General features: G+C 59.5%; 51 protein-coding genes. 19 read left to right on the forward strand and 32 right to left on the reverse strand.

Annotated elements, in window-relative coordinates; translation table 11 throughout:
• The 10 genes from tolA to BM194_RS11680 form a co-directional block, all read right to left on the reverse strand.
• The coding region (tolA, locus tag BM194_RS20925; RefSeq protein ID WP_244890951.1) for a cell envelope integrity protein TolA at window positions 1-578 on the reverse strand (578 nt) is incomplete at its 3' end.
• Between the two features lie 9 nt (window positions 579-587).
• The gene (gene tolR, locus BM194_RS11640) at window positions 588-1,028 is read right to left on the reverse strand and encodes a protein TolR (protein ID WP_092846909.1); all 441 of its coding nucleotides are present in this window, start codon (window positions 1,026-1,028) and stop codon (window positions 588-590) included.
• Between the two features lie 17 nt (window positions 1,029-1,045).
• Window positions 1,046-1,732: a protein TolQ gene (gene tolQ / locus BM194_RS11645; RefSeq protein ID WP_092846911.1), complete on the reverse strand. Its 687-nt coding sequence runs from the start codon at window positions 1,730-1,732 to the stop codon at window positions 1,046-1,048.
• A gap of 24 nt (window positions 1,733-1,756) precedes the next feature.
• Window positions 1,757-2,155, reverse strand: coding sequence for a tol-pal system-associated acyl-CoA thioesterase (gene ybgC, locus BM194_RS11650; protein WP_244890948.1), 399 nt, complete (start codon window positions 2,153-2,155; stop codon window positions 1,757-1,759).
• Entirely contained in the window at window positions 2,155-3,192 is a 1,038-nt protein-coding gene (gene ruvB / locus BM194_RS11655; protein WP_092846913.1) for a Holliday junction branch migration DNA helicase RuvB, read from the reverse strand. The genes ybgC and ruvB overlap by 1 nt, the downstream gene beginning before the upstream one ends.
• A 9-nt stretch (window positions 3,193-3,201) precedes the next feature.
• Window positions 3,202-3,810, reverse strand: coding sequence for a Holliday junction branch migration protein RuvA (ruvA, locus tag BM194_RS11660; RefSeq protein ID WP_092846915.1), 609 nt, complete (start codon window positions 3,808-3,810; stop codon window positions 3,202-3,204).
• A gap of 85 nt (window positions 3,811-3,895) precedes the next feature.
• Complete coding sequence (ruvC, locus tag BM194_RS11665; RefSeq protein WP_092846917.1) at window positions 3,896-4,435, reverse strand: crossover junction endodeoxyribonuclease RuvC; 540 nt, start codon at window positions 4,433-4,435, stop codon at window positions 3,896-3,898.
• 33 nt (window positions 4,436-4,468) lie between these two features.
• A complete protein-coding gene (locus BM194_RS11670) occupies window positions 4,469-5,218 on the reverse strand; it encodes a YebC/PmpR family DNA-binding transcriptional regulator (protein ID WP_092846919.1) in 750 nt (249 codons plus the stop codon).
• Window positions 5,219-5,307: 89 nt separating this feature from the next.
• Window positions 5,308-7,089 (reverse strand): aspartate--tRNA ligase, encoded by a 1,782-nt coding sequence (aspS, locus tag BM194_RS11675; RefSeq protein ID WP_092846921.1) that lies wholly within the window; start codon window positions 7,087-7,089, stop codon window positions 5,308-5,310.
• A gap of 59 nt (window positions 7,090-7,148) precedes the next feature.
• On the reverse strand, window positions 7,149-7,412 hold the full coding sequence (locus BM194_RS11680; RefSeq protein WP_092846923.1) for an FmdB family zinc ribbon protein: 264 nt from the start codon (window positions 7,410-7,412) through the stop codon (window positions 7,149-7,151).
• A 186-nt stretch (window positions 7,413-7,598) separates the two neighbouring features.
• Here BM194_RS11680 and BM194_RS11685 point away from each other — a divergent pair, with 186 nt between their 5' ends.
• The 3 genes from BM194_RS11685 (at window position 7,599) to BM194_RS11695 (ending at window position 10,615) form a co-directional block, all read left to right on the forward strand.
• Window positions 7,599-8,537, forward strand: a complete 939-nt coding sequence (locus BM194_RS11685) for a D-2-hydroxyacid dehydrogenase (RefSeq protein ID WP_092846925.1) — start codon at window positions 7,599-7,601, stop codon at window positions 8,535-8,537.
• Between the two features lie 144 nt (window positions 8,538-8,681).
• Window positions 8,682-9,602 carry a ribokinase gene (locus tag BM194_RS11690; RefSeq protein ID WP_092846927.1) on the forward strand — a complete coding sequence of 307 codons (921 nt, stop codon included), beginning with the start codon at window positions 8,682-8,684 and terminating at the stop codon, window positions 9,600-9,602.
• Window positions 9,603-9,673: 71 nt separating this feature from the next.
• A complete protein-coding gene (locus tag BM194_RS11695; protein ID WP_092846929.1) occupies window positions 9,674-10,615 on the forward strand; it encodes a nucleoside hydrolase in 942 nt (313 codons plus the stop codon).
• Between the two features lie 4 nt (window positions 10,616-10,619).
• Here the strand turns inward: BM194_RS11695 and BM194_RS11700 are convergent, their stop codons facing one another.
• Together BM194_RS11700 and BM194_RS11705 are read right to left on the reverse strand one after the other, a co-directional pair.
• Window positions 10,620-10,892 (reverse strand): acylphosphatase, encoded by a 273-nt coding sequence (locus tag BM194_RS11700; protein WP_092846931.1) that lies wholly within the window; start codon window positions 10,890-10,892, stop codon window positions 10,620-10,622.
• A 95-nt stretch (window positions 10,893-10,987) separates the two neighbouring features.
• Window positions 10,988-11,914: a YihY/virulence factor BrkB family protein gene (locus tag BM194_RS11705; protein ID WP_092846933.1), complete on the reverse strand. Its 927-nt coding sequence runs from the start codon at window positions 11,912-11,914 to the stop codon at window positions 10,988-10,990.
• 172 nt (window positions 11,915-12,086) lie between these two features.
• Here BM194_RS11705 and BM194_RS11710 point away from each other — a divergent pair, with 172 nt between their 5' ends.
• Window positions 12,087-13,163, forward strand: a complete 1,077-nt coding sequence (locus BM194_RS11710; RefSeq protein WP_092846935.1) for a bifunctional nicotinamide-nucleotide adenylyltransferase/Nudix hydroxylase — start codon at window positions 12,087-12,089, stop codon at window positions 13,161-13,163.
• Between the two features lie 64 nt (window positions 13,164-13,227).
• Here the strand turns inward: BM194_RS11710 and BM194_RS11715 are convergent, their stop codons facing one another.
• The 11 genes from BM194_RS11715 to BM194_RS11765 form a co-directional block, all read right to left on the reverse strand.
• Window positions 13,228-14,145 (reverse strand): LysR substrate-binding domain-containing protein, encoded by a 918-nt coding sequence (locus tag BM194_RS11715; protein ID WP_092846937.1) that lies wholly within the window; start codon window positions 14,143-14,145, stop codon window positions 13,228-13,230.
• Window positions 14,146-14,279: 134 nt separating this feature from the next.
• Window positions 14,280-15,698 (reverse strand): cardiolipin synthase, encoded by a 1,419-nt coding sequence (gene cls, locus BM194_RS11720; protein WP_092846939.1) that lies wholly within the window; start codon window positions 15,696-15,698, stop codon window positions 14,280-14,282.
• Window positions 15,699-15,811: 113 nt separating this feature from the next.
• On the reverse strand, window positions 15,812-17,317 hold the full coding sequence (locus tag BM194_RS11725; RefSeq protein WP_092846941.1) for a fumarate hydratase: 1,506 nt from the start codon (window positions 17,315-17,317) through the stop codon (window positions 15,812-15,814).
• Window positions 17,318-17,532: 215 nt separating this feature from the next.
• Entirely contained in the window at window positions 17,533-18,234 is a 702-nt protein-coding gene (locus tag BM194_RS11730) for an ABC transporter ATP-binding protein (protein WP_092847028.1), read from the reverse strand.
• 9 nt (window positions 18,235-18,243) lie between these two features.
• Complete coding sequence (gene livG / locus BM194_RS11735) at window positions 18,244-19,014, reverse strand: high-affinity branched-chain amino acid ABC transporter ATP-binding protein LivG (RefSeq protein WP_092846943.1); 771 nt, start codon at window positions 19,012-19,014, stop codon at window positions 18,244-18,246.
• Window positions 19,007-20,260: a high-affinity branched-chain amino acid ABC transporter permease LivM gene (locus BM194_RS11740; RefSeq protein ID WP_092846945.1), complete on the reverse strand. Its 1,254-nt coding sequence runs from the start codon at window positions 20,258-20,260 to the stop codon at window positions 19,007-19,009. The genes livG and BM194_RS11740 overlap by 8 nt, the downstream gene beginning before the upstream one ends.
• Window positions 20,260-21,180 (reverse strand): high-affinity branched-chain amino acid ABC transporter permease LivH, encoded by a 921-nt coding sequence (gene livH / locus BM194_RS11745; RefSeq protein ID WP_092846947.1) that lies wholly within the window; start codon window positions 21,178-21,180, stop codon window positions 20,260-20,262. Before livH ends, BM194_RS11740 begins: the two co-directional genes overlap by 1 nt.
• 104 nt (window positions 21,181-21,284) lie before the next feature.
• Entirely contained in the window at window positions 21,285-22,427 is a 1,143-nt protein-coding gene (locus tag BM194_RS11750) for a branched-chain amino acid ABC transporter substrate-binding protein (protein WP_092846949.1), read from the reverse strand.
• Window positions 22,428-22,783: 356 nt separating this feature from the next.
• Window positions 22,784-24,814 carry an excinuclease ABC subunit UvrB gene (uvrB, locus tag BM194_RS11755; protein ID WP_092846951.1) on the reverse strand — a complete coding sequence of 677 codons (2,031 nt, stop codon included), beginning with the start codon at window positions 24,812-24,814 and terminating at the stop codon, window positions 22,784-22,786.
• Window positions 24,815-24,853: 39 nt separating this feature from the next.
• Window positions 24,854-25,258, reverse strand: a complete 405-nt coding sequence (locus tag BM194_RS11760) for an OsmC family protein (protein WP_092846953.1) — start codon at window positions 25,256-25,258, stop codon at window positions 24,854-24,856.
• Window positions 25,259-25,279: 21 nt separating this feature from the next.
• On the reverse strand, window positions 25,280-25,471 hold the full coding sequence (locus tag BM194_RS11765) for a hypothetical protein (protein ID WP_092846955.1): 192 nt from the start codon (window positions 25,469-25,471) through the stop codon (window positions 25,280-25,282).
• Between the two features lie 141 nt (window positions 25,472-25,612).
• On the opposite strand from BM194_RS11765, the gene ygfZ reads away from it, so the two are divergent.
• On the forward strand, window positions 25,613-26,671 hold the full coding sequence (gene ygfZ, locus BM194_RS11770; protein ID WP_092846957.1) for a CAF17-like 4Fe-4S cluster assembly/insertion protein YgfZ: 1,059 nt from the start codon (window positions 25,613-25,615) through the stop codon (window positions 26,669-26,671).
• On the opposite strand, the gene BM194_RS11775 is transcribed toward ygfZ, so the two are convergent.
• The 3 genes from BM194_RS11775 to BM194_RS11785 are packed head-to-tail and all read right to left on the reverse strand — an operon-like array spanning window position 26,668 to window position 29,549.
• Window positions 26,668-27,441: a TatD family hydrolase gene (locus BM194_RS11775; protein WP_092846959.1), complete on the reverse strand. Its 774-nt coding sequence runs from the start codon at window positions 27,439-27,441 to the stop codon at window positions 26,668-26,670. The two genes, ygfZ and BM194_RS11775, sit on opposite strands and share 4 nt — an antisense overlap.
• Window positions 27,442-27,468: 27 nt before the next feature.
• The gene (gene mscL / locus BM194_RS11780; protein WP_092846961.1) at window positions 27,469-27,945 is read right to left on the reverse strand and encodes a large conductance mechanosensitive channel protein MscL; all 477 of its coding nucleotides are present in this window, start codon (window positions 27,943-27,945) and stop codon (window positions 27,469-27,471) included.
• 14 nt (window positions 27,946-27,959) lie between these two features.
• Entirely contained in the window at window positions 27,960-29,549 is a 1,590-nt protein-coding gene (locus BM194_RS11785) for a peptide chain release factor 3 (protein WP_092846963.1), read from the reverse strand.
• 267 nt (window positions 29,550-29,816) lie between these two features.
• On the opposite strand from BM194_RS11785, the gene BM194_RS11790 reads away from it, so the two are divergent.
• The 3 genes from BM194_RS11790 to BM194_RS11800 all read left to right on the forward strand — a co-directional run bounded on the left by BM194_RS11790 (window position 29,817) and on the right by BM194_RS11800 (window position 32,045).
• The gene (locus BM194_RS11790) at window positions 29,817-30,020 is read left to right on the forward strand and encodes a hypothetical protein (protein WP_092846965.1); all 204 of its coding nucleotides are present in this window, start codon (window positions 29,817-29,819) and stop codon (window positions 30,018-30,020) included.
• A 177-nt stretch (window positions 30,021-30,197) separates the two neighbouring features.
• Window positions 30,198-31,475 (forward strand): ATP-binding protein, encoded by a 1,278-nt coding sequence (locus BM194_RS11795; protein WP_092847030.1) that lies wholly within the window; start codon window positions 30,198-30,200, stop codon window positions 31,473-31,475.
• 33 nt (window positions 31,476-31,508) lie between these two features.
• Window positions 31,509-32,045 (forward strand): response regulator transcription factor, encoded by a 537-nt coding sequence (locus BM194_RS11800; protein ID WP_177223397.1) that lies wholly within the window; start codon window positions 31,509-31,511, stop codon window positions 32,043-32,045.
• 6 nt (window positions 32,046-32,051) lie between these two features.
• Here BM194_RS11800 and BM194_RS11805 read toward each other — a convergent pair whose 3' ends face one another.
• Both BM194_RS11805 and hybE read right to left on the reverse strand, forming a co-directional pair.
• Entirely contained in the window at window positions 32,052-32,828 is a 777-nt protein-coding gene (locus BM194_RS11805) for a 3-hydroxybutyrate dehydrogenase (RefSeq protein ID WP_092846969.1), read from the reverse strand.
• 30 nt (window positions 32,829-32,858) lie between these two features.
• Entirely contained in the window at window positions 32,859-33,317 is a 459-nt protein-coding gene (gene hybE / locus BM194_RS11810; RefSeq protein WP_177223398.1) for a [NiFe]-hydrogenase assembly chaperone HybE, read from the reverse strand.
• 118 nt (window positions 33,318-33,435) lie between these two features.
• Here hybE and BM194_RS11815 point away from each other — a divergent pair, with 118 nt between their 5' ends.
• The 4 genes from BM194_RS11815 (at window position 33,436) to BM194_RS11830 (ending at window position 36,064) form a co-directional block, all read left to right on the forward strand.
• Window positions 33,436-34,257 carry an inositol monophosphatase family protein gene (locus BM194_RS11815; RefSeq protein ID WP_092846973.1) on the forward strand — a complete coding sequence of 274 codons (822 nt, stop codon included), beginning with the start codon at window positions 33,436-33,438 and terminating at the stop codon, window positions 34,255-34,257.
• Between the two features lie 137 nt (window positions 34,258-34,394).
• Window positions 34,395-34,670: a GrxA family glutaredoxin gene (locus BM194_RS11820; RefSeq protein WP_092846975.1), complete on the forward strand. Its 276-nt coding sequence runs from the start codon at window positions 34,395-34,397 to the stop codon at window positions 34,668-34,670.
• 175 nt (window positions 34,671-34,845) lie between these two features.
• Window positions 34,846-35,166 carry a DMT family transporter gene (locus BM194_RS11825; RefSeq protein ID WP_092846977.1) on the forward strand — a complete coding sequence of 107 codons (321 nt, stop codon included), beginning with the start codon at window positions 34,846-34,848 and terminating at the stop codon, window positions 35,164-35,166.
• Between the two features lie 130 nt (window positions 35,167-35,296).
• Window positions 35,297-36,064 carry a VOC family protein gene (locus BM194_RS11830; RefSeq protein ID WP_092846979.1) on the forward strand — a complete coding sequence of 256 codons (768 nt, stop codon included), beginning with the start codon at window positions 35,297-35,299 and terminating at the stop codon, window positions 36,062-36,064.
• Window positions 36,065-36,080: 16 nt separating this feature from the next.
• Here BM194_RS11830 and BM194_RS11835 read toward each other — a convergent pair whose 3' ends face one another.
• Window positions 36,081-37,421 (reverse strand): MFS transporter, encoded by a 1,341-nt coding sequence (locus tag BM194_RS11835; protein ID WP_092846981.1) that lies wholly within the window; start codon window positions 37,419-37,421, stop codon window positions 36,081-36,083.
• A 407-nt stretch (window positions 37,422-37,828) separates the two neighbouring features.
• Between BM194_RS11835 and BM194_RS11840 the strand changes: the two genes are divergently transcribed.
• The 3 genes from BM194_RS11840 (at window position 37,829) to BM194_RS11850 (ending at window position 41,624) form a co-directional block, all read left to right on the forward strand.
• Window positions 37,829-39,778, forward strand: coding sequence for an acetoacetate--CoA ligase (locus BM194_RS11840; protein WP_092846983.1), 1,950 nt, complete (start codon window positions 37,829-37,831; stop codon window positions 39,776-39,778).
• A gap of 104 nt (window positions 39,779-39,882) precedes the next feature.
• The gene (locus tag BM194_RS11845) at window positions 39,883-40,755 is read left to right on the forward strand and encodes an acyltransferase (RefSeq protein WP_092846985.1); all 873 of its coding nucleotides are present in this window, start codon (window positions 39,883-39,885) and stop codon (window positions 40,753-40,755) included.
• Window positions 40,701-41,624 (forward strand): LysM peptidoglycan-binding domain-containing protein, encoded by a 924-nt coding sequence (locus BM194_RS11850; RefSeq protein ID WP_092846987.1) that lies wholly within the window; start codon window positions 40,701-40,703, stop codon window positions 41,622-41,624. The genes BM194_RS11845 and BM194_RS11850 overlap by 55 nt, the downstream gene beginning before the upstream one ends.
• Window positions 41,625-41,713: 89 nt before the next feature.
• Here BM194_RS11850 and gcvT read toward each other — a convergent pair whose 3' ends face one another.
• Both gcvT and BM194_RS11860 read right to left on the reverse strand, forming a co-directional pair.
• On the reverse strand, window positions 41,714-42,826 hold the full coding sequence (gene gcvT / locus BM194_RS11855; protein WP_092846989.1) for a glycine cleavage system aminomethyltransferase GcvT: 1,113 nt from the start codon (window positions 42,824-42,826) through the stop codon (window positions 41,714-41,716).
• Window positions 42,827-42,863: 37 nt separating this feature from the next.
• On the reverse strand, window positions 42,864-44,243 hold the full coding sequence (locus BM194_RS11860; protein WP_092846991.1) for an alanine/glycine:cation symporter family protein: 1,380 nt from the start codon (window positions 44,241-44,243) through the stop codon (window positions 42,864-42,866).
• A gap of 555 nt (window positions 44,244-44,798) precedes the next feature.
• Here BM194_RS11860 and gcvH point away from each other — a divergent pair.
• Window positions 44,799-45,194, forward strand: coding sequence for a glycine cleavage system protein GcvH (gene gcvH, locus BM194_RS11865; protein ID WP_092846993.1), 396 nt, complete (start codon window positions 44,799-44,801; stop codon window positions 45,192-45,194).
• 92 nt (window positions 45,195-45,286) lie between these two features.
• Window positions 45,287-48,181 carry an aminomethyl-transferring glycine dehydrogenase gene (gcvP, locus tag BM194_RS11870; RefSeq protein ID WP_092846995.1) on the forward strand — a complete coding sequence of 965 codons (2,895 nt, stop codon included), beginning with the start codon at window positions 45,287-45,289 and terminating at the stop codon, window positions 48,179-48,181.
• Between the two features lie 106 nt (window positions 48,182-48,287).
• Here gcvP and BM194_RS11875 read toward each other — a convergent pair whose 3' ends face one another.
• Window positions 48,288-49,205 carry a LysR family transcriptional regulator gene (locus tag BM194_RS11875; RefSeq protein WP_092846997.1) on the reverse strand — a complete coding sequence of 306 codons (918 nt, stop codon included), beginning with the start codon at window positions 49,203-49,205 and terminating at the stop codon, window positions 48,288-48,290.
• A gap of 409 nt (window positions 49,206-49,614) precedes the next feature.
• Between BM194_RS11875 and ppnN the strand changes: the two genes are divergently transcribed.
• Both ppnN and BM194_RS11885 read left to right on the forward strand, forming a co-directional pair.
• Complete coding sequence (gene ppnN, locus BM194_RS11880) at window positions 49,615-50,979, forward strand: nucleotide 5'-monophosphate nucleosidase PpnN (protein WP_092846999.1); 1,365 nt, start codon at window positions 49,615-49,617, stop codon at window positions 50,977-50,979.
• A gap of 114 nt (window positions 50,980-51,093) precedes the next feature.
• Window positions 51,094-51,386: helix-turn-helix domain-containing protein (locus BM194_RS11885; protein ID WP_143097591.1), on the forward strand; the 293-nt coding region annotated here is incomplete at its 3' end.

The following is a 51,386-nucleotide window of genomic DNA, read 5'->3' on the forward strand; positions in this document are numbered from 1 at the left end:
GCCTTGCGCTTGGCTTCTTCCTCGGCCTTGCGCTTGGCTTCTGCCTCAGCCTTGCGCTTGGCTTCTTCCTCGGCCTTGCGCCTTGCTTCTTCCTGGCGTTGACGCTCTGCCTGCTGGCTTGCCTCCTCCTGACGACGTTGCTCCGCTTGCTCTTCTCGCAACTGCGCCTGCCTGGCGGCCTCTTCGGCCCGGCGCTCGGCTTCGGCCTTGGCCTGCTTCAATGCCTCTTCCCGCGCCTGTTGCTCGGCCTCGCGGCGTGCCAGCGCTTCAGCCTCGGCCTGTTGTCGTGCAGCCTCCTCGGCTTCTGACTGGCGTTGCCGTTCCTGCTCCTGCTCCTGCTCCTGGGCCTGCTCGGCCTCTTGATTGGCAGCAGCCCGTGCCTGGGCTTCCTTGGCGCGTTGAGCCTGGTCGGTTGCCGTTTCAGTGGTGACCAGCGTTGCCTGCACGACAGCCGAGGAACTGGGGTCTGCATCGGTATCCGGCCAACGCAAGGCAGTTACCAACAGCACCAGGACATGCACGCCAATGGCAAGCAGCGTGGGCAGGCCATAGCCGACTCTGCGTTCTTCTTTAGCCATCGCGTCTACTCAGCTTTCACCAGGGGGCGGCTCGGAAATCAGACCGACGTTGGGCACGCCGGCAACCTGTAAAGTGCTCATCAAGGTCACGATCTGACCGTAAGGCACGTTACGGTCGCCGCGCACCAGAACGGGGGTTTCTGGGCGGCGCTGCAGAATGATGATGATCTTGTCGCTGATCTCGTCGAGCGAGACAGGCGTCTCCTCGTCACCCAGCGAGATGAAGTACTGCCCTTCCTTATCGACGGATACGATGATCGGCTCACGATCTTCAATGTCCTCGATGGGTTCGGAAGTCACTTGCGGCAAGTCGACCTGCACCCCTTGGGTCAGCATCGGTGCCGTGATCATGAAAATGACCAGCAACACCAGCATCACGTCAATGAATGGAACGACGTTGATTTCGCCCATAGGTTTGCGTCGCGGCCCGCGATTGAATGGACCCAGCATCGTACGGCTCCCCTTGATCAGGCGACTTCGCGCTCACGTCCCTGCAGATTGCGGTGCAGGATGGAGTGAAATTCTTCGGCAAAGTCCTCGTACTGGCCAAGCACTCGGTTGGAACTCGCCGAGAGGCGGTTGTAGAAAATGACCGCGGGGATGGCGGCGAACAGACCCATGGCGGTGGCAATCAAGGCCTCGGCAATCCAGGGAGCCACAGTGGATAGCGTGGCCTGCTGTGCCATCGACAGGCTCTGGAACGATCCCATGATTCCCCAGACCGTGCCGAACAGACCGATGTAGGGGCTCGCGGAGGCCACAGTCGCGAGGAATATCAAGTGCAGGTTGAGCCGCTCTTCTTCCCGGGACCAGGCCACACGCATGGCACGCTGAACGCCATCCAGAATGGCCTGCGAGTTGCGGGTCTTGGTCATCAAGCGATTGAACTCGCGAAACCCGGCACGAAAGATATGCTCGGCCCCGACGACTTCCTGCTCAGGCGGCTTTTCACGATAGAGTTCGTTCAGGTCGACCCCCGACCAGAACTTGTCCTCGAATGCACGATGCGCCTTCTTGGCACGTCGTAGCACGATACTGCGCTGAAATATCACGACCCAGGAAGCAATGGAACCGGCCAATAACAAAAGCATGACCAGTTGCACCACAAGGCTGGCGTTCATGATCAGATGAGGAATGGACATGGAGTCGTTCACGGGTGTCCTCGTAGTAATACAGAATTATCCATTCAGGACCTCGGCCAGAGCCGATGGCCACCGTACCGGGCGAAGCCGCGTTGCGTCCACACAGGCGATATGGACGTCCGCTTCGCACAAGGGTTCCCCGCGAGCCATTACCCGCTGGTGAAACGCGAGCCGACAGGCGGAACGCTCGACGACCTGAGCACTAACCTGCAGTTCGTCATCGAGCCGGGCGGGCTTGGCATAGCGGCACGACAGATGATGCACGACCAACTGGACTCCCCTGTCCAGCAATTCTTTCTGGGTCAAGCCATACTGTCTTAGCCACTCGGTGCGGGCCCGCTCCATGTATTTGAGATAATTGACGTAATAGACAATGCCGCCGGCATCGGTATCTTCGATGTACACGCGAACCGGCATGCAGAACGGTGCCGCCATCAACGAAGCTCCTCACCTGCGGCATCCGGCACACTGTCTTTTGCGGCCAGCCCGAAGTGCAGATAGGCTTGGCGGGTCACCATGCGACCGCGCGCCGTGCGCAGCATGAATCCTTGCTGAATCAGATAGGGCTCGATGACATCCTCGATGGTATCGCGTTCCTCGCTGATGGCTGCCGCCAGGGAATCCACGCCTACCGGCCCACCATCGAACTTTTCGATCATGGCGAGCAACAGCCGTCGATCCATGTGGTCCAGCCCATGCTTGTCGACGTGCAGCATGTTCAGCGCCAAGTCGGCGATCTCTTTCGTCAAGCGTCCATCGCCACGCACCTCGGCATAATCGCGTACACGCCGCAGCAGACGATTGGCAATACGCGGCGTGCCGCGTGCGCGGCGGGCCACTTCTGCAGCACCGCCAGTCTGTGACTCGATCCCCAGCAAACGTGCCGAGCGGGCCACGATTTCCGTGAGCTCCTCGATATCGTAGAACTCGAGCCGCTGTACGATACCGAAACGATCCCGGAGCGGTGAAGTCAACAAACCGGCGCGAGTGGTCGCCCCAACCAGGGTGAATTTGGGGAGGTCGAGCTTGATCGAGCGCGCTGCCGGTCCTTCACCGATCATGATATCCAGTTGAAAGTCTTCCATCGCCGGGTAAAGGACTTCCTCGACAGCCGCCGGAAGACGATGAATCTCGTCAATAAACAGCACGTCGCCAGGCTGGAGATTGGTCAGCATGGCGGCCAAGTCCCCGGCACGCTCGAGCACCGGCCCGGAGGTGGACTTGATGGAGACGCCCATTTCCTCGGCAATGATGTTGGCCAGGGTCGTCTTGCCCAGACCGGGCGGGCCGAATACTAGAGTGTGATCAAGGCTGTCGCCTCGCTGGCGCGCCGCCGAAATGAAGATATCGAGCTGTTCGCGGACCCTCGGCTGCCCGATATAGTCGGCCAAGCGCTGGGGGCGAATGGCGTGGTCTGCACGAATCTCCCCCACTTGGGGATCGGCAGCGATCAGACGGTCACTTTCGATCATGGTTACCGTTTATCCTGCCAGCTTGCGGCTGAGCGCCGTCTTGATGAGTGCCTCGGTGGACAGGCCGGCCTCCAATCCAGAAAGCATGCGAGTCGCCTCGGCTGGCTTGTAGCCCAGACTGACCAGTGCCGCTTCGGCATCAGCCAGCGGGTCGCTGGCCGCAGCCGAGGCACCCGACTGCAACGAGGCCAACTCTCCCTGCTGGTCGGCACTCCAATGCGGGAAACGGTCCCGCATTTCGACGACGAGACGCTCCGCTGTCTTCTTGCCGACCCCCGGGAGTCGGGTCAGGGCCTTGATGTCATTGTCCATGACACAACGAATGAACTGATCCTGCTCCATGCCGGAAAGGATGGCTAGCGCAAGCTTGGGGCCGACACCATTGACCTTGATCAGTGCCCGGAACAGGGCTCGCTCCGGCTCCTTGTAGAATCCATAGAGCAGGTGGGCATCCTCACGAATGCTGAGATGAGTGAACAGCTGTACGGTCTCCCCGAGGCCGGGCAATGCCAGTAGCGTGTTCATGGAAGCTTCAAGCTCGTAGCCGACCCCTCCCACATCCACGACCAGCCAGGGAGGGTGCTTCTCGATCAGGGTGCCTCGCAGGCGTCCAATCATGCCTACCAATCCTTCAAATGACTGATGCCACTATACTTGCCGTCTGCTTGACTGACTAGCGCTGCGTGAACAGTGTTCACTTAAATCAGGATGGACGAAAGTCCCGCCAACTCTGCCCTGTGCCGCGCCGGCGTCCGCCAAAGCTGCCTTTCTGGACCAGTCCCATGCGGGCATGACCGTGGGTCAATGCGATGGCGAGCGCATCGGCAGCATCTACCTGCGGCGTATCGCTGAGGCCGAGCACCGCCGTTATCATATGCTGCACCTGCTGCTTGTCCGCCGCCCCCGTTCCGGTCACGGCCTGCTTGACCTGACGCGGACCATACTCGAACACAGGAAGACCGTGGTTGGCGGCACAGACGATGGCAGTGCCGCGCGCCTGGCCCAGCTTCAATGCCGAATCGGCATTACGCGACATGAACACTTGTTCAATCGCGAATTCGGCAGGACGGTACATGGCAATCAGCTCCGACACACCGGCATAGACCTGAGCCAGTTTCTGTGCCAGATCATCGCTGCGGATACGTATACAGCCACTGGCGACATAACGCGGCCTGGCGAGAGCCAGATCGAGAACGCCATAACCGGTAATTCGCGATCCGGGGTCGATTCCCAGCACGATCATCGCACCGCCTCCGCGTCCAGACAGCGCAGTCGGTCAGTCAAGCTCGGCAAGAATTCGTTCATCGAAGTCAGCATTGGAGTAGACGTTCTGTACGTCATCGAGATCTTCCAGCATGTCGACCAGCTTGATGATCTTCTTCGCGGTATCGACATCCGTAATCGGTGAGTAGGTCTCCGGAAACATTCCCACTTCACTGCCGTGTGGCTCCAGTTCCGCTGCTACCAGAGCATCCTTGACGGCTCCGAACTCCTTGGGATTGGTGACGACATCGACAGTACCGTCGTCACTGGTCAGGACATCTTCGGCGCCGGCTTCCAGTGCCGCCTCCATAATGTCTTCTTCGGGACTTTCCGGCGGGAAGCTCATGCGTCCCTGCTTGCTGAACAGAAATGCCACCGAGCCCGACGTACCCAGGTTGCCTCCATGTTTGTTGAACGCATGACGAACTTCGGAAACTGTACGGTTACGGTTATCGGTCATGCACTCGACAAGGATCGCTACACCATCGGGCCCGTACCCTTCATAGGTCAGTTCTTCCATGTCATCGGCATCATTGTTGCCGGCGCCACGGTCGATGGCTCGCTGAATCGTGTCCTTGGTCATGTTGTTGGCCAGCGCCTTGTCGATAGCGGCACGTAGACGTGGATTATCGACAGGCTCGCCGCCCCCCTGACGGGCGGCGACGGTCAACTCGCGAATCAACTTGGTGAATATCTTGCCCTTCTTGGCGTCCTGGGCGGCTTTACGGTGCTTGATGTTCGCCCACTTGCTGTGGCCGGCCATGAGCAGTTCCCCCTTGACGGTATCAAGCCGGCACCCTGATACAGGATGCCGGCTCGGCATGTGAAACGACGTTGAGCCCGGCGAAGAAATTATTCTTCGTCGGTCGCCACCTTGGCCTTCTGGCGCAGGCGAATGTTGAGATCTTTGAGCTGGTCCGGGCTGACTTCGCCAGGCGCATCGGTCATGAGATCCGCAGCACTCTGGGTCTTCGGGAAAGCAATGACCTCGCGAATGGTCTTGGCTCCGGTCATCAGCATGACAAGACGGTCGAGACCGAACGCCAGGCCGCCATGTGGCGGAGCGCCATATTGCAAGGCATCGAGCAGGAAGCCGAACTTCTCGTCGGCCTCTTCGGCGCCGATACCCAGCACCTCGAAGACAGTGCGCTGCATGGTTTGATCGTGAATACGAATCGACCCCCCACCCAGCTCGGTCCCGTTCAATACCATATCGTAGGCGCGAGACAATGCATCGGCCGGATCGGCCTTGAGCTGTTCGGGCGTGCATGATGGCGCAGTGAACGGATGATGCAGTGCAGAGAGGCGCCCGGCATCGTCGGCTTCGAACATCGGGAAGTCGACGACCCACAACGGTGCCCATGCCTGGGTATACAGTTCGAGATCACTGCCCAGCTTGACGCGCAGCGCACCCAGCGCCTCGTTGACGATGCGTGCCTTATCGGCACCAAAGAAGATGATGTCCCCATCTTCCGCACCGACACGATCCAGCAGCGTCTCGACGATGCCATCCATGAACTTGACGATGGGCGACTGAAGCCCCTCGATGCCCTTGGCACGCTCGTTGACCTTGATCCACGCCAGCCCCTTGGCACCGTAGATGCCGACGAACCGGGTGTAATCGTCGATTTCCTTGCGGGTCAACTTGGCACCGCCACTGACCTTGAGCGCAGCGACACGGCCGTCGTCGGCATTGGCCGGTCCGGAGAAGACTTTGAAGTCGACGTCTTTCATCAGATCATCGACATCCACCAGCTCCAGGGGAATCCGCAGATCCGGCTTGTCGGAACCATAACGCTGCATGGCTTCGGCGTACGGCATGCGCGGAAACTCAGGCAGCTCGACGTCGAGGACGTCGACGAACAACTGGCGGATCATGCGCTCGGTAATGGCCATGATGTCGTTTTCGTCGACGAACGAGGCCTCAAGGTCGATCTGCGTGAACTCGGGCTGGCGATCGGCACGCAGGTCCTCGTCGCGGAAACACTTGGCGATCTGGTAGTAACGATCGAAGCCGGACACCATCAGCAGTTGCTTGAAGAGCTGAGGGGATTGCGGAAGCGCAAAGAAATGCCCTGGGTGCGTACGGCTTGGCACCAGGTAATCGCGCGCGCCTTCCGGCGTGGCTCGAGTCAGGATCGGGGTCTCGATATCCAGAAACCCTTCCCCTTCGAGGTAGGCACGCACGCTGTGCGAAATGCGTGAGCGCAGGCGTAACTTGTCGATCATTTCCGGGCGACGCAGGTCGATATAGCGATGCTTCAAGCGCACCTCTTCACCGACCTTGCCATGCTCGTCGAGCTGGAACGGGGGTGTTGCCGCCGTGTTCAAGACCTCGACCTGCTTGGCCAACACCTCGATAAGCCCTGTCGGCATGTTGGGATTCTGGGTCCCTTCGGGACGCAGCCTGACCCGGCCACGGATGCGCAGCACATACTCGTTACGTGCACGGTCAGCGGTCGCGAACGCATCCGGGGTGTCGGGATCGACGACGACCTGGGCGATGCCATCGCGATCGCGCAAGTCGAGAAAGATTACGCCCCCATGGTCACGACGGCGATGCACCCATCCACACAGCGTGACCTCTTCATCCACCTGGGTTTCGTTCAGCTGGCCGCAATAATGGCTGCGCATGTCAAATCCTGTTCAGTTGCTTTCGTGTGGGTCCTGCCGGCTGGCCGCCGGCAGGAACGTCAGGCGGTTGCCTTGCTTTCCGTGCTCGTTGCACTCGACGCAGCTTTGTCGCCGCTTTCCCCGGCAAGGTTCTTCTTTCCGCCTGATTTGAAATCTGTCTCGTACCAGCCGCCTCCGGCCAGACGAAAACCGGCAGCGGAAATCAACCGTGCCAGTTGCGACGTTTCGCAGGCTGGACAGTCCGTCAATGGCGCGGCGCTGACCTTCTGCAACTTTTCCAGACGATGGCCACAGGCCTTGCACTCATATTCGTAGATGGGCATGGTTCTTATCACTCTGTGACATGACAACGACCGCAGGCGTAGCACGCATGCGGTGGAAGCAATATGCGGCCAGTCGACGCGCTTTCCAAGCCTGCCTTGGAAGCCGCATATTATAGCGTGTTGCCGCCCCCGACGGGCAAGGCCGCGCCAACAATGACAGCCGAATCCGCCAAGGAGTGTACCCTGATGAAAGCCGTGATACTGGATGCTGCCACGCTGGGAGACGATATCGACCTCTCGCCTCTACGTGCCGAAGTGGATGAGTTGCAGATCCATTCTCTGACGATGCCGGAAGAATGCCGAGAGCGCTTGCTGGATGCTGATATCGTCTTGGTCAACAAGGTCGTCCTGAATGAAGCGCTTCTGGCTGATCTGCCACGCCTCAAACTGATCTGTGTACTGGCAACAGGTACCAATAATATCGACATGGCTGCTGCCGAGCGACTGGGTATCACGGTTCGCAACGTCACGGCCTACGGGACCGAGAGTGTGGCGCAACACACTCTGATGCTGATTCTGGCACTGGCCAATCGTCTCCCTCTCTATCAGCGCGACGTAGCCGCAGGACAATGGGGGAAAAGCCCCTTCTTTTGCCTGCTCAGCCATCGTACCCTGCAACTTTCCGGCAAACGGCTGGTAATCGTGGGTAGTGGCGTGCTGGGTAACGCTGTTGCCCGCCTTGCCGGTGCATTTGGCATGGAGATTGCCTTCGCCGCGCGCCCGGGCAATGAAGAAGCCGATGAACGCCCCTCGCTGAAGGAATTGATCGCAACTGCAGACGTGCTCAGTCTGCACTGCCCTCTGACCGAGGCTACACATCACCTCATCGATGACACTCTTCTGAACGACATGAAGCGTGATGCTTTGCTGGTCAACTGCGCACGCGGCAATGTCATTGACGAAATCGCGGCACTGGAAGCACTGCGGAACGGAAAAATTGGCGGACTGGGTGTCGACGTGCTGCCCCAGGAGCCACCTCGCCAGGGCCATGCCTTGATCGATGCCTTGGGCGAGCCATTAAACCTTATCGTGACACCCCACAGCGCCTGGATAAGCCCTGAAGCGAGGCAGAATGTCATTGCATTGACGGTTGAAAATATCCGTTCGTGGAAACCAGTGAGTTAAATTATTCTAGTGTTGGAAATACTAGATAACGGTATATCTGGTATCAGGCTGGCCCTTGCAACGCAGGCTTTTGATTACAATACTCGAAACAGGCCAAGGCATACCGCAAGATAAACATCAGGCGCAGACCCGTCAGGAAAACGCATGCTCTACAATTATGGATCGGTGAACATCGACCATGTCTACCGTGTACCTCACCTCGTCAGGCCAGGCGAGACACTTTCGAGTCATGGCTACCGTCAGGTCCTCGGGGGCAAAGGCGCCAACCAGTCCTTGGCTATCGCCCGCGCTGGCGGCAAGGTCGTGCACTGGGGACGCCTGGGCCAAGGCGATCGCTGGGCCCTCGAGACCCTTTCCTCGGCGGGCGTGAACATCTCGCACATCGAATTGACAGCCGATGCCAGCGGCCACGCTATCATCCAGGTCGATGATCATGGTGAGAACGCGATCATCATTCACCCTGGAGCAAATCATGGATTCACTGACGCACAACAGCGTGCTCTCGCTTCCTCCGTGGTAACGGACGACTGGCTCCTACTGCAGAACGAGTGCAATGCCTTGGGCAAGATGATGACCCTCGCAGCGGATCGCAGCATGCGCATTGCCTTCAACCCCGCCCCGATGAATGCCGGTGTATTGCGCCTGCCGCTCGAAGCCTGCCAGCTGCTGTTTCTCAACCGTGGAGAAGCCGCCGCCCTGGTCGGCCAGGATGATCACGCCTCGGCCCAGGTGCTGGTCGAAGCGTTACGTGCCCGCCTCCCCCTGGTAGAGATCGTACTCACCCTCGGTAGCGAGGGTGTCTGCTATGTACATGGCGAGACACAGTACCGGCTATCCGCGCATCACGTTACACCCAAGGACACTACAGCAGCGGGTGATACATTTATCGGCTATTTCATGGCAGCCAGGCAAAACGATGCCGACCTTATCGAGGCTTTGCGCCTGGCGAGTGCTGCAGCAGCACTGTGCGTACAGCGTGAGGGAGCTGCACCCAGCATTCCAGTGCTCAGTGAAGTTCTCGATGTCACCAGAGACTGGCCTGAACTGGAACTCTTGACGTCCTGATCACTGGCTGGATGACGGTGATCCCTCAACGGGCCTGGCCCGATCATTACATTTGCACAAGGAAGCCCATCATGCCGACACCGATCATTTTCGATACCGATCCCGGCGTCGACGATGCCCAGGCCATCGCCATTGCCCTGGCCCATCCCGATATCGAGCTTCTCGGGCTGACGACGACCTACGGTAACGTGGATATCGAGACGGCGACCCATAACGCCCTGCTGCTTTCCGAACTGGCACAGCAGGAGATTCCCGTCGCGCAAGGCGCCGCAGCACCGCTGGTCAAGCCCAAGCATCCAGCACCGGCCCACATTCATGGCGCCAACGGCCTGGGCAATATCGAACTTCCCGCTGTGCGCGGCAAGGCACTGGACATGAGTGCCGCCGAATTCATCGTCAGCCAGGTAAATGCCCGCCCCAACGAAATCACGCTGGTCGCCGTCGGTCCTGTCGGCAACCTGGCCGCAGCACTACAGCTCGATCCGGGCATCATCGACAAGGTGAAGCAAGTCGTCATCATGGGGGGCTCCATCCGCGAAGGCGGCAATGTGACGCCTGTCGCAGAGGCCAACATGTTCAATGACCCGCATGCTGCCTCACGCGTATTGACCGCGGGGTGGCCACTGACCTTGGTCGGACTCGATGCCACTCATCGTTGCGTGTTGAGCCCTGCTGACATGGATAAAATCGCCGGGGCGCAGGGAAAACTTGGCCAGGTACTTGCCGGCAGCTACCGCTTCTACAGCGATTTCTATCGCGGCGCACTAGGTATCGATGGGTGCTGTCCGCACGATAGTTGTGCTCTCGCCTGGCTCATGAAGCCCGAACTGTTCACGACAGCGCGTGGCCACCTGACAGTTGCCACTGAAGGGTACGCTGAAGGGCAGACCATTTTCGCGCCTGAGGGCCGCCCCTTCCTGGGGGAGCACTGGTCCAGCACGCCTGCGGTCGAGGTTTGCCTCAATGCCAATGGCGAGGCGGTCGTTTCATGGATGCTCGAGGTGCTCGGCTAAAAGCTCATGACGTCACAAAGGTATCGTAATTCCGCCATTCGGTGCCTTCCAGCTCCACATGGGTCACCTTGGCGTTGGGTGGCCCATTCCAAAGCCATTTGACCACCGCGTTGACTGCCTCGCCTTCACCGCACAGAACGACCTCTACACTTCCGTCCGGCAGGTTGCTGGCGTAGCCAGTCACGCCGGCGCTTAACGCCTGTTCCTGGGTCGCCCGACGATAGAACACCCCTTGAACCTTACCGGATACTAGCGCCCGGACACAGCATTTGCTCATGGTCCGCTTCCCTTCCATGCATGAAATGCTTACGTTTTAGCACCTGCTGCCCCTCAACCCAAGCGCTTGTCCTTCTGAATAACCAGGCATCCTGATCATTTCGGCGAAGCGTTCTGGTCACGATCAAGCATTTGACGTTGAACGCGAACCGCCGTGTTTCGAGGGACGATGATTCGCCCCTTGGCTTCAAGGTGGGTCCGTGTCAGCGCAGCACCGAACAACAGTATCAATGATGAGTAGTAGACCCATAGAAGGATCAACACCACCGAGCCTGCTGCCCCATAAGTCGATGCCGTGGCCGTGTAGGCCAGATACGCCGCGATACCGTAGCGACCAATGGAAAATAGCACGGCAGTGACGATGGAGCCGATGACCACGTCTCGCCAACCAATGACCACATCAGGCAGTATCTTGAACAGGGCGGCAAAGAAGGCAGCGATCATCAGCAGCGAGAGCAGGGCCTCGGCGCTGCTCAACAGGGCTTCACCGGCAGGTAGCCAATTACCGGCAAATACGAAAAAGGCTCGCAGGACCACACCCAGAACCAGTGACACCAACAGCACGAACCCGATAGCCAGTACGACAGCCAAGGAGAGCAGGCGCGACTTCATGAAGGTAATGAAGCTGTTCCTGTCAGGGTTGGGTGTGACACCCCAGATCGAATTCAAGGAATACTGCATTTGAGCGAATACCGTGGTAGCACCTACCAACAGCGCGCCGATGCCGAAGAGGGTCGGTAGCAACCCCGAGGTTTCGATACGCGACTGGATGACTGCCTGCTCGACGGCCTGGGCGGCGCCAGGGCCGATCGCATCCTGCAACTGCGCTACAAGTTCACCCTGAGCCGCCTCCTCGCCGAACACCACGCCAATGACTGTCACGGCGATGATTACTGTCGGTGCCAAGGAAAAAAGCGTATAGAAAGCCAGAGAGCCGGCGTAACTGAACGCGTTATGCTCCAACCAGAGCTGGACAGCATTGAGGACGATGCGGTACCAGTTCAGCGCCATTTTCTTGACCATTCGCCCTCCTGCGCGTGGATTTCGTTTTCAGCTTAACCAAGTGATCTTCGTCACGGAATGTGAGCGAAATCCGATATATGACTCTGCCCGCTTCCTTGAAGCGCAGCAACCCTGCGCCCATAATGTCGCCCCATGCCCCACCTTGGCGTGACAACCCCGGCCCGACGCTCCTATGTCTGACAATAGCCTCGATTTCGATTGCCTGGTCTTTATTGGCCGTTTCCAGCCGCCTCACCTGGGGCATTTGGCAGTCATACACGACGCTCTCAAACGAGCACGCCAAGTCATTGTGCTGATCGGCTCTGCATGGCAGGCGCGGTCGTTGCGCAACCCGTGGCGCTTCGAAGAACGTCGGGACATGCTGCGCAGCTGCTTCGATGACACGGACAATCAACGGCTCGAGATCGAACCCCTGCTGGACGCTCTCTACAATGATGACGTCTGGGTACGCGATGTTCAGCGTAAGGTCCGTGACATTGCCCGCCCCAGCCAGGGCAAACTGCCCCGCATCGGGCTGATCGGCGCAAGTCGAGGGCAGTCGAGTTATTACCTGAGTCTTTTCCCGCAGTGGGAATCTGTCAGCGTACCACTGGTCGATGGCATCTCGGCCAGCCAGATTCGCGAGCGGCTATTTCATTCCAGCGCATCTGCGGCAGACTACCTGGCCACCGGCGCCGAGCATGACCTGCCTCCCAAGGTTCATCAGACACTGGAGGCATTCCACCGGACCTCGGCCGGAAGGCAGTTGCTGGAAGAGCAGGACCTGGTCGAGCAGTATCGTAGGGCATGGGCACAGGCACCCTATCCACCCATTTTCGTGACCGTCAATGCCGTTGTCGTCCAGTCGGGGCACGTGCTGCTCGTCAAACGTAGAGCCGCGCCGGGAAAAGGCCTGCTTGCCTTGCCTGGAGGATTTATCAATCCCCATGAGCGTTTGCTGGATGCCTGCCTGCGAGAATTGCGTGAACGAATCCGCCTGAAAGTCCCCGAGCCGGTACTCAAGGGCTCCCTGCGCGAACGGCGTCTGTTCGACGAGCCCCACCGCAGTTGGCGAGGCCGATCGCTTGCCGAAGCTTTCTACTTCGCACTACGGCCCGAACAGCAACTGCCCCGGTTGAAGCCGGTCAAGGGCGGCGACACGGCACAATGGGTAGCCTTGGCAGATCTGGAGCCCGAGACGCTGTTCGAAGACCACTTTTTCATTATCCAGAACTTCCTGGGTCTGCCGGCAGGCTGGGCCACGCCCTGACAGGAAGCTAGCCAATGTATGGCAACATCCAAGCGGGAAGCACGGAAAGCCGAACAAATGCCAGTCAGGCCTGCAGGAAATCCCTGGGTAGCTTCATCATCTGGCGCCACAAGCGTTCCACTCCAGGCTTGTGAACCAGCGAGCATCGGTACAGGCGCACCTCGAGCGGAATATCCCATTGGGCATCCCCGGCGCGTACCAGCCGTCCGCCGTTCAGTTCTTCACGGATACAGAAGTCGGGAATCCACGCCATCCCCACGCCCTGCAATGCCATCCCTTTCAGCCCTTCTGCCATCGCAGTCTCGTAGACCGTTTTCAAACGCAGGCGCAAGGGATCGTTCTTGAGCATCATGCGCACACTGCGTCCGAGAAAAGCCCCTTGGGTATAGGAGAGAAAAGGAATCGAGTCGCCACCCGACAGTGGAAAGCAAGGCAAACCATCGGCATCCGGCAGACAGACCGGGATCATCTTGGCATTGCCAATCGAGAACGAGGGAAACACTTCAGCATCGAGTTGCATGGTGGCATACGGATCGTGATATCCAAGCATCAGATCACAGTTGCCCTCACGCAGCACATGGATGGCATCGCCTACATTCATTGCCACCAGGCGTGTAGGCAACTCACCGACGCCTTTCTGCAGCCGGGAAATCCAGCGTGGATAGAAGGCCAGCGCCAGTGAATGCGCCGCGACGATATCCAGCGCCTCGTTGGCCATCGACAAGCCACGCAGGTGACCGAGGCACTCGTTGAGCTGTTCGACAAGATTGCGAGCCGTCACCAGAAAGAGCTGTCCTTCAGGTGTCAGCCCGACCGGTGTTGTGGATCGATCGACAAGCGTTTTGCCTACCGCTTGCTCCAGGGAGCGAATCCGGCGACTGAATGCCGGCTGGGTGACATGGCGCTGACGCGCCGAGGCGGAAAAACTGCGCGTATTGGCCAGGGCGACGAAATCCTCCAGCCATTTGGTTTCAAGATTCACCGCGACTCCGGTACGTCAGTTGTCAGCCGGATCCACATGCGCCGGCAGAGAAAACAGGAGTTTACCTTTCCTGCCACCCCACCACCACGGGGATGTCGGGATTCATGAAAAGCATGCCGCGACATAGATGATGGCTACTGGACTGGCGCCATCAGGTAGGCGGCACGTGACACGAGCTTTCGCCATAGGGGGCGTCGTTCCAACTCCTCGAGCGTGACTTCGCGGCAATGCTCGAAATCGCGCTCCAGCATGGCTTCAACCTCATCGGCAAAGCCTCGATCGGGAATAAATGCCGTCAACTCGAAATTGAGTCGAAACGAGCGATTGTCCAGATTGACCGTACCCACAGCAGCACTGTGATCATCGATCAGCGTCACCTTTTGATGAAGGAAACCGGGTTGATAACGGTATATTTTGACCCCAGCACGCAACATATCCGGCAGGAACGAGAATGCTGACAGGAATACCAGCAAGTGATCGGGGCGTTCGGGGATCATGACGCGCACGTCGACGCCACGTAACGCCGCCAGGCGCAAGGCATCCTGCACGCCCTGGTCGGGCACGAAGTACGGGCTCGTGACCCAGAAACGGTGCTGCGCACTGTGAATGGAATGCTGAGTCAGCAGGCTGGCAGTCTCCTGGGGGTCAGCCGGTCCTGAAGGCACGATGACGACATTCTGGCATTCGGTGCAGGTAACTTCAGGCTTCCATGTCAGTGCCAGCACCTTGCCCGTAGCCCAGTACCAGTCCTCCCAGAATGCCTCCTGAAGGCCCAGCACACTGGGTCCCGACAGCTTGAGATGCGTATCGCGCCAAGGGCCATGACGTGGGTCCTCGCCAAGGTATTCCACGCCGGCATTGAGCCCCCCCGTCCATCCATACTGGCCATCCACGACCATCACCTTGCGGTGATTACGAAAATTGAGCTGGAAACGGTGCCGCAACCCTCGCGAGGAATTGAAGGCACTGACTTCGACACCGGCACGACGCAAGTCATCGAGATACCCATCGGTAAGTCCCCGGCAACCTATCTCATCAAACAGGAAATAGATGCGTACGCCACGCGCGGCCTGCCGCTCGAGACGATTCTTGAGCTCGATCCCCAGCCGGTCGCGTCGCACGATGAAGAACTGGATGAGAATATATTCCTTGGCTTCGGCGATGCCCTGAAACAGGCTGTCGAACGTCTCATCGCCATCGATCAGCAGTTCGGCGCGATTACCACTGGTCATTGGCATCATTGCCAAGCGCTCGACGGCACGCACATTGCCCCGCCGAGAATCCGCCAGATAAGGCGCAATCAGCGGACGGTAGCGCTCGAGTATTCGGCGCAGCGCAGTATCATGCTCGCCACGTGCCGATACATAGCCGTAGAAGCGCGGCCGGCCGAAGACCCAGTAAGCCGGCAAGGCAGCGTAGGGAAAGGTTACCAGCGAAATGATCCAGGCCACGGCGCCCTGAGACGTGCGGCTGGACATGAGTGCAAGGACGGCGGAGATTGCCCCCCCTAGATGGAAGAGAAAAACGCCAAGACCTACAAGCCAGGATGTCATTGCGGCTCCTTATGCAATGGCACACCAAGATACGCCGAAAGCGTCCAATTACCTAACGACACGGCCCCACCGAAGGCGGGGCCGCGACACCTGCTGCTCCGGAGCCTACCCTATCAGGCCCGTTCAGCGATAATCTCTTTCCACTTGGCGGGGCCAGTCTGGTGTACCGACTCGCCCCGGCTATCCACCGCCACGGTCACCGGCATATCCTCAATCTCGAATTCGTAGATCGCTTCCATACCCAAGTCCTCGAAGCCAACGACACGGGACTTCTTGATCGCCTGGGCAACGAGGTAGGCGGCACCACCGACTGCCATCAGGTAGACGGCCTCGTTGTCACGGATAGCTTCGATCGCCATCGGTCCACGCTCAGCCTTGCCGACCATGCCCAGCAGGCCAGTCTCTTCCAGCATGGTGCGGGTGAACTTGTCCATGCGCGTGGCTGTCGTCGGGCCGGCCGGACCGACGACTTCGTTACGCACGGGGTCTACCGGCCCGACGTAATAGATAAAGCGTCCCTTCATGCTCACGGGAAGCTCCTGTCCCTTGGCCAGCATGTCGACCATTCGCTTGTGTGCTGCATCGCGACCGGTCAACAGCTTGCCGGAGAGCAGGATGGTATCGCCAGGCTGCCAGGACTGAACATCTTCTGGCGTCACGTCATCCAGATTGACCCGGCGCACGTTATCCCCCACTTCCCAACTGATCTCCGGCCAGTCTTCGAGCTTGGGCGCCGGCAGATCGGCAGCGCCACTGCCATCCAGGGTGAAGTGCACGTGACGGGTCGCTGCACAATTGGGAATGATGGCGACCGGCTTGTTCGCGGCATGCGTCGGATAATCCTTGACCTTGATATCCAGCACCGTTGTCAGACCACCCAGGCCTTGGGCGCCAATGCCGCTCTTGTTGACCTTGTCGAACAACTCCAGACGCAGCTCTTCGGCACGGTTGCTTGCCCCACGTGATTGCAGCTCCTGAATATCGATAGGATCAAGCAGTGCTTCCTTGGCGATCTCCATGGCCTTTTCCGCCGTACCGCCGATACCGATACCCAGCATGCCGGGCGGACACCAACCGGCGCCCATCTTGGGCAACTGTTCGAGTACCCAGTCGACCACGCTGTCGGAGGGATTGAGCATGGCAAACTTGGACTTCGCCTCGCTGCCACCGCCCTTGGCGGCCACATGCACCTCGACCGTGTCACCGGGAACGATCTTGTGATGGATGATTGCCGGCGTGTTGTCCTTGGTATTCTGACGCTTGCCATCCGGATCGGCCAAGACCGAGGCACGCAATACATTGTCTGGAAGCTGGTAAGCCCGACGCACCCCTTCATTGATCATATCGTCGAGGCTCATTTCGGCCTCCCAACGCACATTCATGCCAACATGCACGAAAACGGTGACGATGCCAGTATCCTGGCAGATCGGACGATGGCCCATGGCACACATGCGGGAGTTGATCAGGATCTGCGCAATGGCGTCCTTTGCCGCCGGATTCTCCTCACGCTGATACGCTGCGTGCATCGCGTCGATGAAATCCTTGGGGTGGTAATAGGAAATGTACTGCAGGGCGTCGGCAACGCTCTGGATCAGATCATCCTGGCGGATCACGGTCATTTGACAAGAACTCCTGGCAGAAAACGAGACACGCGACATGGCCGGTCAGGCAGCCAATGGCGAGGTTCCAGTGGGCGCGGATTATACCTGACTGAAACATCGGCGGCAGGCTCTGCTGGGCTCTACCCTACTAAAATGCAAACAAGATAACGGTATAAGTGTCGGAACAATAAAAGGCGGAGCCCAGAAAAGGGGCTCCGCCCAGCCACGCTCCCTCAACCACCAAGATACGCGCGGCGCACCTCATCGTTGGCCAGTAGCGCCTTGCCGCTGTCCGCCAGCACGACGCGGCCATGCTCAAGCACATAACCGCGATCGGCTATCGACAAGGCACGATGGGCATTCTGTTCCACGAGAAAGATCGTCGTGCCCTCGTCGCGCAGCTTCTCGATGATTTCGAAGATCTGGGCAATGATGATCGGCGCCAGCCCCAGCGAAGGTTCGTCAAGCAACAACAGCCGAGGCCGGCTCATCAGAGCGCGCGCGATGGCGAGCATCTGCTGCTCGCCTCCCGACATGGTACCGCCACGCTGATGATAGCGCTCCTTGAGCCGGGGAAAGAGCGCCAGCACATAGTCGGTATCCCGGGCGATTTCCTGCTTGTCGCGATAATAACCGCCCATGGCAAGATTCTCTTCGACCGTCATGCCGGTGAAGATGCGCCGCCCTTCGGGCACGACCGCCAGACCGGAACGCATGATGCGCGACGTGGTCATGCCCTGGATTTCTTCATCTTCGAAGCGGATGGTGCCCGAGGTCGGCTTGGGGTCGCCGCAGATGGACATCAGCAATGTAGTCTTGCCCGCCCCGTTGGAACCCACCAGCGTCACGATTTCGCCACGATCAACGCTCAGGGAAACATCATCGAGCGCCTGTATCGGCCCGTAGTGTGTCGTCAGGTTGACGACATCCAGCATCGCCATACGCTACTCCTCCCCCAGGTAGGCTTTGATCACCTCAGGATTTCGGCGCACCTGTTCCGGAGTCCCATTGGCGAGGGGCTGGCCCTGATTGACCACGTAGATACGGTCGGAAATTCCCATGACGAGGCTCATGTCGTGTTCGATCAGCAGTACGGTAATGCCTTCTTCCTCCTTGAGCTGGACGATCAGGCGATCCAGGTCTCGCGTCTCGTTGGGGTTCAACCCGGCCGCCGGCTCGTCAAGCATCAACAACTTGGGCTGCGTCACCATGCAACGTGCAATTTCCAGGCGACGCTGCTGACCATAAGCCAGGTTGCCTGCCTCGCGGTTGGCGAACTCGATCAGCCCCACCCGCTCCAGCCAGTGGGCAGCGCGATCCATCAACTCGGCCTCGCGACGACGAAAGCCCCGTGTCAGAAACAAACCTTTAAGCAGGTTGCGCTCGGCCTGCATGTGCTGGGCCACCAGCAAGTTCTCGATGACGGTCATCTCCTTGAACAGGCGAACGTTCTGGAAGGTGCGCACCATACCCGCCCGGGCGATCTTGAAGCCAGGCAGGCGATGCATCGGCTTGCCCTCGAAGATGACTTCCCCCCCCGTGGGTCGGTAGAAGCCACTGATGCAGTTGAATACGGTCGTCTTGCCGGCACCGTTGGGGCCGATGATCGACACGACTTCACAGGGCGCCACATCCATGCTGACCCGATCGACTGCCAGCAGCCCACCAAAGCGCATGGAGAGCTCACGTACGGAAAGCAAAGGGGTATCAGCCACGTTTCAACTCCATCTGCGGACGCTTGAGCGGCAGCAGCCCCTGCGGGCGCCATACCATCATGAGCACCATGATCAAACCGAACAGCAGCATGCGGTACTCGTTGAACTCGCGGGCAATTTCTGGCAGCAGTGTCATGGCTACCGCCGCCAGGACGACTCCCAGTTGCGATCCCATCCCACCAAGCACGACGATCGCCAGCACGATGGCCGACTCGATGAAGGTGAACGACAGCGGGCTGATGAATCCCTGGCGTGCGGCAAAGATCGACCCGGCGATCCCGGCAAAGCTTGCGCCGATGGTGAACGCGGATAGCTTGACCCCCGTCGGGTTCAGGCCCAGCGAACGGCAGGCAATGTCGTCTTCGCGAAGCGCCTCCCAAGCCCTGCCAATCGGCATGCGCATCAGCCGATAGATGATGTAGGCCACCGCCAGTGCAAACAGCAGCGCCAGAATATAGAGATAGATCACCTTGTGGGTCGGATCGTAGGCGATGCCGAAGAACTCATGGAACGAGGTATACCCTTCATCGGCACGGCGAGCGAACTGCAGGTTGAACAGGGAAGGCTCGGGAATACGGGCAATGCCGTTGGGCCCACCGGTAATCTCGGTCAGGTTGTTGAGCAGGATGCGGATGATCTCGCCGAAGCCCAGCGTGACGATCGCCAGGTAGTCGCCACGCAGGCGCAGCACCGGAAAGCCTAGTAGATAGCCGAACAGCGCCGTCATGCCTCCGGCAATGGGCAACGCCTCCCAGAAGCTGAAACCGAAGTAGCTGTTCAGCAAGGCGTAAGTGTACGCGCCGACCGCATAGAACCCCACGTAACCAAGATCGAGCAGACCGGCCAGCCCCACCACCACGTTGAGTCCCAGCCCGAGCATCACGTAGATCAACGTCAGCGTCGCGATATCCACGGCACTGCGTTCGGCCATGAACGGAAACATCAGCAAGGCACCGATGGCCAGCGCGATCATGAGGCGGCGCTGGGCATGGTTCTCGAGAAAGGCGGGCAGACGGAAGCGCGAACCTTGCCGGGCGTTCTGACGAACCCGTTGTACACGATCCTTGACCAACTGGTAGGCGAACACTACTGCAGCCGCTGCGAACAAGCCCAGCCAGGTCAATGGGCCGTGCACGACGACAACCGTCTCGATCCCCTGTGACTGCAGTTGCACACCAAGCACGGAGGCGCCCAGCAGCAACGTCAGCCCGGCAGCGAAGAAAGCGGGAAGCAACTTGCCTTTCATCAGATCTTCTCCACTTCGGGTTTGCCGAGGATGCCCCATGGGCGGAACAACAGGATCAGAATCAACAGGCCAAACGAGACCACGTCGTTGTATTCAGTGGAGAGGTAGGCCCCTGTCAGTGCCTCGGCCACGCCCAGGATCAGGCCACCCAGAACGGCCCCGGGAATGCTCCCGATTCCTCCGAGCACCGCCGCGGTAAACGCCTTGAGACCGGCCAGAAAGCCAATGTAAGGGTTGACCACCCCGTAATACATGCCCAGCAACAATCCGGCCACGGCGGCCAGCGCGGCGCCAATGACGAACGTCATCGAGATGATCAGGTCAGTATTGATGCCCAGAAGATTGGCCATGCCGCGGTCCTGCGAACAGGCCCGGCAGGCCCTACCCAGGCGCGAGCGAGAGATGAACAGCGCCAGCACCGTCATGCTGAGCAGCGTGACGGCAAAGATGATGACCTGCATGTAGGAAAGGTTGACGGCGAAGCCATCGCCGCCGAACTGCCAGCCTCCCGGGATCAGGCTGGCGATGGCCTTGTCACGCGACCCTTGCGCCAGCAGGATATAATTTTGCAGGAAGATCGACATGCCGATGGCGGAAATCAGCGCGATCAGGCGCTTGGAGCCACGGACGGGGCGATAGGCTACCCGCTCGACAGCAAAGGCGTGGGCGCTGGCCACGATGACCGCGACCAGTAGGGCGGCCGCCATCAGGAACACGGTACTATCGATACCCAGCATCGACAGGCCGGCGATGACGATGAACACCACATAGGTCGAGATCATGTAGATCTCGCCGTGAGCAAAGTTGATCATGCCGATGATGCCATAGACCATGGTATAACCGATGGCAATCAGCGCGTAGGTGCTGCCTATGGTGAGGCCGTTGATCACCTGCTGAAGGAAGTAGAGAGAAGCTTCCATGAGGAATTACCTGCGCAAAGACGCCTGGCCGGCTTTTGACCGGCCAGGCGAAGGTCGACGTCGCTCAAGCGACGGTGAAGCCATGCTAAACCAAGGCGTGGATGTTATTGGGCTGCGTCGGACTGCGCTTCGCCAGTATCGGCCTTGGACTTGGTGCCATCGGCGTGCCAGTTGTATACGACGAAGTTGAACTCCTCGAGATCACCACTCTCGTCGTACTTGACCTCGCCAATTGGCGTATCGAATGTGTTCTGGTGCAGGTATTCAGCGACTTCGTAGGGGTCAGTGGACTCCGTTGCCTTCATGCCCTCGGCCATCAACTGGACCGCGGTGTAGGCAGGCATCACGAACGGACCGGAGGGATCCTGGTTCTTGGCCTCGAAGGCGGCGACCAGTTCGGCATTCTTGGGATCGGTCTCGAAAGCCTGGGGCAACGTCACCAACAGCCCTTCGGAAGCTTCGCCGGCGATCTTGGAAATGTCAGGGTTACCGACGCCTTCCGGGCCCATGAATTGGGCATCGAAGCCAAGTTCCTTGGACTGGCGCAGGATCAGACCCAACTCGGGGTGGTAGCCGCCGTAGTAGACGAAGTCGACGTTCTCGCGCTTGAGCTTGGAAACCAATGAAGAATAGTTCTGCTGCCCTGCCGTGATCCCCTCGAAGACCACCACATTGACGCCAGCCTCCTCGACGGTATCGCGCACTGCCGTCGCCACGCCTTCGCCGTATTGCTGCTTGTCATGGATGATCGCCATGCGTTCGGGCTTGATGTGTTCGGCGATGAAACGCCCGGCAACCGGCCCCTGGGCATCATCGCGACCGATTGTACGGAACACGGTCTCGTAGCCTGCCTCAGTGATGGTGGGGCTGGTGGAGGCCGGCGTGATCATCAGGATGCCTTCTTCGGCATAGATATCGGAGGCCGGCTGAGTAGCGCTTGAACACAGGTGACCGACGACGAACTGAACACCGTCGTTGACGATCTGGTTGGCCACGGCCACCGCCTGCTTCGGCTCACAGGCGTCGTCGTACTTCACGCCCTTGAGCATTTCGCCGTTCACGCCACCCTGGGCATTGATCTGCTCGATAGCCATTTCAGCACCGATGAACTGCATGTCACCGTACTGGGCAACCGGTCCGGTCACGGGGCCGGCAAGTCCGATGGTAATCTCGGCCTGCGCGGAAAGGCTGGTCATCCCTGCGCCAATGGCCAAGGCCAACAGCGACTTGTGCATCATATTCTTCATGCGATTTTCCATCTCTTGTTATCGTAGGCAAGCCACCGCATTCAAGCGGGTGTTCGAGTCTATTATTGGCAGCCGTGTGTCGCACTGTAAAGCACAGGGAAACCCATCATTTCGCCGCTTGGCGAGGCGCTTGCAAAAAGATTGACCGGCATCTCACGCAAGCGACAGAAGATATGACTCGTGAGGGGAACATGCGCAGCGGTTACCAATACCTCACTTCCTAAAAGCGGCAGATAAACGCTTTTTAAATGCCAGCGCAGAGGATCATTCGGCAGTAACGGGTTGCGCCAGCAAGACAGGATGGCACCAGGCCACATGCAGCAGCATGATGCGGCCTGGCCATCAGGGAGGAAGGATTATTTCAATTCGATGAGACGTGCATTGAGTGCATGTACGCGATCACGTAAGCGGGCGGCCTCTTCGAACTCCAGATTCTGTGCCGCTTCGTGCATGGCATCCTCGAGCTTGCCGATCTCCCGGGTCAAGTCGGGAACCGACATCGCCTTGAGATCGTCCAGCGTATAATCGCCCTGCGTTTCGGCCACCTTACGTTCGCCCTTGCGGCGACTGCCCTTCTTGCCGGGCGTCTGGGCCCCTTCCATGATATCGGCCACCGAGCGAGTCACTGTCTTCGGGATGATGCCGTGCGCTTCGTTATGAGCGATCTGCTTGGCACGACGCCGCTCGGTCTCGTCGATCGCCCTGCGCATCGAATCGGTCACCCGGTCGCCATACAGGATGGCCTTGCCATGGGCATTACGCGCCGCTCGACCGATGGTCTGGATCAGCGAGCGCTCGGCGCGCAGGAAGCCTTCCTTGTCGGCATCCAGAATGGCCACCAGCGACACCTCGGGAATGTCCAGGCCTTCACGCAGCAGGTTGATGCCGACCAGCACGTCGAACTTGCCCAAGCGCAGGTCGCGTATGATTTCGACACGCTCGACGGTATCGATGTCGGAATGCAGGTAGCGTACCCGGACGTCATGTTCGTCGAGGTATTCCGTCAGGTCCTCGGCCATGCGCTTGGTCAGCGTCGTGACCAGCACCCGCTCGCCCACCTCGGTACGCAGGCGGATCTCGGACAACAGATCGTCCACCTGGGTGGAGGCTGGGCGCACTTCGACCTCGGGGTCCACCAGGCCGGTAGGGCGCACCACCTGCTCGACGACTTGGCCGGCATGCTCCGCCTCATAGTTGCCGGGCGTGGCGGAGACGAATACGGTCTGCGGACAGATGCGTTCCCACTCTTCGAAAGTCATGGGGCGGTTGTCGAGTGCCGACGGTAGGCGGAAACCGTACTCGACCAGCGTTTCCTTGCGCGAGCGGTCGCCCTTGTACATCCCGCCGACCTGGGGAACGCTGACGTGGGACTCGTCGATGAACAGGAGGGCATCCGCCGGCAGGTAGTCGAAGAACGTCGGTGGTGGGTCACCAGGCTTGCGTCCGGAAAGATAGCGGGAGTAGTTCTCGATACCGTTGCAGTAACCCAGCTCCAGCATCATCTCGATATCGTAGAGTGTACGCTGCTCGAGACGCTGGGCTTCCACCAACTTGTCGTGCTTGCGAAGCCACTCGAGGCGCTCGATGAGTTCGGCCTTGATGTTCTCCGTTGCCTGGACGATGGTTTCGCGCGGCGTGACGTAGTGACTCTTCGGATAGATGGTCATGCGCGGCACCTGGCTACGCATCTCGCCGGTCAGAGGGTCGAACAGCCGAATTGTGTCTATCTCGTCGTCGAACAGCTCGACACGCACCGCCTCATCCTCGGCATCCGCCGGATAGATATCGATCACGTCGCCCCGCACGCGATAGGTACCACGGCGGAAATCCATGTCGTTGCGGGTGTACTGCAGTTCGGCGAGGCGCCGCAGGAAGGTGCGCTGGTCGATAAGCTCGCCGCGATTGAAGTGCAGGCGCATCTTCAGGTAAAGCTCGGGATCACCCAGACCATAGATGGCAGAGACCGAGGCCACGATCAGGGCATCACGCCGTTCCAGCAACGCCTTGGTCGCCGACAGGCGCATCTGCTCGATATGGTCGTTGATCGACGCGTCCTTCTCGATGAACGTGTCCGACGACGGCACGTAGGCCTCTGGCTGGTAATAGTCGTAGTACGAGACGAAGTACTCGACGGCATTGTCTGGCAGAAATGACTTGAACTCGCCGTAGAGTTGCGCGGCCAACGTCTTGTTGGGCGCCATCACGATGGCCGGACGTTGCAGGCGCTCGACCACGTTGGCCATGGTGAACGTCTTGCCCGACCCGGTCACGCCCAGCAGGGTCTGGTGGGCCAGACCCGCCTCGATGCCCTTGACCAGCCCATCGATGGCAGCAGGCTGGTCCCCCGCAGGACGGTATTTCGAATGAATTCGGAATGGTTTGCTCATGTGCCTGAGATGGGCCCGACCGGGAAAAAGTTCAAGCGCTCACGCCGACAGTTCGGTATCGATCTCGATCTGCGAGACAGTCATCAGGCGCTGGATCGGACAACGCTCGGCTATCTCCAGCAATCGGCTGCGCTGCTTTTCGTCCTCGATGCCCAGGAAGTCCATACTGACCAGTAACCGGTAGGTACCGTGACGCTCCTGGCTGTCATCCCGGATGACCTTGACCCTGACCCCTTCCAGCGGCCACTCCTTGCGCCGTGCATACATGCGCGCCGTAATGGCCTTGCAGGCACCGAGCGCCATGTCGAAATAGTCGTGCGGATCCGGCGCGCTGTCGCTGCCTCCGATGAACCCGGGGCCATCAGCAAACAGATCATCGAATCCCTCGACCTCGAGGCGGTGACGCAACCCTTCCTGCCCTTCGCTGGTTACCACGATAGTCATGGCGATCTCCTGTCAGCAGGTTCAGCGAACCTTGATGCCGAGCTTCTCCACGGCAGCGATCAGCGCCTCGCGACGCACCTTCCCTTCGACATCGGCTCCGTGACGCCCTACCTCGGCACTTTCCACGCCATCCACCATCATCAGGGCCGTTGTCAGCCGATTGATCTGCTCGGCGTTTTCCACCCCTTCGAAAGTCAGCGAGATATGGCTCATCGGGCACTCCTAAACTGGATACTATCGCAGCGAAGTCTAGCATGCCGCCATCCTGTCGCCCCAACATGGCAAGCCGACTTGCAATTTGTCTCGACAGCCCTCATACCCTGTTAACGAGCATCGTGCCGCAACGGAGTCTTCATGTCCGACTGGATAGCCCACCTTCAACAACTTGGCGCTCACTTCCCCGACTCACGTCACGCCGACTTCGGCGATCCGGACCAGGCCCGCCGCGCCCACGACGACACCGTGATCATGCCCCTGGTTCATCTGGCCATACTCGAGGTTGCAGGTGCCGACGCTGAGCGCTTCCTGCAAGGCCAGACCAGCGCCCAACTCAGTCTTGCCAAGGGCGATTTCGCCGCCCCAACCGTCTTCTGCACGCCTAAGGGGCGCATGCTGGCCAATGCGCAACTTCTGCGTATCGCCGAGGGCCGTTACTGGCTGCTGATGGATCGCGAACTGATCGAGCCGTTACGCAAGCATCTGGCGAAGTTTGCGGTGTTCTACAAGGCGGAAATAACCCCGCGCGACGATATCGTGACAATTGGCCTGATCGGGCGTGAAGCCCCTGCCCTGGTCGAGACCCGCATGGGCCTGCGGCCACCCACGACGTGGCAGCAGATCAACCAGGACGAGCGCGTGGTACTGCGCCATCCCGGCCAGAAACCGCGCTTGCTACTGTGTCTGCCTCACGACGAGGCCGTCAGCGTGTGGAAGACGCTGGCAAGGCACGCCACACCGGTCGGTAACGCCGTCTGGCAATTGCATGACATCCAGGCCGGGCTCGTCTGGCTGAATGCCGCGCATCAGGACACCTACCTGCCGCAGATGATCAATTGGGAAGCCTTGGGTGGCATCAGCTTCAAGAAGGGGTGTTACACGGGACAGGAAGTGGTAGCGCGTGCTCATTTCCGAGGCCAGGTCAAGAAGCGCCTGATTCGGGGCCAGCTCGATGGCGCAACCCTGCCCGAGAACGGCACCCCTATACTCGATGCCGAAGGCAAGAGCTTGGGTGAAGTGGTAAGCGCGGAGATCGATGGTTATGGCCAAGTCGAGATATTGGCCGTCATGACCACACGCGACGATCTGGCCGAGCCGCTATCGGTGGCCGGCCAGCACCTGAAGCGGCTCAAGCTACCCTACCCGCTGGAACGGGTCGACCCCGAAAGCCTGGCCAGCAGCGGCCAGGCAGGCTAGCCCACCTGAGACGGCACTCCGAACACACGCTGGACATTGGCCGTCGTGTGTTCGGCCACCGCTTCATAGGCCTGCCCCCGAAGTTCCGCAACCCTGCGGCATACCATGGCAATCCGTTCAGGCTCGTTGCGTTGCCCCTGGTAACCGCATAGCGGCATATCAGGGCTGTCTGTCTCCAGCACGAAGCCATCGTCAGGCAACGCAGCGACGGCGCGATGGACACGCTTGGCCCGTTCATAGGTAGTCGCCCCGCCCAGGCCGACCACGAAGCCCAGGTCAATGAACTTGGCGGCTTGCTCGGGACTGCCCGCAAACGCATGTATCAGGCCGCCAGCCGGCAGGTCCAGCTGGCGCAAGCGCTTGGCCACCTTGTCGTTGGCATGCACGCAATGAATCACCACGGGTAAGCGGCGAGCCTTGGCAATGCGCAACTGCTCCTCGAACAGCAGCCACTGATCATCGAGGGTCTCCTCGAAGCGAGCATCGATACCACACTCACCGACCGCCACTGCCTCGGGGTGAGCGTCGAGCGACTGCTCAAGCGCATTGACGTCGCCTTCACCGTGTTCATGCATGAAATAGGGATGCAATCCCAGGCTCAGGCTGACATCACTGCGCCGGGCGACATCGATGACGTCGGGCCAGCGCCGGCGCGTCGTACCTGGCACCAGGAAATGTCCAACCCCGGCCTCGTGGGCCCGGGCAAACATGGCCTCGCGATCCGTGTCGAAGACTTCGAAGTCGAGATGGCAATGGGCGTCGATCAGCATCCGTGCGATGACTCCTGTCAGTTTGGGTCAGCCCTCGCCAGGCTGTTCCGAGGTACATGCCGGGCAGCGCGTGGCGGGAATGGGAATCTTGCTGATGCAGAAGGGGCAGGTCTTGACCGTCGGGGCCGCTGCCGTTTCCGGCGCCTGCGCCAGGTTCTTCAGTCGGTTGATGTTGCGAATCAGCAGGAACGTGGCAAACGCCACGATCATGAAGGAGATCGTGGCATTGAGAAACAAACCATAGTTGAGCGTGACTGCCCCATCCGCCTGAGCCTGCGCCAGCGTATTGTAAGGACCGGTCCCGGCACCCTCGCGCAGCACCAGAAACTGGTTGGTAAAGTTCAGGCCCCCGGTCGCCAGGCCAATCAGGGGCGTGAAGATGTCCTTGACCAGACTATTGACGATGGCGGTAAAGGCAGCACCGATGATGATGCCCACCGCCATGTCCACCACATTACCCTTGACCGCGAATTCGCGGAATTCCTTGAGGAATTTCGACGCCACGCCACTTCTCCCTGTTAATGCTCGCGAGTCGCATTGAACCTCACTTCCGGCCACCGCTCCTGAGTCATCTGCAAGTTGACTCGGGTTGGCGCCAGGTACGTCAGGTAGCCCCCTCCATCCATGGCCAGGTTAGCACTTGCCTTGCGCCGGAACTCGTCGAGCTTCTTGGCATCGTCACAATAGACCCAGCGTGCCGTCTGCACATTGACTGCCTCGTAGATGCAGTCGACCTTGTATTCTTCCTTGAGCCGATGGGCAACCACGTCGAACTGCAGCGCACCAACCGCACCGACGATCAGGTCGTTGTTGTCCAGCGGCATGAAGACCTGGGTGGCTCCCTCTTCGGAAAGCTGCTGCAAGCCCTTCTGCAGTTGCTTCATCTTCAGCGGGTCACGTAGACGTACGCGCTTGAACAGTTCCGGCGCGAAGTGGGGAATGCCGGTGAAGCGCATGGTCTCGCCCACGGTGAAGGTATCGCCGATCTGAATGGTACCGTGGTTGTGCAGGCCAATGATGTCGCCAGGCCAGGCCTCCTCGACATGCGCCCGATCCGAGGCCATGAAGGTCAGGGCATCGGCGATCTTGACGTCCTTGCCGATGCGCACATGGCGCATCTTCATGTTCTTGTCATACTTGCCGGAGCATACGCGCAGGAACGCCACGCGATCGCGGTGCTTGGGGTCCATGTTGGCCTGGATCTTGAACACGAAGCCACTGAAGCCTTCATCGTCAGCAGAAACTTCTCGCGTATCGGTCTCGCGGGGCTGCGGAGCCGGCGCGTACTCCACGAAGCCGTCGAGCATCTCGCGGACACCGAAGTTGCCCATGGCGGTACCGAAATAGACCGGCGTCAGTTCACCACGCCGATAGGCGTCGAGATCGAACTCGTGTGAGGCCCCACGCACCAGTTCGACTTCCATGCGCAGTTCCTCGGCCTGATCGGCCCCCAGCACCTCGTCGACCTCAGGATTGCCGAGCCCCTCGATGCGCACGTCGTCTGGAATGCGGTTGCCCTGCCCCTGCTTGTACAGGTGGATGACGTCATTGTAGAGATGGTAGACCCCCTTGAAATGTCGTCCCATGCCGATCGGCCAGGTCATCGGGGCGCACTGGATGTTGAGGACCATTTCCACCTCATCCATCACTTCGATGGGGTCGCGTATGTCACGGTCCATCTTGTTGATGAACGTCAGGATCGGCGTGGTGCGCAAGCGACAGACTTCCATCAGCTTGATGGTGCGATCCTCGACACCCTTGGCCCCGTCGATCACCATCAGCGCCGAGTCGACGGCCGTCAGGGTGCGATAGGTGTCTTCCGAAAAGTCCTCGTGCCCCGGCGTATCCAGCAGATTGACGATCCGCCCGCTATAGGGGAACTGCATGACCGAAGTGGTCACCGAGATGCCACGCTCCTGCTCCATTTTCATCCAGTCGGAGGTGGCGTGACGCTCGTTGCGCTTGCCCTTGACCGATCCCGCCATCTGGATCGCGTTTCCGAACAGCAACAGTTTTTCGGTGATGGTGGTCTTGCCGGCGTCGGGGTGGGAGATGATGGCAAACGTACGGCGGAGCCCGGCATTGTGGGCTAATTGACTGTCAGGCATTGAACTATGTCGCTAGTTTGTACTCAGCCGGGCCTGATGACAAAAGCCCCGGCTGGAGGAAGTGTGTTCTGGCGACGATTGTAATCGCTGGGCCCGAGGTAGTGTAGCTCTGTTGCGTTTCAAGAATCCGTCGATCTTGCCTGATCGCTCGCAGCTCCTCCCGACATGGCGGCTCGACAGCTCGGACACTACAAACGTAACGCTTTGTGTATTATCGTATATGTGAGGCAGTGAAGCCTCGAACACGACAAGACAAGGAGAGCCACGATGACCATGGCGCAACGAGTGGTGCGCTCTGTGGGCTTACGCCTGGGGCAACAGACCGTCCTTCCCGCCGATCCCACGGTTTACGAGACTGAAGACGAAGCCCCGGTCAGCCTGGTAGAGGCAGAGCAGGCACGTCGAGCCGCCGAATACCAGGCTCGACGGGAAGGTCTCAAGAAACCCCTGCTTCAGGTCTGGAAATTCTAGCCACCGAGCCGACCTTGCCGAGCCGGCATGGAAAGCGGCCAATGCTCACCGGCACCATGCGGCAAGCGAATCGCGTAGGCAGGCGGACCTGAACCAGCGGATAGCGCCAAACTATCCGCTGGCATACGAACACGCATGATGCGTTATCATGGCGCCAGCCATTCGGACGGAGTCGTCATGCATCAGCCGCTACCCCTGCCGCTGTCCACCCCCAATCGCAATCTCGTTCGCCTGACTTTCGTACGGGGAATCACCTGGACAGGCTACCTTGGCGCGATCATCTTCGGGATCGAGGTACTGGATTTCCAGTTGCGGGTCATCCCGGTCATCAGCGTCATCGTCGCCATGGGGCTGATCAATATCGCCACATGGTGGCGCCTGGGTCGACCTCGCGCCGTTACCGATACCGAGTACCTGCTGCATCTGATGGCCGACATTGCGGGACTGACGCTGCTCTTCTACTACACGGGTGGCTCGACCAACCCATTCATCACCTATTATCTGGTTCCCGTCACCATAGCCGCCGCGACACTGCCCTGGCTGTACGCCTGGATCGTCGCCAGCGCCGCAATGGCCGGTTACACGTTTCTGATGCTGTTCTACCAGCCAGTTCCCCAGTTGAGTCATGGGTTGATCGGGCCGGGCATCAGCCTTCATGTGCTGGGCATGTGGATCAACTTCGGCCTGTCGGCCGGACTGGTCACGTTCTTCATCTACAAGATGGCGCATGCCCTGCGCAGACGTGACATGACCCTGTCACGCACTCGCGAAGCGGCCCTGCGCAACGAGCAGGTGCTGGCCGTGGCCACTCAGGCCGCCGGCACCGCCCACGAACTGGGAACGCCACTCTCGACCATGGCGGTACTGCTCAAGGAAATGCGTCAGGATGCGGCAGGCAACGAGACACTCGAAGCCGACATCGACCTGCTGCGCCAGCAGGTCGATACCTGCAAGTCTCGCCTCCAGCACCTGGTTGCCAATGCCGACCGGCGCCGCCTGGCGGAGCCGGAAATTCGCCCTGCGCAGCAATGGCTGGAACAGGTCGTGCAACGCTGGCTGGTCCTAAGGCCGGACGTGACTCACACCATCGAGATCCTCGGCAAGCGTGGCACCGCATGGCTGGCCGTTGACACCACCCTTGAGCAGGCCTTGATGAACCTGCTCAACAATGCCGCCGACGCCAACCCCGAGGATATCCTCATCTGTCTCGACTGGAAAAGCGACGAGGTGGTGATCGATATCCGGGATCATGGCCCGGGCGTGGCCATGTCGATTGCCGATCAGTTGGGCGACACCTTCGTCTCGACCAAGAGCAAGGGCATGGGGATTGGCCTGTTCCTGACCCATGCCACCATCAACCGCTTCGGAGGGGGTGTCAGTCTTTACAATCATGAAGAAGGCGGCACACTAACCGAAGTCAAGCTGCCCCGTGCCGCCCCGGGACAGGCGGTGTAGTTCAGCGGGACGCGGCTCGCAAAGAGGACCATCATGGATCACAACGAACGCTTGCTTATCGTCGACGATGACGAAATGTTCTGTCATGTCATGCAGCGTGCTCTCACACGCCGTGGTTACGAGGTCAGTATCGCTCACGACGCCGATGCCGCCATGGCCCTGGTTCGTCAGGCACCGCCGGACCTGGCCACGCTGGATCTCAAGCTGGAGCACTCGTCAGGCCTGAAACTACTGCCGGAACTGCTGGCTGTCGCCCCGGATTGCCGGGTCGTGGTGCTTACCGGCTATTCCAGCATTGCCACGGCAGTCGAGGCCATCAAGCTGGGCGCCGTCAATTACCTGTGCAAGCCAGTCGATGCCGACGAGATCGTGACGGCCTTCGACCGGGAGAGCGGTGATCCGGATATCGATATCGCCGATAACCCTCCCTCCATCAACCGGGTCACCTGGGAACATATCCAGAAGGTCCTGCAGGAGCATGACGGCAACATTTCCGCCACGGCACGTGCCTTGGGCATGCACCGCCGGACGCTCCAGCGCAAGCTTCAGAAGCGCCCGGTTCGCCGCTGACGGCCTCTACTGCGCAGTCCAGCCCAGGTCAATATTCCAGCTGGACCCCGTAACGGCGCCTGCCTGGTCGGAAGCCAGGTAGGCGACCAGCGATGCCACCTCGGAAGGGTCGATCAGGCGCTTGACGGCGGCATTCTTGAGCATGATATTTTCGATGACTTCCTGCTCGCCCATGCCATGCATGCGTGCCTGATCGGCAATCTGATTGTCCACCAATGGCGTACGGACGTAGGCAGGACACAATGCATTGGCCGTGATGCCGTACTCGCCACCCTCCAGTGCTGCAGTCTTGGTTAGGCCGATCAAGCCATGTTTCGCACTGATGTATGCCGCCTTGCCGGGTGAAGCCACCTGTGCATGTACCGAAGCGATATTGATGATACGCCCCCACTGCCCCTCGCGCATGTAAGGCCATGCTGCCTGGGTCAGCAGAAAAGGCGCAGTCAACATCAAGTCGATGATCTGCCGCCACTTGGCTTCGGGGAAGGACTCTATGCTTTCGACGTGCTGTATCCCTGCATTGTTGACGAGGATGTCGACATGCCCGAAGCGTTTGACCGCATCGCTGACAGCTGACCGGCACGCCTCGGCGTCGGTCAGGTCGGCCTGAAAGAAAGCCGCTCCAGCTGCTTCTGCCACGGTTTCCCCCGCCGGATTGAAGTCCACGGCAAGCACTTGGTGCCCCAAGCCGCACAAGGTCTTGACCACAGCCTCGCCGATACCACTGGACGTACCGGTCACCAGTGCTACACGCGGAGAACCGGGACTGGGATTCGCACTCATATTGTCTGCTCCCTGAAATTGTCTGGAAAACTAGTGGTTATCACGGTCGACCGCGGCAGAGACCGTCGTCGGCGTCATCACCCGCTGCATGACTCGTTGTGCCAGCCGGCAAGCCTCGTCCGGCCCATCCAGTGATGACATGTCATCGAGCAGCTCGCAACGCCACAGGCGCTGCCCCAGGTCAGCGAGGGTCACCGGCATGAAAGCGTACTGCCCGCTGGGCAGGGTGACGATACGACGATTGGCGCTTGACGTATCACCGATATCGGCATCGTTCCCGTCGTCACATGGCAGGATGATCAGAGACAAGGAAAGCGGCGTGACCAGCACGCCAACCAACTCATTTTCGAATGCCTGAAAACACAACGCATCCACCCCCAGCGCCGGGTTACGTTGAGCGGAGTCCTTGTACTCCAGGGCATGCTGCCTCAGCCATGCACGAGCCAGCCGCTCGAGACGCTGATAATTATCGGTGCGTAGTGCTTGCATAGCAGCTCGTCCTGGCAAGTGATCAGTCATTATAGAATCATGGCACAGAGGGATTCCGCACTGCATCATTCAGAATGCTAGACTGGGACCCGATATCCATTTCCGGCAGGAGGCCACAATGCGGGATGCCGAACGGCTTGTCACCGCCATCGAAATCGCCAAGCAGGCGGGGCGCATGATTCAGGACGCCAGGGCACACAGCGCTTTCGATCGGCGATACAAGAAGAACGCAGAACTCGTGACCGACGCCGACGTAGCAGTGGATCAGTTCATCGCCGAGCAGCTCGAGCGATATTTTCCTGGCGAACCCAGGCTGACCGAAGAGCTATCTCCCGACAAGCAGAGCCTGGAACGCAAGGGGCCATTGTGGATCGTCGATCCCATCGACGGAACGGTTAATTTTGCCCACGGCTTACCTCATGTTGCGGTATCGATCGCCTGGGCCAAGGATGGCAAGGTTCATGTCGCCGTGGTGCACGCTCCTTTCCTGGAGGAAACCTTCTCTGCTTTGCGCAGCGAAGGCGCCCGACTGAATGACCGCCAGATACGCGCCAGTACGGCCTCTTCTCTGGAAAAAAGCCTGGTTGCCACCGGTTTCCCCTACCGTCGTGAAAGTCGCCCCCCGCTTATGCGTCGCCTTGCTGCGGTGATGGAACATTGTCAGGATATCCGTCGCTGTGGTTCGGCCGCGCTGGACCTCTGCAATGTCGCCTGCGGTCGGGTGGACGCCTACTACGAAAGCGTCTCGCCATGGGACAGCGCTGCCGGGCTGTTGATTGCCCGCGAAGCCGGAGCTCGCACGGGGCATCTCTATCCGGTCCCCGACACCATGCCAGAAGAGCTGTACAGCGAGCATCTCCTGGCTTCGGCTCCCGATCTCTACAAGTCCATGAAGGAACTGCTGATCAGGGCCGATGAGGAACGCATTCAGTACGACTAGCCAAGGGTCGTAACAACGCTATAGCGGGCCGTAATAAACGATGTAGGCAGACTCTATTGGCCATGTACGATGCGATGAGGAACAATGGGGCCAAAATTTCTGTCTTTCTCTCTACAGTCTTGCATCAGGAGAACACTATGCTGACCGTTATCTTCGGGCGCTCGGGTTGTCCCTTCTGCGTTCGCGCCAAGGATCTTGCCGAGCAACTGAGCGAAGCGCGCGACGACTTCAGCTATCGTTATATCGACATCCATGAAGAAGGCATCACCAAGGCCGACATGGAAAAGACCATCGGCAAACCGGTCGAGACCGTGCCGCAAATCTTTGTCGACCAGACACATATCGGTGGCTTCACCGAATTCGATCAGTATGTACGCGACAATGCCTTGATGCCCGAGTCGACAGCCAACTGATCGCCGGGTAACGATTGGCCAACCTGGCTTCGACAACGCCGACCCAAGAGGTCGGCGTTGTCGTTATGCTCCAGCCATTGCACCAAGGCAGTGCATGGACTACAGTGCGGCCGCGCGTGGACGACCTCGCGTCTTGCCTGATTCTGGGGACGACCCCGCCGCATGAGACATGACCATGGCTTGGTTATTGCTTGCCCTTGCCGGGCTACTCGAAATCGGCTGGGCTATCGGACTCAAATATACTGAAGGCTTCACTCGACTCCTCCCCACTGTCCTGACCATTACTATCGCTTTCGTCAGCTTCCTGCTGCTTGGACTTGCCGTGCGCCACCTGCCCATCGGTACGGCATATGCTATCTGGACGGCCATCGGAACCGCAGGCACTGTTCTGGTGGGTGTGATCCTTTTCGGTGAATCGCTGGATCTGGCCCGGTTGTCCTGTATCGCTCTGATCGTGCTTGGCGTCATCGGGCTGAAACTGCTTTCCACGCATTGATCCGAAGCATCGCCCATGCTTTTGGGCTTTGGGTCTTTTTCGTGATGTGTCTAACGTTGAATGCTCATCGGTCGGCTATGCCTATACTGCGAAAGGGAGCAGCAAGCCACTCGCCAGGAGGCCACCGATTATGCAACGCGAAGAATTCCTGCAGCAGTTGTGGCTGGATTACATCCACTTGCACCCCGAGTTGGGCAGCCCAGAACTCGAGCCGATCACGGCACACGCCGAGTACCTGGTACTCGTGACGCTCAACCACGGCCCCTTCAGTGCCGAGCAACTGCTTCCGACCCTGAATCATTTTGGCTTTCGCCGCATGGAAACCTACGCCATGGCGGATCGGGGACTGCTGGTTACGCTGCTGGCTCCTCCCGATGACAGCGCCTGGCTGGTGCTGGCAGAATTTCAACCAAGCACGTTAACGCGTCTGCCCCGCCAGCGGCTGGAGGCCCTGATAAACCGCGCTCACCCACAGGATTGCCGCGGTCAGAACCTGTTCTGTCGAGGTCGCCCCTGGCCGATGCCTGACTGGGCAACCTACCAGCATCTGAAACAATCGAATCCATTGGCAGCCTGGCTATCGGTAATGGGCCCCCGCATTCACCATGCGGGCTTCGATTGCGGCCGCGTAGGGCGCGATCTGCAGTCACTCGATCACGATATGCAGCAGGCCGGTTTCGTAGGCAATGCGGATCGACTCCACGGGATTTTTCCGATCTCCCCCTTGCTGGACTATCGCTTCTACCCAACCTGTTCGAGGCGATTACCCTTTGCCGAAGGAGACGAGCACCGCATTGCCGTTGGAGGTATAGCCCTGGTGCAGAAGTGCCTGGCCAGCAACCAGGAACGAGCCGTCGAATTGCTGTTGCCGCATCATACCCGCTGTGAAATCGCCTGACGCTCCAAGCCGGGTGTCAGGCTCTGCTTTCGACGCCCTCTTCCGCGTCTTCGGTCACTGACTCCGCCCTGTCGGGCTCGTCATAGCTTTCAAAATCGATCTCGATCTGCTGCATCTCGTAACGTTGCTGATCGAGCTCATTGATATAGTGGGACGTCTCGACCAGCGGCATGGGCGCCAGCGGCTCCTGCTCCACCTCGGGCTCCAACCCGCGCCGACCATGCAGCCTTACCAGCACGAACATGGCCAAGGTCAAGGCAGCCGCACCCAGGAACAGCCACAGCCCCTCGGGACCGACTACCTGCATGACCAGCGATGCACTGAACGGCCCGATGACGGAGCCAATGCCATACCAGATCATCAACTTGGCATTGGCGGCAATGCTCTCGGCAGGCTCAAGCCAATCGTGGGTATGCGCCAGGCTCAGCGAATAGAGGGTGTGAAGCATTGCGGTATGCAGGCAAGCCACGATAAGCAGGGCCAGGTAGCTGTAGGCTGCCGCAACGGAGATCACACTGCCGGTCGCGGCCATCACCACCGCCATGAAAAGGATAACCTTGCGACGGTCGATGCGATCCGAGACACGCCCCAGGGTCCATTGCGCCACCAACGCGACCATGGTGGTGATGGCCATGAACTGGGACGTTTCACGCGTCGTCAGGCCAATTTCCTGACCAAAATAAGGTGTCATGGCAAAGAACGCCTGTGCCATCAGGCCGGCGGTAAACGCCCCTACCAGGCCGACCGGTACACGCCGGTAAAGGTCGCGAAGCTTGATCTTGTGGGCTATATCGTGGCTACCCTGGGATGGACCGTGAATGCGGTGAATCGACAGCGGCACCAGGGCCAGTGCAAAGAGAATGCCCGACACCGAAAAGAGCACGGCAGAGCCCGGATCGGCCAGGTTCAGCATCCATTGTCCGCCAGCCAGCGACAAGGTAGAGATGATCATGTACCAGCCCAGTACCTTGCCACGATTCTCGTTGGTCGACTCGCCCGATACCCAGGACTCCATCACCATCAGCAAGCCCGCGGTGGATGCCCCACCCGCCACGCGCCAGACTAGCCAGGCCCAAGGGTTGATCCATAGGCCATGCAGCATGGCTGTCACCGCCAGCATCGCGGCACAGGCCGCGAAGACGCGGATATGCCCGACCGAGCGGATACGCTTCTCGATGAAATAGCTACCCAGCACGAACCCCAGCGAGAAACTCGACATGAGCAGACCCGCCATCTGCGACGGGAACCCCTCGAGGGACATGCGCACCCCGAGCAACGTCATGATCAAGCCATGTCCGAGCAGGAAACTGATTTCACACACGAACAGTATCGGCAAGGTTGCAGGCAAGCCGCGCAAGGATCGGTCTCCTTCTTCCAGCCAAAAAACGCAAGCGCCGGCACGCTGGCCGGCAAATGCACGAAAGTCTACTCTCCCTAACGTAGCCATCAAAACTTGGGAAGAAAATTTCACAGCGCTTGAGCTTATGCACAGAAACTGTGGATAAAGCTGTGCAAGGTCCTTGAGCAAACGATCCAGGCCTTGATGAATCGTTGTTCTGCTACGAAATGATCAGTTTTTCATCAATTTTAGTAACAGTACATGCATTAGACAAAAGGCAAAGGTCAGCCTCCTGGCCGTGACAATCGTGCGCCGGGTAGTTTTAAATGGAATCGTTTTGCAGCGCACCACCCTGGCGGGGGCCCCGTTCCATGGGCTGCGTTCTCCATTGATATTCCGACAATCAACAATACAGGAGGGACAGCATGTCGCAACCGCTCTGGCAGCCTTCCCAAACCGAGATCGAAGCGACACAGATGCATGCCCTCATGCAGCGCATCAATCGCGAGCATGGCATCGAGATCCGCGACTATTCAGCGCTGCATGCCTGGAGCGTGGACAATCTGGAAGCGTTCTGGCAGCTGGTCTGGGAAGATAGCGACGTGCTGGCTGATACCCAGGGCGATACGGTACTCGAGCGCCCTGACGCCATGCCGGGTGCTCGCTGGTTTCCCCATGCTCGTCTCAACTTCGCCGCCAACCTGCTGCGCCGGCGAGATCAACATCCGGCCCTGATTGCCTGCGACGAGCGCGGGCGCCGCCAACAGCTCAGCTATGCCGAACTCTACGACCAGGTTGCCAAGCTGGCCCATGCGCTGCGGGGCAGCGGCGTCACCGCCGGTGATCGCGTAGCCGGTTTCGTGCCCAACAGCGAGCATGCCATTATCGGGATGCTCGCCACAGCCAGCCTGGGCGCTGTCTGGTCGAGCTGCTCGCCGGACTTTGGCTTCAATGGCGTGCTCGATCGCTTCGGGCAGATCCAGCCCAAGGTGCTGATTGCCACCGACGGTTATACCTGGAATGGCAAGCCCATCGATACGCGCGAACGCGTCGCGCAAATCAGTGGCGCCATCGAGTCATTGAATCAGGTGGTGATTTTTCCCTTTCTGCATGACGAAGCTGACACACACGGTATCGACAAGGCCGTCGCCTGGCATGATTACCTGAACAATGCGGCTACCGAGATCGAGTTCGACCCTCAGCCGTTCGACCACCCTCTCTACATCCTGTATTCGTCAGGCACGACTGGCGCCCCGAAGTGCATCGTCCACTCGGCAGGCGGCACGCTGCTTCAGCACCTCAAGGAGCATCGCCTGCACACCGACCTCCGGGCTGACGACGTACTGTTCTACTACACCACCTGCGGATGGATGATGTGGAACTGGCTGGTGTCCGGCCTGGCCTGCGGTGCGACCTTGGTGCTGTTCGACGGCTCGCCCTTCGCTCCCGCGCCCGACGTGCTGTGGTCATTGACCGAGCGCGAAGGCATCACCGTATTCGGCACCAGTGCCAAGTACATCGCCGCCTGCGAGAAGGAAGGCCTCAAGCCTGGGCGAAGTCATGACCTTGGCCGCCTGCGTGCCGTACTCTCCACGGGCTCGGCTCTCGCTCACGAGTCTTTCGATTACGTCTATCGCGACATCAAGCCCAACCTGCTGCTGGCATCGATTTCCGGTGGCACCGATATCGTCTCCTGTTTCGCTCTGGGCTGCCCGATTCGTCCGGTCTATCGCGGCCAGCTGCAGTGCCGTGGCCTGGGCATGGCAGTGGATGTCTTCGATGACAATGGCAGACCACTACGCGAGGAAAAAGGCGAACTGGTGTGTACACGCCCCTTCCCCTCGATGCCCATCGGTTTCTGGAACGATCCAGACAATGAGCGTTACCGGGACGCCTACTTCTCGACCTTCCCGGGCATCTGGGCACATGGTGACTATGCCGAAATCACCGCCGAGGATGGCCTGATCATCCATGGTCGCTCGGATGCCGTGCTCAATCCCGGTGGTGTGCGCATCGGTACTGCCGAAATCTATCGCCAGGTGGAAAAGGTCGAGGGGGTTCTCGAGTCACTATGCATCGGGCAGGAATGGGGGGATGACCTCCGCGTGGTCCTGTTCGTGCGCCTGCAGCCTGGTGTCGAACTCGACGATCCCCTGCGCGACGAGATTCGGCGCACGATTCGCACCAATACCAGTCCGCGCCACGTACCGGCCAGGATCATTCAGGTCAGTGACATTCCCCGCACCCTGTCGGGCAAGATCGTCGAGCTGGCAGTGCGCAACATCGTCCATGGTCGGCCCGTCAAGAATCAGGATGCCCTGGCCAACCCGGAAGCCCTGAAACTCTACGAAGACCTTCCCGAGCTTCAGCAGTAATATACTCGCCTTGCGCCGCAGAATCGGCGCGAGGCGCGTCATCAAGGCTGGGCAGCCTACGTCGCATCCAGTAGCATGTCGGCAAGTCATTGAAGGAGCTTGGCATGTCGACCCTCAAGGGGCTCGTGAGCATTTTACTGCTGGTGCTCAGCACCCTGTTCTGGGCCGTTCCTCTGTACGCCTTGGCCCTATTGAAACTCGTCACGCCAACACGCCGGCTACGCCTGCAGCTGTTGGGCGGCCTGAACCGTATCGCCCTGGCCTGGATAGGCACCAACTTGTGGTGGATGCGGCGCTGGCTCAAGCCACGCCTGGACATTCACCTACCGGAGGGCCTATCGCCTCACCAATGGTGGCTGGTGATTGCCAATCACCGCAGCTGGACCGACATCTTCCTGCTGCAGATGGCCTTGCACCGCCGCATTCCCATGCCGCGCTTCTTTCTCAAGCGAGAGTTGATCTGGGTACCGGTGATTGGCCTCGCATGGTGGGCGCTGGAGTTTCCGTTCATGCGGCGCTACAAGCGCGACGCCCTTGAGCGCAACCCCACACTGGCCATGCGCGATAGGCAAGCCACCGAACGACTTTGCGAGCGCGCCCAGCAAATGCCCATGGCTATCTACAATTTCGTTGAAGGCACCCGCTTCACCACCGCCAAGCAACGCGTGCAGAATAGTCCCTATCGCCACTTGCTGCGCCCCAAGGCAGGTGGCACGGCTCAAGTTGTCAGTCTGCTGGGCCGCAGGCTCAGCGGCATCCTCGATGTCACGCTGGGCTACGCTCGCGAAACCCCCAGTTTCTGGGATTTTCTCTGCGGACGAGAAGCCTCCGTGAGCCTGTATGCTCGACGCCTCGACCTGCCGGGCTGGATGCACGGTGGTGATTATCATCAGGACCCGCAGTATAAGGAACGCTTCCAGACATGGCTCAACGCCTTGTGGCAGGACAAGGATCATTTCCTCGATTCATTGGGTTAATCGCCCTGCTTTGCCTGATGCTGAGCGGTTGCGCCACGCCTGCGGGATCGACGACCTGGCGTACCGCCCCTCCCCTGGCAGGAAACTGGGTTTCGATCCAGCGTGGCGACACATTGGGCGCCATCGCCAAGCGTGCCGACGTTCCGCTCGTCCGCCTGTTGCGCTTCAATCCTGGCGTTGACCCACACAAGCTGGCTATCGGCCAACGCATCATGGTCCCGACCCAGCAGGAGCGCGCCCCCTCGGGTGGTCCCTACCGCTACCAGGTACGTCCCGGCGACACCTACTCGAGTATTGCACGATATTTCGGCACCACGCCTGGACGCATCCAGGCCGCCAATCGCTCGGTGAACCCCAATACACTGAAGGTGGGCTACCTACTTCACGTCCCCCTGCGCGGTGACACGCCACGTGTGGCAAGTCGAGCACCGCAACCATCGCGTCCGGCCACCAAGCCGCCGGCCAGGCTTCCCGATCCCGGACCGCTGCCAGCACAACAGAAGGGGTGGCGTTGGCCGCTCGATGACTATCGCATCGTACGGCAATTCGGCAAGGATGGTCGCGGCAGCCTGCAACCCATGTTGTTGAGCGCCCAGGGGGGTAGCCAGGCCAAGACAGTGGCCAGCGGCAAGGTCAGTTTTGCCAATAGCATGAGACACCTGGGCAATGTGGTCATCATCCATCATCCCGACAACCTGCAGAGCGTCTATGCCTTGTGTGACGATCTGAAGGTCAAGGAAGGTCAATCTGTAAGCACTGGCGTGGCGGTCTGCACGGTGGGCTACAGCTCAGCTACCGAGCGCTATGACCTGCTGTTCGACGTGCGCCATGGCGGCAAGCCCATCGATCCGCGCACCGTGCTGCGCTGAATTCCGTTATTGATCAGCCAAGCATGAACGAGAAAGCCGTCTCTGGAGAGACGGCTTGGCATTGACAAGATAACGGTATATTTACCAAACTAGCCGCGGTAGTAGCCAGGCTCGACGAATGGCATCCTGGCAATAGTCATTGGCAGACGTTTGCCACGCACTTCGGCATAGACCACATTGCCGAGCTCGGCATCATCAATCGACACATAGCCCATCGCTACCGGCTTGCCCACCGAGGGACCGAAACTGCCGGACGTGACCTGTCCGATATGCCTGTCGTCCTCGGAGTAGAGTTCAGCGCCTTTGCGTACCGGTGCGCGCCCCTCGCCAAGCAGGCCGACACGCTTGCGTTGGTGATCCTTGGCCTGGATCTGATGGAGGATGATATCCGCACCCAGAAACCCGGCTTCACGCTCCCCTCCATAGCGACGCGACTTGCCTACGGCCCAGATAAGCCCTGCTTCCACAGGCGTGGTGGTCTGATCGATATCGTGACCGTACAGGCACAGGCCCGCCTCGAGCCGTAGCGAATCGCGGGCACCCAGACCGATCGGCTCCACTTCCGTTTCATTCAGAAGTTGCCGCGCCAGTGCCTCGCACTGCTCTGCCGCTACCGATATCTCGAAACCGTCCTCGCCGGTATAGCCGCTGCGACTGATCCAGACGGGAATACCCGCCATGTCATGACGGCTGTGTTGCATGAAGGTCATCTTGCAGGCATCAGGACACAGTCGAGCCATCACATCTGCCGCTTTTGGCCCCTGCAACGCCAGCAAGCCACGATCGAGTTCCTCGACTTCATATTCGCTGCCCAGCCCCATGCGCAGATGCGCGATATCCTGCGCCTTGCAGGCGGCGTTGACCACGAGATAGAGATGATCGCCGGCGTTGACCACCATCAGGTCGTCGAGGATGCCGCCTTCGGTACCGGTAAACAGCGCATATCGCTGCATGCCTTCGCGCAGGCCCACGATGTCGGCGCAGACCAGCGACTCCAGCGCCTGGGCAGGCTCAGGACCGCGCACGACAATCTGCCCCATGTGCGAGACATCGAACAGCCCGCATGACGTGCGGGTATGCTCATGTTCCTTCTTGACTCCCAGCGGGTATTGTACCGGCATGGAGTAGCCAGCGAATTCGACCATCTTGCCGCCCAGTTGCTGGTGCAACTCGTGCAGCGGGGTCTTGCCAAGTTCGTACATCGGGTCGCTCCTCGTCATGATTCATGCGTTCGGCGGTTCAGCGCCCCAGGTCTTCACCCGGCAGCACGGTCTTGCCCTCGAAGTAGTCCTTGGTCAGCTTGAACACGACCGGCGACAGCAAGGCCAAGGCAATCAGGTTGGGAATCGCCATGAGGGCATTGAAGACGCTGGCCATCAGCCAGACGAAATCCAGAGGGGCTACGGCACCAGCAAGAATGGCCAGAATGTAGACCACACGGTAAAGCTTGATCGAACGTACGCCGAACAGATACTCGAAACATTTTTCGCCGTAGAAGGCCCAACCGAGAATGGTCGTGAAGGCAAACACGGCCAAGGCAAAGGACACGACATACTGCCCGAAGCCCGGCAAGGTGTTGTCAAAGGCCATGGTCGTCAGTGCTGCCCCGGTCTCGCCCGATGTCCAGTCACTGGTGGTCAGAATGGCCAGGGCAGTAATCGAGCAGACGATGATGGTATCGATGAACGTGCCCAGCATGGCCACCAGCCCCTGGCGAACGGGATTCTTGGTCTGTGCCGCAGCGTGGGCGATCGGTGCACTGCCCAACCCAGCCTCGTTGGAAAACACCCCACGCGCCACGCCGAACTGGATGGCCTTGGCCACGGCGGCCCCAGCGAAACCGCCCGCTGCGGAGATCGGCGTGAATGCATGGCCGAAGATCAGCCCGAGCGCCGTACCGATCTGATCGGCGTTAATGAACAGGACCAGCAGACCGCAGACCAGGTAAGCGATGGCCATGAGCGGCACCAGCTTGCCTGCCACCTTGGCAATACGCTTGATGCCGCCCAGGATGACTGCCCCGGCCAATAGCATGATCACGATCCCGGTCAGCCAGGGCGGCAGATTCAATGACTCGTTAAGCCCATCGGCGACAGAGTTCGACTGTACGGTATTACCAATGCCGAACGCGGCGACAGCGCCGAAGAAGGCGAATAACCCACCGAGCCAGGCCCACTTGCGGCCCAGGCCGTTGCGGATGTAGTACATGGGCCCACCGACGTGGTCTCCCGCTTCGTCGACCTCACGATAGCGAACGGCGAGCACGGCCTCCGCGAACTTGGTCGCCATACCTACCAAGGCAGTGATCCACATCCAGAACACGGCGCCAGGGCCCCCTAGGAAGATCGCCGTGGCAACCCCGGCGATATTACCGGTGCCGATGGTCGCGGAGAGCGAGGTCATCAGGGCATTGAATGGCGACACCTCGCCTTCCTTTTCATCCCCTTCGGCCGTGGTCCGCCCCTGCCACAATAGCTTGAAGCCGACCCCAAGCTTGCGGATGGGCATGACCTTCAGACCCAGTTGGAGATACAACCCCACCCCGAGCAGCAGCAAGAGCATCAGGGGGCCCCAGACCACCCCTTCGATAGCTGAGAGAATATTTGTCAACGTTTCCACGTGAATACTCCAATATTTCGCTTGTTGTTATGGGCTCTCGGCGCACCGTTAAGCCCTGAGCAAGACGGAGAAGCGACCCGCTTCTTACAAACCCGCTTACCTTAGCGAATACCGCCACCGAGACCCAGCGTTATATAGGAAATTTTTGCCTGCCTGGCCTATCGCAGTAAAACCTTAGGACGTTCGTCGAAAGCACCGATATCAGCACGCTGCTGTCTGATCGCTGCGGACAGCCGCCCCCTTCTCATCGAGAAACTTGTTTCCGATAAGAAACATCGCTACATTACCGACCTGATACAGTCTAGACAACCTGGCCCGTTGCGAACTCATGCCGCTGGAAAACATGCCGAGTTTTCCGACAAGCGACATTACGGCAAAGGTTGATGCATTCAGCGCAACTGGCTGGACGAGATCCCGAAAGGTGGCCACGCTATAGCCACGGTCAGGTCGTATGGCGGCACAAACTCATTGGACATCCCTATGGGACTCGTAACCTCAGACATATGGCGGTACGATTCCCGCCGACAGGAAACCCTTTTCGTATAGGAAAATAAGATGAGCTCCATTCCCGATAACCTTCGCTACACCGAAAGCCACGAATGGGTGCTGGACAACGGCGACGGCACGGTCACCATCGGCATTACCGACCACGCTCAGGAAGCCTTGGGTGATGTCGTGTTCGTCGAACTCCCCGAAGTCGGGCGTGAACTCGATAGCGGCGAGGAATTCGGTGTCATCGAGTCGGTCAAGGCCGCTTCCGACCTGTACGCCCCGCTGGCCGGTGAAGTCGTCGAGGTCAACGAAAGCCTGGAAGACGCACCGGAAACGGTCAACGAGTCCCCTTACGAAGACGGCTGGATCGCCAAGCTGAAGCTGTCCGACGACACGGCGCTCGCCGACCTGCTCGATGCCGACGCCTACGCCAAGATTGCAGAGGCCGAAGAAGACTGATTCTCCCCGTGAAAGGCGCCTGGTGCCGGCGTCTTTCGCAAGCATTGCCATTATCCGATACGGGCCTGACCGCCCTGCCACACAGGTGACCCATGGCTGTAGAAAAACGCCGCCTGGCCGAACTGGCCAACCATGATGCCTTCGTTCATCGTCACAATGGACCGGACAGTGCGGACGTCGCCCATATGCTGGGCACGCTCGGCATCGACAGCATGGATGCGCTGATAGAGAAAACGATTCCCCGCGGTATTCGCCTGGGACGCGAACTCGACCTCGAAGCGCCCCGTGGCGAAGCCGAAGCGCTCGACTACCTGAAGCGGCTGGCCCGCCAGAACAAGGTATTCAAGACATATATCGGCCAAGGCTACTACAACACGCATACCCCTGCGGTCATTGCCCGCAACGTACTCGAGAACCCTGGCTGGTATACGGCCTATACACCTTATCAGCCAGAAATCGCCCAGGGCCGGCTGGAAGGGCTGCTCAATTTCCAGCAGATGGTCATGGACCTGACCGGAATGGATCTGGCCAATGCTTCGCTGCTCGATGAAGCGACCGCTGCCGCCGAGGCCATGGCGCTATGCCGCCGGGCCAACAAGAAGGCCAAGACCGACAAGTTCTTTGTCGCCGATGACGTACTGCCGCAGACGCTGGACGTGCTACGCACGCGTGCGGCTTACTTCGGCTTCGAACTGATCGTCGACAGGCCCGAGCGCATTGCCGAGCATGACGTGTTCGGTGCTCTGCTCCAGTATCCCGGCGAAACGGGTTGCGTTCACGACCTGTCGCCGCTGCTCAGTGCAGCCCGCGATCGCCAGATCATGACCTGTGTCGCCGCCGACCTGATGAGCCTGGCCCTGATCAAGGAGCCTGGTGCCCTCGGTGCCGACGTGGTTCTGGGCAACTCGCAGCGATTTGGTGTTCCGATGGGCTATGGCGGTCCGCACGCCGCGTTCTTTGCCACCACGGACAAGCACAAGCGCTCCATACCTGGACGTATCATCGGGGTATCCCGGGACAGCCGCGGCAACACGGCACTGCGCATGGCGATGCAAACCCGGGAACAGCATATCCGTCGTGAAAAGGCCACCTCGAATATCTGCACGGCACAAGCCCTGCTGGCCAATATTGCCGGCTTCTATGCGGTCTATCATGGCGCTGAAGGGCTACGCACCATTGCCTCTCGCATCCACCGACTGACCACCATCCTGGCCGAAGGCCTTAAGCGCAAGGGGCTGACACTGGCCCATGACAGCTGGTTCGACACGCTGACCGTGGCGGGAGCCGATGCAGGCAAGATTCATGGCCGTGCCCTGACCCATGAGATCAACTTGCGTTTCCATGAGGACGGACGTATCGGCATCAGCCTCGACGAGACCACCACGGCCGCCGACGTCGCCATTCTCTTCGACGTGCTGTTGGGCGAAGAACACGAACTGTCGGTGTCCAGCCTCGACGACGAGGTGATCTCCAAGGGTATCGGCGGCATTCCTGCCGCTTGCGTGCGTGAAAGTGATTACCTGACACATCCCAACTTCACACGCTATCGCAGCGAAACCGAGATGCTCCGCTATCTCAAGCGCCTCGAGAATCGCGACCTGTCATTGACTCATGCCATGATCCCGCTGGGCTCATGTACCATGAAGCTCAATGCCACCAGTGAGATGATGCCAATCACCTGGCCAGAATTCGCCACCCTGCATCCCTTCGTTCCCGGCGACCAGGCCGTCGGCTACAAGCAGATGATCGACGAATTGGCAGCGTTCCTGGTCGAGATCACCGGCTACGACCACATCTCCATGCAACCCAACTCGGGAGCCCAGGGCGAGTACGCCGGCCTGGTGGCCATTCGCCGCTACCAGGCTGCCGAAGGCCAAGGTCATCGCGATATTTGTCTGATCCCCAGTTCGGCACACGGCACCAATCCGGCTTCGGCGGCGATGGCACAGATGAAGGTCGTGGTGGTCGAATGTGACCGGAACGGCAATATCGATCTCGACGACCTGCGTAACAAGGCCGAGAAGCACAGCGAAGCCTTGTCGGCAATCATGCTGACCTATCCCTCGACCCATGGTGTCTTCGAGGAAGAAATCCGCGAGGCTTGCGACATCGTGCATCGCAACGGTGGCCAGGTGTATATCGACGGTGCCAACATGAATGCCCAGGTCGGCCTGTGCCGTCCCGGCGACTTCGGCGGCGATGTCTCGCATCTCAATCTGCACAAGACATTCTGCATTCCCCACGGTGGCGGCGGCCCCGGCATGGGCCCGATCGGCGTCAAGGCTCACCTGGCCCCCTTCGTGTCCAACCATGTCGTCACTCCGATCCCGGGGGTACGCAAGGAATGCGGTGCCGTATCCTCCGCCGCGTTCGGCAGTGCTTCGATCCTGCCGATTTCATGGGCCTACATCAAAATGATGGGCGCCAAGGGGCTGCGCGAGGCAACGGAGCTGGCGATACTCAATGCCAACTACATCGCCAAGCGACTCGAGGGCCACTACTCCGTGCTCTACAAGGGAGTCAACGGTACAGTGGCTCACGAGTGCATCATCGACATACGTCCGCTCAAGGCGGCCTCGGACATCAGCGAGGAAGACATCGCCAAACGCTTGATGGATTATGGCTTCCACGCCCCGACCATGTCGTTCCCTGTGCCGGGCACCTTGATGATCGAGCCGACAGAGTCAGAGTCGCGCTATGAAATCGATCGCTTCTGCGACGCCATGATTGCCATTCGTGAGGAAATCGGCCGCGTCGAGCGTGGCGAATGGCCAGCCGATGACAATCCGCTGGTCAATGCACCGCACACCATGGCGGACCTGATGGATGACAGTTGGGAACGTCCTTACGGCCGCGAGATCGCTGCCTTCCCGTCCGAGGCGACCAAAACGGCCAAGTTCTGGCCGGCAGTCAACCGCGTCGACAACGTCCATGGCGACCGGCAGTTGATTTGTTCTTGCCCGACCATCGACAGCTATCGCGACTGATCCTCAAGAAGCTCGAGAAAAAGATACGGCCCCGTAGATGACAGTCTACGGGGCCGTATCTTTACCGTACCAAGAACAGCACGACCTGGCTGGCGCTCTTCGCGCGTCAGGCGTCGAATTCAGGCTCTTCGGAGAGACCGTACAAGGTATTGCGCCGCTGCTCTCGGAAGTCCTCAAGAAGCTGTGTATAACGCCTTGGCATCTCGGCGCCGGCACGGGTCACGATATACAGGGTTTCATAGACATGCTGAGGGAGTGCCAGCTCCTTGACCTGACGCTGCCATGGTGAGGTTTCCAGCACCAGGCGGGAAATGACGGTGAAGCCCAGGCCGCGTGCCACGGCATCCAGCACCATGGCTACTTCGTTGGTGTAGCCCTGCTTGGGAAACTGGTTCATCGTTCGAAACTCGCCGGGGAAATTCGCCCGCAGCAACTGGCTGGCATGGTTGATTCCGTTGGAATAGTTCATGAATCCCAACGCCATCAAATCATTGAGCGTAGTGCCTGCAAAATCAGCCGGCACCACCAAGCAAAGCGGCTCCTGATGCCACGGTTCATGCTCGAGATCAGGCTGATTGGTCAATTCGGTCACGATGCCCAGATCATAACGGCCAGTCAGCACATCCTTCACGATATCGTGGTTGAAGGCAAAGCTATAGCTCACCGTCAATCCGGGATGCATCTGCTGATAACCCAGAATAAACGGATAAAACATCAGCCCGACGCTTCCCGGTGAGGCGATGCGACAGTCGCCGGCATGCAATGAATCATCATCCAGCGAGTGGCGAAAATGCTCGTGTTCGGCGAATAGCTTGACGGCATAATCGTAAGCTCGCCGACCGGTCTCGGTCAGTGCAAATCGCCGCCCTTGCCGGTTGAGCAATGGCTTGTCGAGATACTGTTCCAGCTTGCGAATATGCTGACTCACACCCGGCTGCGTCATATCGAGGCGTCGCGCCGTGTGCGTGAAACTCCCGGTCTCGACAAGCGTGATGAAGGTACGAAAATACTGGGCATTGAACATGAATCGTCGAGTCCACTCACGGATGATGCAGATGACGGAAATCGACCGGGTGCCAACACGACGGTGGCGAGCGAACGACACGAAAACACGGCGCCATTGCGCGAAACGGCTGATGTCTCTGCTTGAATATTATCAGACATTGCCAACACGCGCAGCGCTGCGAGTTCGTCATCAGGCGTGTTAGCATCGTAGGTTCTGCACAACGACTGCATGCACTCCTCGTCCAACCACGTTACGTGAACCTTGGAAGTTGACTCTGACCCGACCCAGGATTTCATTGTAACCTTAGGGCCATGGAGCAATTCGGCATAGGCCGAGGAAGCAATGGAGGCAAGCAACCGTGAGCGCAGCCAGACATCAGGAACCGTGCAGGTCAAGCATCGCCTCGCGGTCAATAAGGAATCCCTGAATGCCACACAAGATTTCCACGACGATATCTCCCGAGGGTAGCCTCGAAGTTCTTTCCCAGCATGAAGTGAATCGCCTGCGCGATACGTCATCGAGCGGGCTGCATGACCTGCTGCGACGCTGCGCCCTGGCCGTGCTCAACTGCGACACGGCTACCGATGACAGTGTCGCTTTGATGGAGGCGTATCACGACTTCGATATCGAGGTGCTCCAGCAGGACCGCGGCATTCGGCTTAAACTGAGCAATGCGCCTGCCGAAGCTTTCGTCGACGGCAAGATGATTCGCGGGATACGCGAACACCTGTCGGCGGTTCTGCGCGATATCGTCTATGTCTACAACGAGATACAGCAGCATCCGCGCTTCGATCTGTCGAGCAGCGAGGATACCAGCAATGCCGTGTTCCATATCCTGCGCAATGCCGGCACGCTCAAGTCCTCCTGCGAGCCCAGTCTCGTGGTCTGCTGGGGCGGGCACTCTATTTCTCGGGAAGAATACGATTACACCAAGGACGTAGGCTACCACCTCGGCTTGCGCGAACTGGACATTTGTACCGGATGCGGTCCGGGCGCCATGAAAGGGCCAATGAAAGGGGCCAACGTGGCGCATGCCAAGCAGCGCCGCAAGCTCGGGCGTTACCTTGGCATCTCGGAGCCTGGCATCATTGCCGCTGAATCGCCTAACCCCATCGTCAACGAGCTGGTGATCATGCCTGACATCGAGAAACGCCTCGAGGCGTTCGTGCGTGTCGGTCATGGCATCATCGTATTTCCCGGCGGGGTGGGTACGGCCGAGGAAATACTCTACCTGCTCGGCCTCCTGCTGCATCCGGACAATGCCAAGATGCCGTTCCCGGTCATTCTGACCGGCCCGCGTAGCGCTGCCGAATACTTCGAGCGCATCGACGAATTTCTCGCTTATACGCTGGGCGATCAGGCACGCAAACGCTACCGCATCATGATCGACGATCCGATCGGCGTGGCACGGGCCATGCGCGAAGGCATCGATGAAGTCACCGAGTTCCGCCGTGCCCACGATGACGCTTTCTACTACAACTGGCGCCTGAGCATACAGCCCGACTTCCAGCAGCCCTTCGAGCCGACTCACGAAGCCATGGCTGCCTTGGCATTGCATCACGATCAGCCCATCCATGAATTGGCGGCCAACCTGCGGCGGGCCTTCTCAGGCATTGTGGCAGGCAATGTCAAGGAGCCCGGCATCCGCGCCATCGAAGCCCATGGTCCTTTCCGCCTGCATGCCGAGCCAGAACTTATGTCACGGCTTGATGAGCTGTTGAGCTCCTTCGTTGCTCAGGGGCGCATGAAACTGCCAGGCAGCGACTATGTCCCCTGCTACACACTGGGGTGAACGAGCAACTTTTACTGCCATGCAAAAGGCCCGGCAGTGCCGGGCCTTTTTTCATAAACTTGACCTGTCCTGAATAGAGTTGACACGTTCCGCCCCTTATCTTGGGAGAACGTGATGAATCAACGCATTAAACGCACCCAGCGGGACTACACCCTGGCCTTTAAACAGACGGTGGTAGACCAGGTCGAGCGCGGCGAGATGACCTACAAGCAGGCTCAGGCTCGCTACGGTATCCAGGGCCGCTCGACGGTACTACAGTGGTTGCGTCGCTATGGTCACCAGGACTGGCGTCCCGGGGCCACGGAGCGCGCCGCCAGGAGACCTGTCATGCCAAAATCGCCTCCGACCCCGGAGCAGCGCATCAAGGAACTTGAGGAGAAGCTGCGTCTGGCCGAGCAGAAGGCCCA

Source organism: Modicisalibacter xianhensis (assembly GCF_900113605.1).
GTDB lineage: Bacteria > Pseudomonadota > Gammaproteobacteria > Pseudomonadales > Halomonadaceae > Modicisalibacter > Modicisalibacter xianhensis.

Bases quoted from the DNA above. Each gene is read 5' to 3' on its own strand.
- BM194_RS11815 (WP_092846973.1), top strand. From the start codon at position 33,436: ATGCGGGATGCCGAACGGCTTGTCACCGCCATCGAAATCGCCAAGCAG.
- BM194_RS11670 (WP_092846919.1), bottom strand. From the start codon at position 5,218: ATGGCCGGCCACAGCAAGTGGGCGAACATCAAGCACCGTAAAGCCGCC.
- gcvP (WP_092846995.1), top strand. From the start codon at position 45,287: ATGGCTGTAGAAAAACGCCGCCTGGCCGAACTGGCCAACCATGATGCC.
- ygfZ (WP_092846957.1), top strand. From the start codon at position 25,613: ATGTCCGACTGGATAGCCCACCTTCAACAACTTGGCGCTCACTTCCCC.
- ybgC (WP_244890948.1), bottom strand. From the start codon at position 2,155: ATGGCGGCACCGTTCTGCATGCCGGTTCGCGTGTACATCGAAGATACC.
- BM194_RS11825 (WP_092846977.1), top strand. From the start codon at position 34,846: ATGGCTTGGTTATTGCTTGCCCTTGCCGGGCTACTCGAAATCGGCTGG.
- BM194_RS11875 (WP_092846997.1), bottom strand. From the start codon at position 49,205: ATGTTCAATGCCCAGTATTTTCGTACCTTCATCACGCTTGTCGAGACC.
- BM194_RS11695 (WP_092846929.1), top strand. From the start codon at position 9,674: ATGCCGACACCGATCATTTTCGATACCGATCCCGGCGTCGACGATGCC.
- BM194_RS11700 (WP_092846931.1), bottom strand. From the start codon at position 10,892: ATGAGCAAATGCTGTGTCCGGGCGCTAGTATCCGGTAAGGTTCAAGGG.
- BM194_RS11840 (WP_092846983.1), top strand. From the start codon at position 37,829: ATGTCGCAACCGCTCTGGCAGCCTTCCCAAACCGAGATCGAAGCGACA.
- uvrB (WP_092846951.1), bottom strand. From the start codon at position 24,814: ATGAGCAAACCATTCCGAATTCATTCGAAATACCGTCCTGCGGGGGAC.
- BM194_RS11680 (WP_092846923.1), bottom strand. From the start codon at position 7,412: ATGCCCATCTACGAATATGAGTGCAAGGCCTGTGGCCATCGTCTGGAA.
- BM194_RS11805 (WP_092846969.1), bottom strand. From the start codon at position 32,828: ATGAGTGCGAATCCCAGTCCCGGTTCTCCGCGTGTAGCACTGGTGACC.
- BM194_RS11765 (WP_092846955.1), bottom strand. From the start codon at position 25,471: ATGAGCCATATCTCGCTGACTTTCGAAGGGGTGGAAAACGCCGAGCAG.
- BM194_RS11785 (WP_092846963.1), bottom strand. From the start codon at position 29,549: ATGCCTGACAGTCAATTAGCCCACAATGCCGGGCTCCGCCGTACGTTT.
- ruvB (WP_092846913.1), bottom strand. From the start codon at position 3,192: ATGATCGAAAGTGACCGTCTGATCGCTGCCGATCCCCAAGTGGGGGAG.
- tolR (WP_092846909.1), bottom strand. From the start codon at position 1,028: ATGCTGGGTCCATTCAATCGCGGGCCGCGACGCAAACCTATGGGCGAA.
- BM194_RS11750 (WP_092846949.1), bottom strand. From the start codon at position 22,427: ATGAAGAATATGATGCACAAGTCGCTGTTGGCCTTGGCCATTGGCGCA.
- BM194_RS11710 (WP_092846935.1), top strand. From the start codon at position 12,087: ATGTCTGACAATAGCCTCGATTTCGATTGCCTGGTCTTTATTGGCCGT.
- BM194_RS11800 (WP_177223397.1), top strand. From the start codon at position 31,509: ATGGATCACAACGAACGCTTGCTTATCGTCGACGATGACGAAATGTTC.
- BM194_RS11725 (WP_092846941.1), bottom strand. From the start codon at position 17,317: ATGACCGTGATCCGCCAGGATGATCTGATCCAGAGCGTTGCCGACGCC.
- BM194_RS11685 (WP_092846925.1), top strand. From the start codon at position 7,599: ATGAAAGCCGTGATACTGGATGCTGCCACGCTGGGAGACGATATCGAC.
- BM194_RS11790 (WP_092846965.1), top strand. From the start codon at position 29,817: ATGACCATGGCGCAACGAGTGGTGCGCTCTGTGGGCTTACGCCTGGGG.
- BM194_RS11690 (WP_092846927.1), top strand. From the start codon at position 8,682: ATGCTCTACAATTATGGATCGGTGAACATCGACCATGTCTACCGTGTA.
- BM194_RS11830 (WP_092846979.1), top strand. From the start codon at position 35,297: ATGCAACGCGAAGAATTCCTGCAGCAGTTGTGGCTGGATTACATCCAC.
- BM194_RS11730 (WP_092847028.1), bottom strand. From the start codon at position 18,234: ATGCTGGATGTCGTCAACCTGACGACACACTACGGGCCGATACAGGCG.
- BM194_RS11775 (WP_092846959.1), bottom strand. From the start codon at position 27,441: ATGCTGATCGACGCCCATTGCCATCTCGACTTCGAAGTCTTCGACACG.
- ruvA (WP_092846915.1), bottom strand. From the start codon at position 3,810: ATGATTGGACGCCTGCGAGGCACCCTGATCGAGAAGCACCCTCCCTGG.
- ruvC (WP_092846917.1), bottom strand. From the start codon at position 4,435: ATGATCGTGCTGGGAATCGACCCCGGATCGCGAATTACCGGTTATGGC.
- BM194_RS11850 (WP_092846987.1), top strand. From the start codon at position 40,701: ATGGCTCAACGCCTTGTGGCAGGACAAGGATCATTTCCTCGATTCATT.
- aspS (WP_092846921.1), bottom strand. From the start codon at position 7,089: ATGCGCAGCCATTATTGCGGCCAGCTGAACGAAACCCAGGTGGATGAA.
- ppnN (WP_092846999.1), top strand. From the start codon at position 49,615: ATGCCACACAAGATTTCCACGACGATATCTCCCGAGGGTAGCCTCGAA.
- gcvT (WP_092846989.1), bottom strand. From the start codon at position 42,826: ATGTACGAACTTGGCAAGACCCCGCTGCACGAGTTGCACCAGCAACTG.
- BM194_RS11795 (WP_092847030.1), top strand. From the start codon at position 30,198: ATGCATCAGCCGCTACCCCTGCCGCTGTCCACCCCCAATCGCAATCTC.
- BM194_RS11760 (WP_092846953.1), bottom strand. From the start codon at position 25,258: ATGACTATCGTGGTAACCAGCGAAGGGCAGGAAGGGTTGCGTCACCGC.
- hybE (WP_177223398.1), bottom strand. From the start codon at position 33,317: ATGCAAGCACTACGCACCGATAATTATCAGCGTCTCGAGCGGCTGGCT.
- gcvH (WP_092846993.1), top strand. From the start codon at position 44,799: ATGAGCTCCATTCCCGATAACCTTCGCTACACCGAAAGCCACGAATGG.
- BM194_RS11705 (WP_092846933.1), bottom strand. From the start codon at position 11,914: ATGGTCAAGAAAATGGCGCTGAACTGGTACCGCATCGTCCTCAATGCT.
- BM194_RS11740 (WP_092846945.1), bottom strand. From the start codon at position 20,260: ATGAAAGGCAAGTTGCTTCCCGCTTTCTTCGCTGCCGGGCTGACGTTG.
- BM194_RS11845 (WP_092846985.1), top strand. From the start codon at position 39,883: ATGTCGACCCTCAAGGGGCTCGTGAGCATTTTACTGCTGGTGCTCAGC.
- BM194_RS11820 (WP_092846975.1), top strand. From the start codon at position 34,395: ATGCTGACCGTTATCTTCGGGCGCTCGGGTTGTCCCTTCTGCGTTCGC.
- cls (WP_092846939.1), bottom strand. From the start codon at position 15,698: ATGACATCCTGGCTTGTAGGTCTTGGCGTTTTTCTCTTCCATCTAGGG.
- livH (WP_092846947.1), bottom strand. From the start codon at position 21,180: ATGGAAGCTTCTCTCTACTTCCTTCAGCAGGTGATCAACGGCCTCACC.